Source organism: Olsenella sp. KH3B4 (assembly GCA_900111695.1).
Classification (GTDB): Bacteria; Actinomycetota; Coriobacteriia; order Coriobacteriales; family Atopobiaceae; genus Tractidigestivibacter.
In genome coordinates, this window is the sequence record FOHD01000001.1 from 287740 (window position 1) to 345410 (window position 57671).

Below are 57671 nucleotides of genomic sequence, written 5' to 3' on the forward strand. Positions count from 1 at the left end.
CGCGCGAGAGCATGCCCCTCGCGTCATCAAGCGTCGCGGACTGGTAGAACACAGAGAGTGCCACGAGCACCGCGAGGGCAACCACAGAGCACGAGACCGCAAACGAAACGAAGACGCCCCTTCTCAGTGACCGCTGCCCTTGCGCGGTGCCAAAGCCCTTCTCACCCACGCGCGTCGCCTACCCGCGCATGCGGTAGCCAACGCCGCGAACGGTCTCGATGAGGTCCGAAGAGTCACCGAGCTTGGCACGAATCTGCTGCACGTGGACGTCAACCGTACGCGAACCCCCGTCAAAGTCCCAGCCCCAGACGCGCTGGAGCAGCGTCTCACGAGAGAAGACGACACCGGGGCTTCTCATGAGGAACTCGAGCAGGTCAAACTCGCGCATGGTGAGTGAGAGGGGCTTTCCGTCGATGGTCGCCTCGCGACGGTCCGGCCACAGGGTGAGGTTCTCGACGGAGAGTGCCTTGCGCTCGGGCATGTCCGAGGCACGGCCCGCGCGCCTGAGCAGCGCGCGCGTGCGACTCACGAGCTCCATCATGCCAAAGGGCTTGGAGAGGTAGTCGTCGGCGCCGCCGTCGAGAGCCCGCACCTTGTCGAGCTCCGAGTCCTTGGCGGTGAGCATCATCACGGGAACGCGGGAGAGCCCGGGCGTATGGCGCACGCGAGCCAGGATGTCGAGGCCATCGGCATCGGGAAGCATGATGTCGAGAAGAACGACGTCTGGCCTCCTCTCGGCGCACATGCGCCTGAATTCCGCATCATCGCTACAGCCGAAGGCGTCAAGGCCTGCTTGGCGCAAAGCATAAATTGTGAGTTCGCGAATGTTCTTATCGTCCTCGACGTAGTACACCACGCCCGAGACCGGTGCCGCCTTCTCTGGCATCGTCTTAATCCGTCCCTTCTCTTGTTCCTTCAAACAACGAGTTTAGTCGTCGGTCGGGATGGGGTCGACGCCCTTCTCGGTCACGTGCTCGCCAGTCACGCGGAAGATGGCCCACGAGGCAATGCGCTTGGCAAGGTCGCCAATGCGCTCGAAGTACTTGGCAACCATGAGCACCTCGGGCAGGTAGCGGGCAGAGGACTTGCCCTCGCGAATCTGCTGCACGAGCTTATCCGTCACGTCACCGTAGATGATGTTCACCTCGGCGTCCTGCTGGATGACCTCCTGCGCAGCGTTGACATCTGAGTTGCAGAAGGCGTTCACGGCCTTCTCGACCATCTTCGCCGTCGCCTCGGCCATCTCGGTGAACTCGTCGGTGAACTTGGACGTGGCCTTCTCGGGCACCTCCGCTGCCAGGAAGCTCGCGTCGCGGGTCATTCCGTCGATGTGAGAAAGGTCGGAGACGATTCTGAAGGATCCGGTGACAAAGCGCATGTCGTCGCCAATGAGGGGCTGCTGCAGGAGCAGGACGTCGAGGCACGAGGACTCGATCGAGTTGCGCAGGCGATCCTCCGCCTTGCGGCCGCGCACGAGACCCTCCTGCGCGCCCTTGTCGCCAGTGGCCGCAAGGCCGGTCGCGCGAATGTCCGCCGAGCACTTGTCCCTAAAGCGGACGAGAAGGTCCTCGATGTCTTTGAGCTGTGAGGTGAGCTTGGAGCGAGTCTGGATGGTCATTAGCTAAACCTCCCTGAGAGGTATTCCTGGGTACGGGTCTCGCGCGGGTTCGAGAAGAGCTCTGCCGTAGGAGCCTCCTCAATGAGCTGTCCGAGGTAGAAGAAGGCGGTCTTGTCGGCCACGCGCGTTGCCTGCTGCATGTTGTGGGTAACCACGACGACGGTATGGTCACGCGAGAGCTCGACCATGAGCTCCTCCACCATCGAGGTTGAGATGGGGTCGAGGGCACTCGTGGGCTCGTCCATGAGGAGGACGTCGGGGCTCGTCGCCAGGGCGCGTGCGATGCAGAGGCGCTGCTGCTGGCCGCCGGAAAGGCCAAGTCCACTCTGGTTGAGCTTGTCCTTGACCTCATCCCAGAGGGCGGCGCGAGTGAGGCAGCGCTCCACGATCTGGTCAGCCTCGTCGCGCGAGAGACGCTTCATGCGCGCGGGACCGTACAGGATGTTCTCGCGGATGCTCATGGGGAACGGGTTGGGGTGCTGGAACACCATGCCCACATGCACGCGAAGCGCGTTGGGGTCGGTCTTGAATATGTCGGTGCCCTTGAACTCGACCAGGCCCTCGGTGCGGACGCCCTCGACAAAGTCGCACATGCGGTTGAACGTGCGCAGGAGCGTCGACTTGCCACAGCCCGAAGGCCCAATGAAGGCCGTAGCTCGGTGCTCGGGGATATCCAGCGAGACGTCCTTGAGCGCCTGGAAGTCTGTGTACCAGAGGTTGAAGTGCTTCACGGAGATGACGGGAGAGACGTCCGCCACGCTCCTGTGCTCCGTTTGCGTGAACTCTTTCTCCATCATCAGCTCCATTAACCAAAGCGTCCGGACAGGTAGTCGGCAAGCCGCTGGTCATTGGGTGACGAGAAGATCTGCTTGGTCGTCCCCGTCTCGACCATGGTGCCAACATAGAAGAACGCGGTGCGGTCTGAGACGCGGGTGGCTTGCTCCATGTTGTGCGTCACGATGATGCAGCAGATGCCCGAGAAGGCGATGGACCTGATTGTCTCCTCGATGGAGTACGTGGAGATGGGGTCGAGTGCCGAGCACGGCTCGTCGAAGAGCACAACGTCCGGCTTCATGGCAAGCGTGCGCGCGATGCAGAGACGCTGCTGCTGGCCGCCAGAAAGGCCAAAGCCGCTCTGGTCCAGCTTGTCCTTCACCTCATCCCAAAGGGCAGCCTGGCGCAGGGAGGTCTCCACCAGCTCGTCGCCCTCCGCACGATTCTTGATGCGGCCGTGCCGCTTGGGCGCGAAGAGGATGTTCTCGCGAATGGACTTCCGGAATGGCGTGGGCTGCTGGAACACCATGCCAATGGACTTGCGCAGTTCGAAGAGGTTCTCCTCGGGGGTGTTCACATCATGGTCGTGGTAGTTGATCTCGCCCTCCACCACGCAGCGCGGGATCTCGCGGTTCATGAGGTTGAGGCAGCGCAGGTAGGTAGACTTGCCGCAACCCGAGGGGCCGATAAGGGCGGTCACCTGGCCAGCGTCAAAGGAGAGCGACGTTGGGTGCAGTGCCTCGTGCGTGTAGTCGTACTTGACCGTAACGTTCTTAGTGTAGAGGAGGGCGCTACCCTCGCCCGGAGTGGGTGTCATTGTCTCGTCCTCCGTCATTCGCTCGTCATCTTCTTGGCAAGCGCCTTGCCCAGGACGCGAGCGAGGATGTTGAAGAGCAGCACGCAGATGATAAGGACGGCTGCGGTGCCCCACACGATCTCGTCGTTGCCGGGGGTGGGCTCCATCTTGAGCTTCCAGATGTGGACGGCCAGCGTCTCCGCGGGCCTGAAGATGTTCCAGGGGTTGCGCGGGCTCGAGAGGTTGGCGCTCGCAAAGTTGATGTTCACAGCGGCCGAGCCGGAGGTGAAGATCAGGGCGGCCGCCTCGCCAAACACGCGGCCGGCGGAGATAACGATGCCCGTCACGATGGCCGGCATGGCTGCCGGCAGCAGTACGTGGCGCGTGGTCTCCCAGCGGGTGAGGCCCATGGCAAGGGCGGCGTCACGCTGGGAACGCGGGACGTCCTGGAGCGCCTGCTGGATCACGCGGACAAGGATGGGGATGTTGAACATGGTAAGGGCCATGGCTCCCGCGAGGATGGAGATGCCCCAGCCGAGCGTCACCACAAAGAAGAGCGAGCCAAACATGCCAACGACGATCGAGGGAAGGCTCGAGAGCGTCTCGATTGCGGTGCTCGCCGCCTTGGTGACCCAGTTGTCGGGCGCGTACTCCACGAGGAAGATGGCTCCGCCCAGCGAGATGGGCACGCTGATGAGCAGCGTGATGACGAGCATGTAGAACGAGTCGAAGATCTCGGAGGAGATGCCGGGGTTCTCGTCCGCAAGGGGTGATGTGGTGAGGAAGCCCGGTGACAGGGCCTTTCCGAGTCCCTTGAAGAGGATGAAGCCCACGAGCGAGGCGAGCAGCAGAAGAACGAAGGCAACGATGACGGTGAGGATGCCCGTCGCAACGCGGTCTTGCCGACCGATCTTCTTGACGTGCTCGTCGAGGTCGACGCCCAGGTCATTCCCGGCTCGTTTCGCAGAGGTCTCGCTAGCCACGGTTCTTCGCCCCCTTTGCACCAATCAGGTGAATGATGAGGATGAACAGCAGGGACATGGCCATGAGGAGAAGTCCCAGCGCCCAGAGGGCGTGATACTGCACGGAGCCCGTGGTGGCGTTCGAGAAGCCCGAGGTGAGGGCCGTCGTGAGCGTTGCCGCGGGAGAAAGGAGACCGGCAGGCATGACCTTCTCGACGCCACCAATGACCATCTGCACGGCGAGCGCCTCGCCAAAGGCACGGGTCATGCCGAGGATGACCGCTGTCATGAGCGAGGGCATGGCGCTCTTGAGGACAACGTGCCAGACCGTCTGCCAGCGCGTGCAGCCGAGGGCATACGAGCCTTCGCGGTACTCCCGCGGAACGGCAGCGAGCCCGTCGATGGAGAGCGTCGTGACCGTGGGGAGAATCATCACGGCGAGCACGATACCGCCCGAGAGGATACCCGCGCCGGTTCCCGCGGCGTCACCAAAGATGGCACGCATGGCGGCGTTGACCACCGTAAGGCCGATGAGGCCGTACACGACCGAGGGGATGCCCATCAGGAGCTCGACGAGCGGCTGGAAGATGCGACGCCCAAAGCCCGGCTGGACCTCCACGACGAAGATGGCGCTGCCGAGGGCTATGGGGAGCGTGAAGAGCGTTGCCAAGAGCATGACGCCGAACGATGTCACGATGAGCGGAAGCGCACCGTAGACACCATCCGAGGGAACCCAGCTCGTCCCCGTGAGGAACGAGAAGAAGTTGATGCCATCCACGAAGAAGGCGGAGAGTCCCTGCTGCGCGACCATAAAGATGAGCGTGACCACGACGAGAGCGACGAAGAGCACGCACGCGCCCGTGAGAGTGAGTCCCACCCCCTCGAGCTGCTTCTTTGGCATGAGACGTTTTGCCATGAGTTGCCTTTCTACCCGTACAGATAAGGGGCATTCGCACGCAAGCGCGGACGCCCCTTTGGTTTGGTCTAGAAGCTACGCGTTGGTGATGGCGCCAGAAGCGTCCTTCTTGACCTTCATGTCGCTCGCGGGGATGAAGCCCTGCTCCTCGACCATGCTGCCCTGAACCTCATCGGACATCATGTAGTCGATGAAGGCCTGGGTGACCTCGTCGGCGTCCTTGGTGTACATGTGCTCGTACGCCCAGATCTTGAAGGTGCCGTTGCACACGTTGTCAGCCGTGGCCTCAACGCCGTCTACCTTGAGGGCCTTGAACTTGGTGTCGTCGAAGTACGAGAAGGCGAGGTAGGAAATGGCGCCCTCGGTCTGCTGAATCTTCTCGACGACGGTGCCCGAGGAGTCCTCCTCGGCAACGGGCGCGAAGGAGTCGGGGGCCTTGTCGCCGCCGAGGACCGCGGCCTCGAAGGTGGCGCGGGTGCCGGAGCCAGCCTTGCGCTCGATGACCTGGATCTTGCCGGCGGTGCCACCGACCTCAGACCAATCGGTGATCTGGCCGGTGAAGATGCCCTTGAGCTGCTCGGTCGTGAGGTCGTCGACGTCGACGTTGGAGTTCACGATGGGGCCCATGCCAACAACGCAGACGGTGTTGTCGGTGAGGGCCTGAGCGTCAGAGGCGTCGAGCTTCTCCTCGGCAAAGACGTCAGAGCGGCCAATCTGCGCCTTGCCGTCACGGACGTCGGAGAGGCCCTGGCCGGAGCCGCCGCCGGTGATGGCGATGGTCACGTCGGGGTTCTCGTCCTCGAACTTCTTGGCAGCAGCCTCAACCAGCGGCTGGAAGGAGGTGGCGCCAGAGCAGTTCACCGTGCCAGAGAGGGTCTTCGCGCTGGAGTCGGAGGCGCTGGCGTCGGAGCTGCTCGAGCCACCGCAGCCCACCAGGCCCAGGCCAGCGAGAGCGACTGCAGTGCCACCTGCAAGCGAGAGGAAAGAACGACGAGAGAGACTATCGGACATGCTTCTCCTTCCAGAGGGTGTGACCACGCCGTCCCATTCCCCCGGCGGGTCTTTACACCATGCATGCTATGGGTTGGGAAGTCTCTCCCCTACCTCGGCGGAAAGGCATTACGACGCCCTGACCGCACATTACGTTACCCTTACATTTCTCCTGAGCAATTGTAAGCTCACGATATAACCGCAGGTAATAGACCTCATTCTTTGTAAGGCTCGGTGAAAGTCCCCGTCTGTTCCTGTTGTGTACGCACGGATACGCGCCTGATTGTGGTCATTTGTTAAGTACCTTGACGCTTGTTCGCTAAGTACCTAATGTTTTTTCTCGCAACATAGTACTTGTAGATGTGAGGAGAAATCATTACGCAAGAGATTCAGCAAATCGGAAGGTGCCGCCCCCCAAAGGAGCACAGCGCCTCCAAGGAGGCGCGCATCATGAGGGACCTTGGCTACTTTGGCCACTTCCTTCACCTTCACGCAGGGGGCCGCAGCGGAAAGCAGCACATGCTCGAGCGAATCTTGGACGAGGGGGGCATCGTGGGCCAACGCGAGCTGCAGGACACCGTCCCCATAAGCTCAGCCGCCCTTTCTGAGGTTCTCGCAAAGCTCGAGTCAGAGGGTCTCGTCACACGTACGCGGTCCCAGAGCGACAAGCGTCAACTTGACGTCTCCCTCACGCAAGCCGGCCAGGCAGAGGCCAAGGTATGTGCCGAGAAGCGCGCAAGATTCGAGGAGGAAGCCTTCTCGGTCCTCTCCGAGGAAGAGAGGACGCAGCTCCTTGAGGTCCTTGACCGGCTCATGGGGCACTGGCAGAAAATCGAGGAGAAAGACAGGGCGGTGGAAAAGTGAGCATACGCAAGAAGTTGAGAAAGACCCTGAGCAAGGGCGAGACGTCCTCGCTTCCCCAGTATGGCCTCAAGGAGATAGTCTCGACCCTGGCCGGGTCGCTCAGGGAATTCGGCAAGCCCGCCTGGGCAACGCCGTTTCTCGTCACCGGGGAGGTCGTGCTCGAATGCGCGATTCCGTTCGTGACGGCCCAGCTCATCGACGCCCTCGCGCTCGGAGGCGGCATCTCCGCAATCGCCGGGCACGCGGCGGTGCTCATCGTCATGGCACTCGCCTCGCTCGCCTTTGGTACCGCAGCTGGTGTCACCTGCTCGATTGCGGCGACGGGCCTTGCCAAGAATCTCAGGCACGACGTGTTCCACAAGATTCAGGGCTTCTCGTTCTCCAACATCGACCGGTTCTCCACGAGCTCACTCGTGACCCGTCTTACGACCGACGTCACCAACGTCCAGCAGGCGTACATGATGATCATCCGCATGGCTATCCGCTGCCCGCTCATGGCGGTCTTTTCGGTTGTCATGGCCTTCATCTCGGGCGGCCCCATGGCCGTGATCTACGTGATTGTCGCCTTTGTCCTTGGCTGGGGCATCTTCAAGATCGCCCTCACCGTGATGCCCATCTTCCGTCGCATCTTCAGGAAGTACGACCGCCTGAACGACTCTGTGGAGGAGAACGTCCAGGGCATTCGCGTGGTGAAGTCCTACGTCCGCGAGGACCACGAGAAAGATAAGTTCAACGAGGCATCCGGCACGCTCTACCACGATTTTGTTCACGTCGAGCGCATCCTGGCGTGGAACCAGCCCCTCATGACGCTGGCAATCGACGTCATCTACACCTTCGTCATCTTCTTCGGCTCTCAGGCAATTGTGTCCAGCCAGGGACAGCTCATGGGCGTGGGCCAGCTCTCCGCGCTCATCACCTACGGATTCTCAATGCTCATCAGCCTCATGATGCTCTCGATGGTCTTCGTGATGATCACGATGGCCGACGAGTCTGCGCGACGCATCTGCCAGGTCCTGCGCGAGGAGCCCGATCTCAAGAACCCCGAGAACCCCATCATGGAGGTCCCGGACGGCTCCATCGACTTCGACCACGTGAGCTTTGAGTACTCCGCCAAGGCCGATCGCATGGCACTCGATGACATTGACCTTCACATCAAGAGCGGTGAAGTCATCGGCATCATTGGCGGCACGGGTTCCTCAAAGTCGACGCTCGTACAGCTCATCTGCCGCCTCTATGACGCAACCAGGGGGACCGTGCGCGTTGGTGGCCGAGACGTTCGCGACTACGACCTCGATACCCTACGCAACCAGGTGGCGGTCGTGCTCCAGCGAAACGTCCTCTTCTCGGGCACCATCAAGGACAACCTCCGCTGGGGTAACCCCAACGCAACCGACGAGCAGATGCTCGAAGCCTGCAGGCTCGCACAGGCAGACGAGTTCATCCAGCAGTTCCCCAAGAAGTACGACACCTACATCGAGCAGGGCGGCACCAACGTCTCGGGCGGGCAGAAGCAGCGTCTCTGCATTGCGCGCGCCCTGCTCAAGAACCCCAAAATCCTGATTCTCGACGACTCCACGAGCGCCGTGGACACCAAGACCGACCGCCTCATCCGCGAGGGATTCAAGAGCTTCATCCCCGAGACCACCAAGGTCATCATCGCCCAGCGCACCAGCTCGGTTGAGGACGCTGACCGCATCGTGGTAATGCGCGATGGGCACATCGACGCCGTGGGCACGCACGAAGAGCTGCTGCGAACCAACGACATCTACCGCGAGACGTACACCACGCAGAACAAGCAGTCGCACGACGAGGCCATGGAGTCCATATCCAAGGACGCCGTCAAGCCCCAGAAGGAGGCGAACAATGAGTAAAGAGAAAGGCCAGGAAATGAAGTCTCCTTCTGAGCAGGCAACCGAGCCCAGGCGCACCGACGGCCCCGGCCGCGGCCACGGCGCCGCAAACCCCGGGGAGACGCTCAGGCGCACGCTGGCACTCACCTTCCACTACTACCCCGTTCACGTGACCGTGCAGGTGCTCTGCATTCTCACCGCCTCGATCCTCTCGTCACTGCCCTCTGTCTTCATGCAGCAGGCAATCGCGGTGGTGCAGGAGTTCGTGGGCACGGGAGACTGGGGGGCGGCGCAGGTCCAGATCACACACATCGTCTTGGGCCTCATTGGGTGCTATGTGGTTGCCCTGGGCGCGAACATCGCTCAGGCGCAGCTCACGGCCGTGATCTGCCAGGGCACCCTCATGAAGGTCCGCAACCAGATGTTCGACCACATGGAGGACCTGCCCATCCGCTACTTCGACACGCACAAGCACGGCGACATCATGTCGCACTACACCAACGATGTGGATACCCTTCGCCAGCTCATTGGCGTTGCCGTGCCGAACCTCATCACCATGCTCACGGCGATGATCTCGGTTCTCGTCATCATGCTCTGGTACTCGGTGCCCCTGACGCTCGTGGTACTTGCGATGGTCGTCCTGATGGTCGTGATCACCCGTGTAATGGGTGGGCGTTCGGCTCACTTCTTCCTCGCCCAGCAGCGTGCGCTCGCTGCCGAGGAGGGCTTCGCCGAGGAAGCCATGAACGGCCAGAAGGTCATCAAGGTCTTCACGCACGAGGCTGCCACCGAGAAGGGCTTCGACGAGGTCAACGACGAGCTCTTCGATGCCTCCAAGCGAGCGAACATCTATGGCAACACGCTTGGCCCCATCCTCATGAACATGGGCAACCTCTCCTACGTGGTAGTTGCACTGGCTGGCTGCGCCATGCTCGCCGCGGGAACGCACAACCCCTCCATCGCGGGCGTCGCACTCTCCATCGACATCGTGGTGCCGTTCCTCAACCTCACGAAGCGCTTCTCTGGCTCCATTGGCCAGGTCTCCCAGCAGATTAACTTCGTGGTTATGGGCCTTGCGGGCGCCGAGCGCATCTTCTCGCTCATCGACGAGAAGCCCGAGACGGACGAGGGCTACGTCACCCTGGTCAACGTGCGCAAGAACGCCGCAGGCGAGCTTGAGGAGTGCCCCGAGCGCACCGAGAGCTGGGCATGGAAGCACCCCCACCACGACGGCACCGTCACCTACACACCGCTTGCCGGTGACATGCGCCTCTTTGACGTGGACTTTGGCTACACGCCCGACCACACCGTCCTCCATGGCATCTCGCTCTACGCCAAGCCTGGTCAGAAGGTGGCGTTTGTCGGAGCGACCGGCGCGGGCAAGACGACGATCACCAACCTTCTCAACCGCTTCTATGACATTGCCGACGGCAAGATTCGCTACGACGGCATCAACATCAACAAGATCAAGAAGGACGACCTGCGTCGCTCACTTGGCATGGTCCTTCAGGACACCAACCTCTTTACCGGCACCGTCATGGACAACATCCGGTACGGGCGTCTGGATGCCACCGACGAGGAGTGCATTGGCGCCGCAAAGCTCGCGGGCGCGGACAGCTTCATCCGGCGCCTGCCGGAGGGCTACGACACGATGCTCACCGACAACGCGGCCCAGCTCTCGCAGGGTCAGCGTCAGCTCCTCTCCATTGCGCGCGCGGCAGTCGCGGATCCGCCGGTAATGATTCTGGACGAGGCAACGTCTTCCATCGACACGCGCACCGAACAGATTGTGCAGCGTGGCATGGATGCCCTCATGTACGGACGCACCACGTTTGTGATCGCGCACAGGCTCTCAACCGTGCGCAACTCCGACGTGATCATCGTGCTTGACCACGGCCGCATCATCGAGCGCGGCACGCACGACGAGCTCATCGCAAAGCACGGCACGTACTACCAGCTCTACACGGGCGCTTTCGAGCTGGAGTAGGCGCTTGCGACCCTAGGGTGCCGCGATTGTCTCGCCCCTTGCCCCTCCGACGCCTCACGGCGCCGGAGGGGCTCTTTGTTGTGGTAGAGCAGTTTGCGGAAACCCTCGCTGTGGCGCCACGGACCACGCACGCGGCACAACGCAGCCCCTACTGCCGATTTGCGAAGCCGGCGGCTCGCCGTTAGCATGGGCTCATCAGCGGTCTCGACGCATCCGGGAGCCACATCATATGACCACCGTACTTCTCGGCATCATCTACCTGGCCTTTGTGAGCCTAGGCCTACCGGACGGTCTTCTTGGCGCAGCCTGGCCCACCATGCACGCGAGCATTGGCGCCAACGTCTCGCTGGCGGGCGTCATATCAATGATCATCTGCCTGGGGACCATCGTCTCGAGCCTGCTGACCGTGCAGCTCGTGCGCCGGCTGGGGACGGGCAAGCTCACCGCGCTCTCGGTGGCGCTCACCGCGGTAGCCCTCTTTGGCTTCTCAGCCTCAGCTGAGTTCTGGCAGCTCGCGCTTTGGGCTATTCCATATGGCCTGGGTGCTGGAGCGGTGGACGCATCGCTTAACGCCTACGTAGCAACGCACTACGCCGCACGCCACATGAATTGGCTTCACTGCTGCTGGGGCCTTGGTGCCGCCGGCGGACCCATGATCATGTCGTGGCAGATGGGCAGCTCCGCCGGTTGGCCGGGAGGTTACCGCATCGTAGGCGCTCTCCAAGTGGCACTCGTGGTGGCAATCACCCTGAGCATCCCGTTGTGGCGTGACCAAAACGACGCGACCGACCAAGACGGGAAGCACACCGTCCCCACGCGCCGCAAGCTTCTTGCCCTCCCCGGCGTGAAGCTCGCGATGGCAGGGTTTCTCTGCTACTGCGCACTCGAGTCGGCATGCGGGCTGTGGGCCTCGACGTTCCTTGTGCTAGGGCACGGCGTTTCCGCACAAGCGGCCGCCCTTCTCGCCAGCCTCTTCTATGCAGGCATAACGGTGGGGAGGTTTCTCTCGGGCGTGCTTACCCTGCGCCTTGATGGCAAGCAGCTCCTCAGGCTAGGCGAGACGATCATGGGCATTGGACTTGTCGTGCTCATGGTCTCACCGAGCGAGACGGGCCTCGGCTTGGGCCTCGCGCTTCTCGGCCTGGGCTGTGCCCCCATTTACCCGCAGATGATTCAGCTCACGCCCGTGCGCTTTGGCTCGCAGAACGCGCAGTCGCTCATGGGGCTACAGATGGCCTGCGCATACGTGGGCTCGATGGCGTTTCCGCCGCTCATGGGCGTTATTGTTGAGAGGGTCTCGCCGGTTCTCCTGCCTGTGGTTGCAGCCGGGCTCCTGGCGCTTATGACCGTTTGCCTCACCTGCTGCGACCGTCGGGTTGAGGCGGCAACCAGCGGGGCGGCTCACCAATAACGGGGCCTTCTTGCCCACGGAATGGCCTCAGCCGGTCACGCGGTCAGTAGCGGTCAAAGTCAAGTAGCGTTGTGCTGCTGAGAAGGAAATCGACGTTTTGCTTTGCTCCAAAGGCCTAAAACGTCCAAATTGTTCTCAACAGCGCCTTCCGGACGGTCCGGCACCCTCCGCTGGGGTCAACTGCGCTATGGTGGTGGCCATTCGGCACCGCAACTCCAGGAGGAACCCATGCGCTGGCCAACCACGCTCACAACGGCACACCTTGTCATGCGTCCCTGGCGCTTGGATGACGCGGAGGCGGTCTATCGCTACGCGCGCGACCCCGAGGTTGGCCCTCGGGCAGGCTGGGCCCCACACGCGTCGCTCGAGGAGAGCAAGACGGTCCTGAAAGACATTCTCATGGCGCCGGATTCCTGGGCAATCACGCTGCGTGGGCGAGAAGGAACGCAGGCGGACGAGGCCGTGGACGAGGCCGTGGGCGCCATCGCACTGCGCCACCAGGCCGCAAACGTCGCAGACCCCCTCCCCGCACACGAGGCCGAGATCGGCTACTGGATTGCCCGTCCCTGGTGGGGCCACGGCTACATGACGGAGGCCGTCCGAGAGGTGCTGCGCTACGCTTTCCTCGTGGAGAACCTCGCTGCCGTGCGCGCGAGCTACTTCGAGGGCAACGAGGGGAGCCGCCGCGTCCAGGAGAAGGCCGGACTGCGCCCGCACCACCACGTCGAGGGAGTCATCGATCGCCTCGGTGCCACTCACACGGAGCGCGTGCAGAGCATCACGCGCCAAGAGTGGGAAACCTCACTTGCCGCAGACCCAACGGATGCCGGAACCATCGCGCGCCAGCAGTCGGAAGCGGCCGGCATCATCGACCGTCTGCCGCTCATCGCGCTCGTGCGATCCGGCGGACAGACCGGCGCAGACCGTGGCGGCCTTGATGCCGCACGCGAGCAGAACGTGCCCATCTGTGGCTGGTGCCCGCCCGGGGGCCTTGCCGAGGACCTGCCCAAGCCGCCGGGCCTCCTCGCCCTGTACCCAGAACTCCGCGAAGGACCCAGCCAAGGCTACGTCGAACGAACGGCATGGAACGTGCGCGACAGCCACGCAACGCTCATCGTCTCCCCCGGCGGGCTCGAGCCCAGGAGCGGAACGGAGATGACGGCGATCTTCGCCGAGCGCATGGGTCGTCCGGTGATTGTTCTGGAGGGCTCCAACGTAAGCGAGGCCACGGCGGAGGCGCTGGCGTGGCTCCGCTCGCTGGGAGCAAGCGCCCTGACGCTCAACGTGGCGGGGCCGCGCGAGTCCAAGATGCCCGGCGTCTACACGCTCACGCACGACATCGTTTCAAGCATCCTGCGATGAGACAAAGGGACTGTCCCTTTGTCTCACAACGCTCGCGAGAAAAGCTTCCGCTGGCGCTCGTCCCAGAGCGACATGTCGTCTGAGGTGAAGAGCACACCGCCAAGCGTGGAGTCCGCCTCAAGAAGCTCTTCGCGCTGTTCATCGGTAAGCCGCACGTCAGGTCGCAGGAAGAAGACGTCTGGGTCGCACCTAAACGCCCGACCGTTCAGATGCGCGCGCCCACGCGTGTTTGCCAGGCTGTTCTTGGTGCTCACGCGCTCGCGACCAGTACCTCGCATGTAGGCAGATCCGTCCCAGTCGAGTCCCACGTCACAGCCAATGCGACAGAACTCCGTCCTGCCAAGGGCAGATCCAACGGGAACGCCGCAGAGGTCAAACCACGTGCCTGGCGCCGCGCTTTGTCGCAGGAGGTCAAGCGCGTCTGCCATGAGCTGCCCGCGGTTCATCCCGCCGTGCGGCACCATGCATGCCGCGTAGAGGAAATCACACTTGAGAAGCGAGAAGCCCCACTCTCCGGTGAGCGTGGCCATGAAACGCGCCACGTAGTTGCGCACCTCGGGGTTCAGCGTGTCGAGCGCAACGTGGCCAGACCAGTGAGAGCCAGTCACCACAAGCTCGCCCTTCTCGTCACGGAGCAGCCAGTCAGGATGCGCCGAGAAGAGCTGGGACTTTCGCTCGCACACGAAGGGCGCAATCCAGATGCCTGGCATGAGCCCACGCTCGCGCACGCCGGCGGCAACAGGCGAAAGGCCATGCGGGAACTTCTCGTTATCTGGACGCAGCCAGTCGCCCACGCGCGTGTAGCCGTCGTCCACCTGAAACGTGGGTCGGCGCTCCCCAAGCTCAAAGCTCCCCAGGCAGTCCGCAAGCGCATCCAGGTCATGCAGCAGGCACTGCTCCGAGATGTCCGTGTAGTGCCGATACCAGCTGGTATAGCCAACCAGCGGCGAGCAGGGCAACGCGCGAACGCCACAGAGCGCAAGCCAGCGCTCTGTGGCCTCGTCTACGCTCCCGGCACACACGACGGCAAGCCCCAGAAGGCAGCGCCGCTCGCCCGCCGCAACGGGAACGGCCGGCGGCTCCTTTCTCACGAGAAGCTCGCCCGCCGGAAGGTCCTCACGGATGAGCGTTATGCCCGTGTCCTCGCCCAGCGAGCCCACGAGGGAGGCCTCGCCATTCCGACGCAGGTAGCCATAGGTAAATCCATGCTGGTGCCCGGGCCTCTCGTCTGCTTCCACAAAGCGGTAGTCGCCGGAGGCGTCGAGCACCCAGTGTCGTATGGCTGCGCGCGGCACCCGGAAGTTGCGCATGCGGTCGCGCGGGTCTCGCTCGACGGAATCGGTCCAGGAGTTGTAGCCATTCAGGTAGAGCGCCGTGGCCTCGTCAAGCGCAGCAGGCAGCGTTGCCTCCACGGCATCGACAACGACCTCGCATGACGGCTCCACAGAGAGCCGCCACGAGTCGCCCCCGCGCTGGAGCGAGACGCCAAGGGAGGTAGCGTCACCACCCGTCGCCAGGCCAGACGGTTGCACGTGAGCCGCACGCCGCCGGCCGTCGTCCCCATGCCAGCGCACGCAGAAGGTCGGCTCGCCAAGGAGTGCCGTCACTGCCGCTCCCCTCCCTCGTCGGTGCCGCTGCCGATGGTCCCCAGCACACGCCGCTCGTTGTACCTCGTGAAGACCAGACCGCCAATGAGGCAGAACACGGTGGCGACAAGGGCAGTGGCGCGGTAGCCCATGCCGTTCTCGCCGAGGATGGAAAGAGACGTGAAGAGGATCATAGCGAGCGTCTGTCCCAGGGTCATGGAGAAGGTGCGGGCCGCATAGAACATTCCCTCTCGCCTCTCGCCCGTATCGATCGCGTCGCACTCGGCGATGTCAGCGAGAACCGCCTGGGGAAGGATTCCCAGGATTGCCATGGGTATGGCCGCGAGCACCGCCACAAGCATGCCCCACACCATGCCCGGCACGCCAAACATGCCGCACACCGAGGTGACGCCGAACGCCAGGCAGAAGAAGAAAAAGCCAAACGCGACAATGCGCTTCTTGCCGTGGCGCTTGGCGAGCATGTTCACGGGTGCATAGAACATGAGGGAGATGAGCGTCATGGCGGCAAAGAACACAAACGAGAGGGAGTCCGGCAGACCCATGAGCTCGGTGATGTAGTAGGTCATGCCGGTCTGGAACATGGTGATGGCAACCCAGTAGAGGACGTCGGAGAGTTCGAAGACCTGGAAGTCGTGGTTCTTGAACGTCTTGGCAACCGACTCGAACATGGGCGTGGAAGAGGGCTCAGACTCGGCATAGAGGGTCTCGTCGATGCCAAACGCCGGGACGAGCATGCAGACAACCGCAACGGCGGCGAGCACTGCGACCGTAATCCTGAAGGCACCGGCAATTCCCATGGTTGGCTCGAGGTAGGCTGCAACCGTTGTTACGAGGTAGGCCGCCGCCGTTCCAAGAAAGTACGTGACCGAGATGTGGGTTGAGAGGTCAATTCTCAGCTCCTGCGTGCGACCAAGCTCGGGAATGAGCGCATTGAAGGGCGTGCAGTAGAGCGAGAGCGTGATGTAGAAGAGCATAAGGCAGCAGAAGAGAAGCACGTTGTTCAGGGTCTGGCTACCGGTTCCCGGCACGATGAAGATGAGCACTGTCATCACGCCAAAGGGGACGGCCGCCTTGCGCATGAAGGGGATGCGGCGGCCAAGGGGGCTCTTCAGCCTGTCTGACTGCGAGGCAATGAACGGGTCGATGAAGCCATCGAGCAGCCTTCCGCATCCCGTGATGATGCCAATCACCGTGAGCCCCGCAAACACGGCACCCTGGGTGATGAAGACGGCCATGCCGCGCGAGAGCATGGTGTCCGAGGGCATGTAGAAGTAGACGAGCCAGTTGCTGACGATACCCGAGAGTATCGCCCACCCCAGTTGTCCGATTGCAAAAAGCCTGATGACCCGCTTGTCCGCAAGCCTGGTTCCTGCCATCTCTGCTCCCCTCTCCTCATGAGACAAAGGGACAGTCCCTTTGTCTCATCTCAACGCGTGGATCGCCATGTCGACGATGCACTCAAGCTCCTGCGCCCCCGTGGAGAAGTCATCCGAGGGGATGACCTCGCCCCGCGAGAGCTTCTGCGCCACGCCCATGAGCGCGTGCGCAACACTTCTGTAGAAGACCGGAAAGTCCACCTCGCGCACGACGGAGCCATCCTGGATGCCAAGCTGGTAGGCGTCGGCGAAGATGAGGTAGAACGAGTCGACCTCACGACCATAGGCCGCGATGGCGTCAACGGGTGCGCCCTCGGTGACGAGAAGCCCGTCAAGGTCATCAATGAAGAGCACGAAGCCGGCATTCTCCACGTAGCCCTCGGCATAGAGGCGCAGCATGCGCTCGAGCCTGCTCGCACCACTCATGCCGAGAAACGCGTCCGACTCCACAAGCGCCACGATACGTGCGTTGAATCGGCGCCACAGGAGCGTGCCCGCCGCCAGGGCAAGGCGCGTCTTGGTCGAGAAGCGCCGGTAGAGCGTGGCCACCCCAACGCCTGCCGCCTCGGCGACATCGGTCATGCGCACATCGGCAATGCGTCGCTCAAGAAAGAGGCCTGCCGCGCACTCAACGGCGCGGTCCATCCGCGCGTCTCCCGTGAGGCTCCCCTCCTGCGGCACCGCAATTGTGCCACCGACCATATCACCGCCATCAGTCATTCTTGACGCTCCGTTCCTCTCGGTGATAGTCTTACTATCAACTTGATAGCGAGGCTATCACCTCGGTCCACATGGGGTCAAGGAGGATTCGATGGGTGCAACGGCAGACCGGGCGAGAAGCGCCTTTGGCAACGAGCAGGACGACGCGACGTACCAGAAGGCCGTCCAATCGAAGGAGCGCTACCATCGCCGCTTTGGCGACGACTCCTCGGCCGTCTATCACCTCTCGGCAGAGCCAACGCCCGTGATCGGCGAGATGCTCGGTGTGAGGAACCTTGTCATATCGCCAGACGGCGCGCCCCTCGACATCCGTGCCGACGCAGCCAAAGCGCCAAAGCCCGCCGCAACCGAGCGCACCGTCAAGGGCGCAGACGGCGCGCCGGTCATTGTGGGGAACATCCGCATGGGCTTTGGGCACTATCGCATCTCGATGGCCATGGCATCCGCCGCTCACGCCATGGGGTATACGCCCTATTGGCTTGACCTCGCCTCCTTCAAGGACGCCACGGGGTCCAAGGTCATCCGCTATCAGAACGACCTCTACTCCAAGGGGTCGAGGATCTCCCAGCGCGTAGGGGTCTTCAACAAGTTCGTGTGGGAGCCCCTCAACTCCGAGGGCTTCAGGAAGCTCTCGTACAACGCCGCAGACCAGAAGAACGCCGAGCTCTGCGTTCCCCTCTTCCACGACATCGACAAGGACATTCCCTACGTGGGAACCCACGTCTGGCCGTCGCAGGCGGCGGTGCATGCGGGCATGACCCACGTGGTGAACGCAATCCCCGACAACTGGCCCATGGCGCTGCACCTGGCGGAGGGCTCCATTCATACCGTCCAGACGCCCAGCGCCTACCTTGGCTACCACCAGCTGCGCGGCATGGACCCCTCACGGCAGCTCAAGCCCATGCCAGAGGGTTCCATCTTCTACACGGGCCACTACGTCGATCACGAGCTCGTCTCAAACATCCCTGCAGACTGCGCACGGCGCAGGAACCGCGTCTTGGGCGGGGGACCCGTCCGTTACCTGCTCTCGGTTGGTGGTGCGGGTGCCCAGCAGGACCTTTTCGCGGCAATCCTGCAGCATCTCCTGCCCTACGTAAGGCGTGGCGAGGCCGTGGTCTTTGTGAACGTGGGAGACCACAAGAACGTTTGGGACGCGCTTCTCAAAAACGTCGACGGTCTTCGAAACGAGGCGCTCTCCCACTTCGATGCCATCGACGAGGTGGCAAGGTTCGCCGCGGCGGCGCTCGACGGTGACGTGAGCGGCGTGCACGGCTTCTGCGACCACGACATCTTTGCGGCGGTCTACTCGTCCAACCTTCTCATGCGCTGCTCGGACGTGCTGGTCACCAAGCCGAGCGAGTTCTCGTTCTATCCCGTACCCAAGCTCATGATTCACCGCGTAGGCGGCCACGAGGCATGGGGCGCCATCCGGGCGGCAGAGGTCGGCGACGGCACCTATGAGATGGACGATACGGCAGAGGTGCTCTCGATGGTCGACTCGTTCCAGCGCGAGCGCGCGCTCATCGGCTTCATGTGCGACCGCATCGAAGATGCCGCACGGGCGGGAATCTACGACGGCGCATACCGCGTCATCAATCTTGCGGTGAACGGAGCTCCCGAAGCTCCCCGCCCCACTCGCTAAGTGAGACAAAGGGACTGTCCCTTTGTCTCATCGCCTGCGGCGGCGGTCGTCCTTGATGATGCTCCGGGCAACCCAGATACCCAGAATGAAGGCTGCGAGGTAGCCCACGAAGCCGATGATGGGGATGCCAAAGATGACGGGCTGGATGCGCGCGTAGTAGACCACGGACGAGCCTATGAAGAGACCCGCCACCATGACGCTCATCGAGAGCCTGTTGGCAATGTGGGCAAAGTCGTTGATGGGGTCCTCGGTTCCTGCCACGTCAAGGTTGAGGCGCAGCTGGCCGCGGGTGAGCATCTTCATGGCAAGGTCCGCCTGCGAGGCCGCACCAAGAAGCCCATGCGCCGCACGCGTCCCCTCTCGCGCGAAGCCCTTGACCTCATGCTTGACAAGGTCCTCGGGCGTGGTGTGGGCCTTGATGTGGGACGTGATGATCTCGATGATCGAAACGCCGGGGAGAAACTCGTCGACCACGCCCTCGAGTGTGACGAGGGAGCGCGCCAGCATGGTGACGGTGCCGGGAAGCTCGACGCCGTTTTTTCTCGCCATCGAGATCAGCGAGTTCACAAAGGACCCAACGTCCAGGTCCGAGAGATCCGCCTCGCCGTAGTCGGCGATGATCATGTCGAGGTCATCCAGGAGGTGCGCGTGGTCGACGGCGGAGGTGTCAGAAACCGAGAAGCGCAGCAGGCCATCGGCAAGCCCGGCGGAATCCCTCAGGGCGACTGCCTTCACCATGTCCGACATTGCCTTGCGGTCGTGTGACGAGAGGCGCCCCATGATTCCCAGGTCGATGTAGACAATCTGTCCGTCGCGGATGATAAGGTTGCCCGGGTGAGGGTCGGCGTGGAAGAAGCCGTCATCGATCATCTGGCGCGTGTAGTTGTCAACGAGCTTTGTGCCTATCTCCTCGAGGTCGTAGCCGGCAGCGACAAGCTTGGCAGTCTTGTCGATGGGGATGCCCTCGATATAGTCCATGACCACCACGTGCTTGGTGCAGAGCTTGGGATAGGGCTTGGGGCAGTCAACAAACTTGCAGTCCGCGTTGTTGCGCCGAAACTCCTCGAGGTTTCTGGCCTCTACCAGGAAGTCGGTCTCATCGCGGAAGGACTGCCAGAGCTCGTCCACCACCGACTGCATGTCGAGGAACTGGCTACCGGACACGAAGCGGTCCATGAAGCCCACGAGCGAGCGCATGATGGCGATGTCCTGCGCCATGGTCTCCTGGACGTGCGGCCGCTGCACCTTGATGGCAACCATTTCGCCCGTTACGAGACGCGCCTTGTGCACCTGGGCCACGGAGGCGGAACCCAGGGGAACGTCGTCGATCGCGTCGAAGATGTCCTCGATGGGAACGTCGTACTCGTCACGAAGGGCCTGGAGCACCGTGTCGCGGTCCATGGGCTCCACGTCGGAGCGGAGCTTGGTGAGCTCGCGACAGAAGCTCTCGGGCAGGATCTCCGAGCGCATGGAGAGGATCTGGCCGGCCTTTACAAAGGTGGGTCCAAGCTCCTCGAGCATGTGCCGCAGGCTCTTGGGAGTGAGGCCGTGGAAGATGTCATAGCGTCGCACAATCGCAAGAACCTCGCGCACGCGCTTGAGGCGAGACCGACGCGACAGCTCGTAGTCGCCCGACATCGCGCTGCGACCGCCAAACAGGCCGATGGTTTGCGTGCCGTCGTCCTCGAAGCCGTTCGCGCTTACGCTCTTGTACCACGCGTCAAGGAGCTCGTCACTGGTGCGTGGCGAGCTCCCGTCTACGGCATTGCTGTTGTCGCGAACCTCCGGCACAGGTTCTACTCCTTGGCGTCACCGTCATCGGCAGGGGCATCCTCGACGGAGTCCGGCTCCACGACATCGGCGTCGAGGTCGGAGGCCATGGAGGCAACCTTCTTGGCGAACTCGGCACGCTCCTCGGGGGTCATTGCCGCCATCTTGGCGCGCAACGCGACGTCAGACGTGTCGCCGACGACCTCCTTTGCCTTGCGGGTGAGTTCCTCGTTGATGGCCTTGCCCTGGGCAACCGTAAGCTCGCCCTTCTTGACGAAGCCGTCGATGACCTCCTGGGACTTCTCGGCGGTGGTGGCGACAGCGCCCACGCTTGCCAGGAAGACCTTGCGGAAGCCGTCCGTGATGTCGAAATCTGCCATGATGTCTCCCTTCAGAAGCGGGACGAGTCTGTCCCGCGGCCGTGATGCTCTCTGTTCTACCCCACATCCGCAGGCCGGAAGCACTGAGAGCTCAAAAATCGGCGGGCGCCCGTCGTCTTACCCCAGAAGTATGCGTCCCAGTTCGTCTACGGTCTCGGCGACGGCAACCGCACCGGCATCCACAAGCTCCTTGACCTCGCAGGTGTGCACATAGTGGACCCCAACGCAGGGGATGCCCACCTCAGTCGCCGCATCGACGTCGTAGAACCGGTCACCCACCATCACCGCGTCCTGTGGCTCCAGTCCCGTGCGCTCCATCACGCGCCGGATGGTCTGCGGCTTGGTGTCCACGTCGTCATCGATCTTTCCCAGGTAGATGTCGAAGTGCGGGGCAAGGCCAGAGTCGCGCATGCCTCTCTCGAGCAGGCTGGAGCGCTTTGACGAGGCAACGCCAAGGACCTTGCCTGCGGCATGGAGGGAGTCGGCGAGCTCCACCGTCCCCGGGATGGCCGGGAACGCCTCGGGCCCGAGCGTTCGGTAGATGGCGCGGTACTCCTCGGTGATCTGGGCCGCCTCCTCCTTCGAGAAGCCGTAGACCAGCGTGAATGCCATGGGGAAGGGCGGGCCAACGATACGCCGAAGGTCCCCGATCTCGTCATCCGAGAGGCCATGGTCATGCAGAACCGTCCGGGCAGTGGAGGTGATGCCTCTCACGGTATCCGAGAGCGTGCCGTCAAAGTCGAAGACCACAAGCTTGCGGCCGCTTACGTCCATCCCCCGGGAAAACCGAATCGCCGCATTCTCAGATGCCATCGATGCCCCCTGCCTTCGTCCTACCTGTCACGTGCGGGTTTCCATGCGTCTACGGTACCCGAAGTAACGGGCCACACGCGTTAGAATCTGCTCGTGGAGCTTCCAAAGCCCCCCCGCCCGTATCAAGACCGCAACGAAGGAGCGACATGCGCGCAGAGCCGTTCGTGTGCTACAGGCCTCAGCCCGATAAGGCCCAGGACTTCGCGTCACTGCCCTATGACGTGTTCACGAGGGAGGAGGCGCGCGAGGCCGTGGCCAAGCGGCCGTACTCGTTCCTCGCCATCGACCGACCAGAGACCGCCTTCGAGCCCTCCCACGACATGCATGCCGCAGACGTCTACAAGAAGGCCGCGAGCCTCCTTGCCGACCGCGTTGCCGACGGCACCCTCGTGCGCGACGGCGACCCCTGCTACTACCTGTACCGCCTGAGCGGCAACGGCCACGAGCAGACGGGCATCGTGGCGGCCTTCTCGGTGGACGACTACGAGTCGGGCACCATTCGCCGGCACGAGTTCACGCGACCGGTCGACGAGAAGGACCGCGCAGACCACATTGCCACCACCGGCTGCCAGACAGGCCCCGTGCTTCTCGCCTATCGCGACGACCCCACGCTCTCGACCATCGTCGCTGCTGCCGCAACGGCAACCCCACTCTACGACTTCACCGACGCAGAGGGACTGCGCGAGACCGTATGGCGCGTCAACAGGCCCGCCGCCGTCGACGCCCTGCGCACGATGCTCGCACGCGTTCCGCGCGCCTACATTGCCGACGGTCACCACCGCGCTGCCGCCGCGGCCCGCGTGCGGAAGGCGCTACGCGAGGAGCACGGTGACACGATGGGCGCCCCCGGCACCGAGCCCTGCGACTACCTCCTGGCAGTCCTCTTCCCCGAGAGTCAGCTCATGACCCTCCCCTATGACCGTGTGGTGGCAGACACCGCGGGGCTCACCGCCAAAGAGCTTCTCGCGCGCCTCGCCGAGCAGGGCTTTGCCGTTGGCGAGCCGAGCGAGGACCCCATCCGCCCGACGGAGGCCCTTCACTACGGGCTCTTTCTTGGCGGCTCATGGCGCGAGCTTGTCTGGCAGGGTGACGTCCCCCAGACGGCCGTGGGCAAGCTTGACGTATCGGTCCTCCAGGACCAGGCGCTTGGCCCCATCCTGGGCATCACCGACCCCGGCCGCGACGCCCGCATCCGCTTTGTGGGCGGACAGCCTGACGCCGCTTCACTCGAGTCGCTCGCGGGCGAGAACGGCCTTGCCTTTGCGCTGAGGGCGACTCCAGTGGCAGACATGATGGCCGTGGCGGACGAGGAGGGCATCATGCCTCCCAAGTCCACCTGGTTCGAGCCCAAGCTGAGAAGCGGCCTCTTCATTCGGCCCATCCTCGGGAGCACTGCAAAGCACGGTGCCTAGACGCGAGCCCACGCACCCCAGAGGCCATTGCGGTCTCTGGGGTGCCTTTTCCACGCCATGGGTATAAGGTGGTTTCGGGGACGCAATTGGATTCATCGGTTTGCATGCGATGAGGAGGTGCCGCATGGAGGAGACGGACGACGAGCGCTGGCCACACTGGGCTCACGACTTCACGCAGGCGCTGTCGCGTGCCTTTGGACGCCAGGTAGACCATGCGGGCCAGGTGGACATGGGTGACCTTGCTACCCAGGACGAGCATGCGACGCCCAGGCTGGGTGCGCACTTTGCCGCAACCGTCGATGCGTCACGTCCGCGGGTCACAACCACGCTCGACATAGACGTGCTCTCCCAGCGGCTCATGGCCTCGGACGACCCCCTCTCTGACCTTGGCCTTGTCGTGGCGGACATCCGCTCGCGTCAGCAGAATGGCCAGAACGCCGATGGCGGCCAGATCATTGTGCCTTCCTCTTCCGAGGGTACGCTCCCGCCGTCTAATCTCGAGGTGTTTCTCGCCGACTCCCTGGATGACGCCGGCCTCTCGGCCCCCGACGTGGCCATGCCCTCGGTGGGTGTGGTTCGCCCGCACACCTCGCATCTCTTCTACCTTCGCGTCAACGACCCCGAGCTGAGCTATGCGGCCAAGCTCAAGGTGCTTCGCATCGAGGCCGCTCTCAACGCGGCGCTCCTCGCGTCGACGTTCTTCGAGGACGCGGACGACGTCCCTACAGACGAGCTGGCAAGGTTCAGGCAGCGCGTTGCCGCGTCCGTCACCTCGCAGATCCCCACCATCGCAGACGGCCTCCCCACCCGCGAGGAGGAGCGCCCCGATGGCGAGTGGGCGGTGCGCAAGGGCATCTCGACGGGCATCGAGCACTTCCAGGTGCCCTACCGCCTCCAGGCAAGCTTCCGCACAAACGTAGCCGACGGGAACGCGGCAATCGCGGTCGACCTCACGCCACCCTCTGTCATGCCGTCCCACGCGTGGGTCGACGGCATGGGAATCGTCCCGGCAACGCCCGAGATGCGCCGTCGTGCCGCCACCGACTACAATCTTCGCATTGGCATCCTGCTGGCTGCTTGCGCGTTTCGCTGCAGTTCGCTCATACGGCACGTATGGGTCGCAGGCACCATCGACACGCCACAGTCGCATGACTGCTACTACTCCGTATGCTTCGACCGCGAGAGCTTCTCGAAGATCCCGCTCACGGGAACCTTTGACTCCGTGTCAACGTATCGAGGCTTTGGCGCCACGCTCGACGAGAAGGACGGCCAGCTCTCGCCCGTAAGGCAGGGCTTCTCGCTTGAAGGCGAGCAGTTCTGCCCTGCTCGGCGCTACGAAACCGTGGAGCTCTCGACGCGCGTACTTCCCGACCCCTTTGCGAAGGCTCTTGGGGCTAGCCGTGTGAGCCAGCTCGGCGTCGTCGAGGAGAGTAAGCGGATTGAGGTCGCATCGCAGATTGCGCGGCGGCTCAGCTCTTCCACCGAGGAGAACGTCCGCGCCATCATGGGGCTCGCGAGCAAGGACGAGGACGCAACCGTGAGAGAGGCGGCCCGTCGATGCGTAGGCAAGCTCATAGACGGTACTCTCCCCGAGGATGATCCCCAGGCAGTCCAGGACGAGTTCGTGAACGGAGGCGAGCTCTTCTCGGCCGTCGAGAAGGCCAAGGAGCTTCTTGCCCAGAAGAACACGGCGGATGCGCTCTCCATCGTTCTCGGCGCCCTCGAGCCCTTGGAAGAGGCCCACACATACGATGACACGGCTACGGTCGAGTGGCATGCGTTTGGCAGCTACGTCGACCGCGTGCTCTACAACCGCCTCTTGTGGGACGGCTCGCGCGAGACGCATCTTGCGCCCGACTCCTACCTTGAGGCCCAGCTTGTGGTCTCGGTGGCGGCGCTAGCCGAGGGACGTCTTACCCAGGCTACCGAGCGCGCGCGTCGTGCCGTAGAGCTTGCCCCCCTGAGCATCCACGCGCGGCTGCAGCTCGCGCAGTGCCTGGAGGCGGAAGGCCACGACGATGACGCGATGACCGAGGTTGGGCACCTCCTCGAACTTGCTCACGACCCCGAGGGTGTGGGCCTCGGCTACTTCCGCATGGCAAGCTACGAGTGGAACCGCCAGGACGTGCGGGCCGCACGAGCCTGCTACCAGCGCGCGCTCTCGTTCATGCCTGGCATTGCCAACCAGATGGCCTCGCAGCTCTCTGCCATCGTCTTGCAGCTGCAGGGCTCAGCCACCTCGAGCGAGCCACTCACCGAGGAGCAGGTGCGTGCAGCCCTTTCGGCACGTAACATCGCGATAGCGCCCACCGAGAAGGTCACCGAAGTCTTCTTCGAGGGCATGCGGGCCTCGCTTGACGCCGAGATATTCCCCATAGCCAAGGAGTTCATGACCATCTTGGGGCTCATGACGCACGACGACGTGTACTACGGAATGCTTCGCTCCATCGAGGACGAGCCAGACCGCTAGCTATCATCTTCCAGTAAGAGAAAGACAAGGGCCGGCCTCGCGATACGGTTGCGAGGCCGGCCCCCATTGTTATTGTGGCGTTCTCTCCTACAGCTTGTTCATGATTGACTTTATTTTGTTTCCGTAAGACGTATCTGACGCCCACGTGCCACTCAGACACTCAACCGAGCGAGACCTACCAAAGAGCCACGTGCCGTAGCGTTTGTCATAGGTCTTAGAGGAGAGGGGCGCATACCCAGCATAGGCGCGGAGATGCTGCGCTTGCGCAAGGAAACCAACATAGACGGCATCTGACCCATATGAGCTAAAGTCCTCTCCGGGGGTATTTCGGTCCGTGGCACCAAGCCCGCAGAAATTGCACTGCTTGGGCTGCACGCTACCACCAAATTGGAGGTAGCCCGTCTCGACCATGGACTGCGCGTAGATGACCTCCGGACGGACACCCTCGGCGACAGCGGCATCCCAGAGCTTGTCAATAAACTCCTCTACCGTTGAGGCACCATACTCAGAATACACGTCCGCAGGGAACTCCACGCCACGTGCCTTAAGCCCTGCTTTGAGGCCCTTCACAAGCTGGGCCTTTGTTACCTGAGGGCTTCCCAGGATGGGTGTTGGTACTCCCACCTCGACGGTGGTGGACCTGGTCTCCCGCTTGCCGCCGGCGCTCACGACGTCCACGTAGAGCGTGTAGGTCCCGGCCTTCGAGGGCGTGAACGATCCGCTTGTCTCGGTGGTGTCGGAGCCGGTCGAGAGGACCGTGGATCCCCACTCGCCCTTCGCCCAGGAGCCCTCGTAGGACCATACGTAGTTGTACGTGAGACCGGAGGTCTGGCCCACAACGTTGGCTGAGAAGTTCACGGGGCCGCCAACCACAGGCGAGGCGGTGGAGACCGTCACGCCTCTGTAGGCATATCCGCTCTTCACCTCGACGGTGGTGGACTTGGTCTCCCTCGTGCCGCCCGGGCCCACGACGTCAACGTAGAGGTTGTAGGTGCCGGCCTTGGTGGGCGTGAACGAGCCCGTGGTCGACGAGATGTCAGAGCCCGTCGAGAGGACCGTGGAGCCCCACTCGCCCTTCGCCCAGGAGCCCTCGTAGGACCAGACGTAGTTGTACTTGAGGCCGGAGGTCTGGCCCACAACGTTGGCTGAGAAGGTCACGGCATCTCCCGCAACAGGCATGTCTGTGGTGACCTTGACGCCCCTATACCCATAGCCGCTCTTAACGTTGACGGTTACCATGCGCGTGGTCTTTGACGCCCCGTTGGAGCAAACGTCGACGAACAGCCAATACGTACCCGGCTTCGTAGGGGTGAACGCGCCAGAGGCAGAAGAGGTCATCGAGCCCGTATCCTTAACGGTTGAGCCCCACGAGGACCAGTCCGGCTTTGCCCACACGTAGTTGTAGGCGAGGTTCTCCCCCACGCCCATGAGCTTGGGCGAGTAGGTCACCGTCTCCCCCACATAGGCCTCGGTGGTCGAGACGTTGATGCCCGAGACGCTCCACCAGGTGTTGGAGCTGTAGAACTGGTTGTAGATGGCGGCTCCATCCGCCCTGCCAAAGCTCGCGAGGTAGTTGTCGTTCGAGAGCTTTGCCGCATCAGACGTGCCATCGATGAAGCCGTGCTCGATGATGACACCCAGGATGCCGGCCTTCCTCGCATAGCGGGTGATTCCGTAGTAGTCCGCCACGGAACCGTCCTCATACCGAGAGGAGCTATCGCCGGACGGATAGTCCCTCGTGATGATTCCCGCACCGTGGATGGATAGCCCTGTGGACTGGAGCCCAGAGAGCACAAGGGCCGAGAGCGACTGCCCCGCGTAGTACAGGTCCTGGTTGTAGCTCGAGGAGTTGGTGGACTCCACCTCGGCACCACGGCCACCGCCAGCATTGATGTGAATGGAGACGATGGCGCAGCAGTTGTTCTTGACGGCGCGCTGCACGCGTCCGGCAACAGAAACGTACTCGTACTGCCCTCGCGTGAGGTAGACCGTGACGCCGCGGGACTCGAGGTAATCCTTGCAGGCATTCGCGATCTTCCAGGTGAGGTCGGACTCCTTCATGCCATTTGCATTGGCACCTGAGTCCCACCCACCATGACCTGGGTCGATGGCGATTGTCCTCCCCGTCTGCTTTGCCACTGAGAGCGCCTGGGACATGTTCGAGTACGAAGAGAGCGAGCCGTCTGGGCTTGCGGTGGTGTAGGTGGTGGTTGCCGCCTTCGCAGTAGAGGGAGCCAAGGCGAGCGCGAGCGCCACGCCAATCGCAAGAGCCACACTACTTAGCAGAAGAACCGAAAACCGCTGCTTCGTTTTAGCCATGATTCTCCAACGACGAACTGCACGTGGATTCCAGTCTGACATAGAATCAGTTTTAATACCTTAAACCTTCCGGCAATCTCAACGAGAGACTTTCATGAGACAAGCGCACAGCGCAAACCCACTGTGGCCACCGAGCTTCTCGGCGGCCATCTTCGACTTTGACGACACCCTTGCCCTGACGCATGACCTCTGGAAGCAGGTGGACATTGCGTTCCTGAGGTCACGCGGCATCAGCTACACACCGGATGTGGGGCGCACGCTCACCATGCTGGGCTTTGCGGGCGGCGCGCGCTGGTGCATCGAGCGCTATGGCCTCAAGGACACGGTCGAAGAGATCTGCGACGAGTGGAACTCCATGGGCCGCGCGCTCTATGCCACCCGGGTGCACCTGCGACCCGGAGCGAGGGAGTATCTCGCAGCGCTGAGGAGTGCGGGCGTGCCCCTTGCGCTTGCGACCACCAACGACCCGGACGTGCTTGCCGCCATGAGAAGAAATGTGGACGTATACGCCCTCTTCGACTCTGTGGTGTGCGCCAAGGAAGTGGGCTGCGGCAAGGACCGCCCCGACATCTACCTCGAGGCTGCACGACGAATCTCCGCCAAGCCAGAAGACTGCATGGTCTTTGAGGACCTCCTCCAGGGAATCTATTCCGCAAAGCGTGCGGGAATGCGCACCTGCGCCGTGCTGAGCAACAACCCGCTTCAAAACGAGCGGGAGGTCGTAGCGGCGGCAGACTGTTCCATCGCAAGCTGGCGCGATGCCCTAACAGACGAAAGGCAACCATGACATTTTTGTGAGCGGCATGCATGAGACCGGAAGTGGCCATTGGTAACCACTTGAGGATTTAGGGGCTCTCACCAAGACCGTTGGGGTAATATAGCACCCGTGGCTGTTGGGGCCACAAGGTATCGCGCGAGAGCGCAGCTTTTTGTCCTGCGGGGCAAAGAAAGAAAGGCACGACATGGCAAAGGGTACTGTTAAGTGGTTCAACCCCGACAAGGGCTATGGCTTCATCTCTCGTGAGGATGGCGACGATCTGTTCGTCCACTACTCCGAGATTCAGATGGACGGCTTCAAGACCCTGGACGAGGGCCAGGCTGTCGAGTTTGACATCACCACCGGCCAGAACGGCAAGCTCCAGGCTTCCAACGTCCGCAAGATCTAGCTCATAGCCCAACGCATACCCCCTGTGGGGATTTGTGGGACTTGGCTCCCCCACCATTCTGGTGGGGGAGTTTTTTGTGCTTCATCGCAGCCCCCATGACGAGGCCGCGAGCTGCGATACCATGGACGGGCTATTGTTTGTGAACAAGACGAGAGGGAATGGAATCGTGAGAGTCCTCGCAATCGTGCCTGCGTACAACGAGGAGGAGTGTCTTGCGAACACCGTGCAGGAGCTCACCGAGACCTGTCCGGACGTCGACTATCTCGTTGTCAATGACGGTTCGAGCGACGACACCCCCCGCATCTGCGATGAATTGGCGCTGAGCCACATAGACCTTCCCGTTAATTGCGGTCTCACGTCAGCCGTAAAGGCCGGTATGAAGTACGCCATGCGCCACGGGTACGACGCTGCCGTCCAGATAGACTCCGATGGCCAGCACATTCCTCGGTACATTCCCATCATGGCAAAGGCCCTCGAGGAGCAGCACGCTGACGTGGTAATTGCCTCCCGCAACCTTGCCGGTGGCGGCGCCGTGGGCGCACGTGGCGCGGGAGCCAAACTCATCACCGCAATCATTCGCCAGACCACCGGTGCCGTTATTACCGACCCAACGTCCGGCATGCGCATGTACAACCGTGCCATGATTGAGAAGCTCGCTCGGGGGTTCGACTTGGCACCAGAGCCAGATACCATCGCCCTCCTCATTCGCCGGGGAGCAAAGGTGGTCGAGGTACCAGCCGAGATGCGCGAGCGACAGGGCGGCACGAGCTACCTACATTTCATGTCTTCCATCTCGTACATGGCACGCACGTGCCTCTCCATCCTGCTCTTCCAATGGTTTAGATAGGACCCGCCATGTCCATCGTTCTCCGCATAGTCCTTGTCCTCGGCGCGCTTCTTGCGCTCTCCATCGTTGTGCGCAAGGTGAGAAAGTCGAAAATCCGTATTGCTGATTCGGTCTACTGGGTCTGCGCGGCCGTGCTGCTGCTGGTGTTGGCAATCTTCCCGCGGATTGCGTACTTCTTCTCCGGCCTTCTGGGTTTCCTCTCGCCAAGCAACTTCGTGTTTGTCGTGGTCATCGCACTGATGCTCCTCAAGCTCTTCAACCTTGCCTGCGACGTCTCGCGCCTCACCGACAAGGTAGAGCAGCTCTCCCAAGAAGTAGCCCTCGACAAGAAGGAACGTGGGGACAGCAGAGAAAACAAGGGCTAGCCTCTCGACCAGAACCCAGCGGCTACTCCCCCATCACGTTGACACCGTCGCCAAAGTCGAGCACGAGGGGGCAGTGCGTATAGCGGTCCTCCAGGGGCGGCAGCTCGTGATAGTCACCGTAAAGCGTGCGTAGGTACGCATCGCAGTCGTGCGGCGCCCTCAAGGTCATGCCGTCAAAGGCAATGTCTTTGGTGGGAAAAATCTCGGACGCCTCGTGAACTCCGTCGAGTGGGTAGGTCGCATTGAACCAGCGTTCTGAAGGCACCTCCGGTTGGGCTGCCATGAGAAGCTTGCGAGAGAGCTCTTCCGGCTTCCACGCATGCGCAATGGTGTGGTGCGCAATGGAGCACGCCGTGGCCTTGAGACCCCTAAACGACGTGTCAGAGGGAATCCTAGGATGAGCAATGCCGTGGAGGTAGCTCATGCGCTGGAGCTTCAGGCACGTTGCCTTTTGCGAGCGGGCGCGCGCAGGGTCGGCATCCTCGCGGAAGAACGGGAAGACGTCGAGGAAGATGGCCTGGTTGCAGCCGGCCTCCATGGAGGCCTCGTCAATGAAGCGCGTGCCGTCGAGAAAGACCTTCACCCAGAGTGACGTGAGACCGGGTGTGTTCTCGCACGTTGCAAGGGAATAGCCAGAGGGAAGGGCTTTGGGGGCAAGCTCGAGGAAGCACCGGTAGTCCTCATAGGACATGCCAATGTCCGTGTCGTCGTCCCATGGGATAAAGCCGCCATGACGAACCGCGCCCAGGCAGGTACCTGAGTCAATGAAGTAGTCAATGCCATTCTCGCGGCAGAGCTCGTCCACAACGCGCAGAATGTCACGTTCGGCGTCCTGTAGGCGCTCGAGGGAACCTTCGGGATAAGGCCGGACGTCGTTCATCTGGTCTATCAGTCCTTCTCCATTGTTGCCTTGTCCCCCTCAGTGGAAGACCTTGCGGCGTGGTCGTCTTCATCGAGCCTCTTGCAGTCGCGCACGAAGAACGCCACGAGCGAGAGGACCGCCATGAGGTAGGAGCCCACGCCAACCCAGCTTACACCGTTCATCCCAAAGAGGTCCACGATAGGAACGGTGACTACAAGCGAGACCACGGTAGCAACAACGTTGCCAAGGAAGCTTGCCTTGTAGTCCCTGAGCGACAGGAGCAGGTCGTTCATGAACCAGGCAAAGGCGGTCACAAAGGTGCAGAGTACTGCCGGGCCAAGCAGGTAGCTGTACTCGACGATCTCTTGACCGTAGAGCAGACCCAACACCCACTGGCCAAAGAGAAGAATGAGCACGGAGAAGACAATCGTGATACCAACAATGCCCTGGATAGTGCGCCTAAAGAGCTTGAGCGCCGAGGCCTTGTTGTCCTTGAAGCGCTGAGCAAACTCTCCCATGAGGGGACTGTAGATGTAGGAGGCGCCCATCTGGACGATAGCAGCCGGAGACGCCACCGAGGAGTAGATGCCCAGGGCAGCCGTGCTCACACTTGCCGCGAGGTACTGCTTGGGCACGGTGAGAACGGCACTCGAGCACACCTGCGCTATGACCAGTGGCAGAAGCGTTGCAAGCGTCCGAGCGGCGGAGCGCAGGTCGATCACTGGCCTTACGGACTCGAAGCCAGATGCACGAGGCATGTCGTAGACAAAGCAGATGGCAAGAGTCGCCAGTGCCATGGAGACGCAGGCAAGCTCGAGGGAGTCCGTAAGCCACAGGACGACTGAGAAGAGCGCCAGGTTGGAGACACCCTGTATCATGTAGGAGCGGCCGATGTAGTCCATGCGAAGGTGACGCTGGTCGATGGCGTGCAAGCCTTCGATGAAGTTTGCCGCGAGCGATGCCACCAGGTAGGCCACAATCGCCGGCACAGCGTCGAGCGAGCACGTAAGAATGGCATACGCAACGCCCACCGCAAAGGCAAGTGCGCTCGTGAGAAGGCGCAGGCCAACGTACTCGCCGGAACTATGCTCGCCGCGGACGTCAGTCACCTGGACCGTGCGCAGACGAAAGTCTGCAAAGGGCGCCACCAGGTTAGAGACGGCCATTGCCAGGGATAGCGCGCCTGCGGCGTCAAAGCCGTGGGAGAGACGAACAACAGCGATGGTGATGAGGTAGTTGCAGCCCAGCCGCACGATGGAGCCTGCGGAGCTCCAGGCGATGTTCTTCTTGAGAGAGAGGCCCTCAGCCATTGATCTTCTTCCCTCCGAACACCGTGTGGTAGGCAACAAATGCGGGAAGCTCGCACAGGGCACCAATCAACTTGTTGGGAGCCTTGGAGAGGCCGCCCTTCTCCCCCGACATGCGGCAGCCAACAAGATAGAGCGTGGTCTCGCGAAACTTGCCAAGGAGGGTTTGTGAACGCTGCGCGCAGTAGAGCTTGTGTTTGCGGTAGCCAATGGGGTTCTCGCGCGCGTTCTTCGTGAAGTTCTTGGTAAGACCGTCAGGTAGGTAGTGGCAAATCGTGAGGATAGTGTTGTCCGTCTTCATGAGGTAGTGTTCGTCGAGACGATAGTACACGGACGTCTCGGCAATGAATTTCTCCCCGGGCGCAACATCATAAGGGTACTTTCGCAACACCTCGGTCTTGTGGATGAGCGAGGTGTCACCGGCAAAGTGGTACTTCTCGAACAGATCCCAGTATTTGACCTCGGAGACTCCGTCGGGAATCCAGGTAACCATGGGGGTGCGGTCGTCAGTGCCCCTGAGTGCCACGATGCCGGCTATGCGGCTGTCATCGCGAATCGCCGCATAGTCCTCGACGATACGGGCAATGGCCCCGGGCACCAGGTGGTCATCTGAGTCGACGCAGAAGAACAGCGGGCACTCGCAGCAATCGACACCCGTGTTGATGGCACGCGGCTTCCCACCGTTCTCCTTCTTGACATAGGTGATCTCGACCTTGCCCTCCTGCTTCCAAGAGGCAACCAGCGAGCCGGTGTCATCGGTCGAGCCATCGTCAACGATGAGCCACATAAAATCCTGCGAGGTCTGTGCGACCAGGCTCTTGTAGAGCACCGGGAGAATGTAGGCGCGGTTATAGGTTGGCGTGAAGACGCAAACTGTTTTCATGCGTATGCTCCGGTCGGATGACAAGATGCAGAGAGCAGCCCCGCTCGGGCATTGAGTTATTGTCGCATGGACAGGCTACCGCCAGCGGCACAGCGGCCGTCAAACGGAAAATAACCAGAGAGCACTCTTGGCCCGTATGACCCCACATTACAGAGAGCTTATAATCTCTGGGCACTTGTATATATTCTGAACGGGGACACCATGGGACAGAAGCGCATTGACCTCGAAGAGATGAAGGCCATCGAGCTCGACATCATGCGGGAGATCTTCCACGTATGCCACGAAGAGGGACTCACGTGTCTCATGGCATACGGCACCCTTTTGGGGGCAATACGTCACCACGGCTTCATCCCCTGGGACGATGACATCGACCTTATCATGCCACGCGATGACTACGAGCGCCTCCCGGAGGCGTTTGCGAAGCGCTCTTCCAAGCCGTATTACAACATCATCTGGTATCGAGACCGCTCATCAATCTATCCCTTCATCAAGGTGGTAGACACGCGCACGGAAGTGGTCGAGCACTACGTCGATGAGCGGTGGTGCCGCACGGGAGTATGGGTAGACGTGTTCCCCATCGACGGCATTGGCCAGAGCGACAAGCCCTTCGACGAGATGGCCAAATGCACGCGCAAGTATGACTACCTGACCGCAAACATCCACGAGGGTACCTCCGCCCTCAGCATCATTGGCAAGCGCGTGCTCAAGGCCGTCATGCCCAAGGAGGACATCTACCAGGTTGCTCAGCAGATGGACGAGAACGCGCGGGTGATACCCGTCGAGGGAAGCGAGGAGGTCGCGAACCTCGCATGGGGCATGGGTCCAAATGAGCGCATCCCCAGCTCCGCCGTAAACGACACCTGCTTGTATAGCTTCGAGGGCGAGCAGTTCGATGGGCCGCGAGATTACGACCTTTGCCTCACGCGCTGGTACGGCGACTACATGACCCTGCCCCCAGAGAACGAGCGCCTCCCCCACTACGTCGACGCCCGCTGGCTCTAGGGGCAAGAGCTAGGACTGGTGACGTATGGTCGCTCGCTGGGCCATACGGAATGCAACGGAAAGAAGGCGCGCGGTTCCCCAGAAGCCGAGAAGCCGATAGGCAATGGTGGCAAGGTGAACTGAGGGGTCTTCGTCAGCCGCAAGCAGGCTCGGCGCATGGGCGCACATCGCAAGCGAGGTGCGGTCGTCCTTGCGGCACTCCCCCAGAGACGCAGCCTGGCCCATCCACACAATGAAGGGGTACGCGAGGTAGGCGCGAATAGAGCGAGCCTCACTTCCAGAAAGTCCCAAGTCGTCAATGACGGCGGTGTGCTTCTCGATGACCTTCGCAAGATCGTCGGTCATACTGCGCGTGATGAGCTTCGATGTCTGTGCGCAGCCGGTCCCCTTGCGATAGCAGTAAGCATGTCGTAGTCGTCGTCGATTGCGAAGAAGGCCATCGGCTCGGCAACGAACTTCTCGCCGGGGGCGACCTCGTAGGGGTGCCATCGCACAATGGCCGTGCGATGGATGAGCGAGGTGTCGCCCTTGAAGTGGTACTTGTGGAGAAGGTCCCACATCTTGACCCTCGTCACCCCGGCAGGCATGTGCGTTCCAAGCGGCGTCTCCTCGTCAGAGCCGCGGAGCGCCACAATGCCCGCGAGCGAAACATCCCCGCGCGCGTGCTGCCAGACGTCGATAATCTGCTCGATTGCCATTGTCACCAGATGGTCATCAGAGTCCACCACGAAGAAGAGCTCATCCTCACAGTGCTCCATGCCCATGTTGGCGGCACTCTGCTTGCCGCCGTTCTCCTGGTGAATGTACGTGATGGGAACCAGGCCCTTGGCTTGCCACCCACGCACGAGCTCCTCGGTACCGTCGGCCGACCCATCATCGACGACAAGCCAGGAGAAGTCCCGCGACGTCTGCGCCACGAGACTTTCGTAGAGCTTGGGAAGGATATAGGCGCGGTTGTAGGTTGGCGTGAAAACACAGACAGTTGCCACGGTGACAGGCCTCCGATTGACGGCATGCGCGAGAGCTCCGCGACCCAAATGGAGTGCTCATTCTTGCACGGCTATGTCATCGCGTGATAAGGCCTCGTCAGAACGGGGACAAAGCTCCAAATATGATGAAGGAGCCCGAAAGGACACAGAGGGCAATGAGCAGAGTCCCATCTCCTAGCTTCTGTACATAAGCTCAAAGCTGCGCTCAAGCGCCTGGACCGTCTGGGACCAGGATAGGTCATCCTCCACGTGCGTTCTAAGCGCCCGAGAGAGTGCCGGCGTCCACGCTGCCAGCGCCTGGCGAATACCCTCGGCCATGGTGGAGGGCTCGCGGTCTGAGGTGATGGCACCAAACGTATGCCCGTCATGGCAGAGCACCTCGCGCGCACCGCCAACGTCCGGCACCACGCAAGGCACGCCCCAGGCACCAGCCTCCAGAAGCGACGTGCAGAAGCCCTCCGAGCGCGTGGGTAGGCAGAAGACATCTGCCTGAGAGAGAAGGGCAGAGAGGTCCGGGTGGCTCAGGTTGCCCACAAGGTGGGCGTTGGCTGGCAAGTCATGTTCGAGCTGGGGGCGCAACGCACCCTCGCCCGCAAGGACGCAGGCGCACGTCTCCCCCAGCTGACGCACGGCTTCGAGCAGGCGTTCCGGGCCCTTCTCGGGCGCAAGCCTCCCCACAAAGGCAACGAGGGTCGCATCGCTGGGGATGCCAAGCTCGGAGCGAAAGTCGCGGCCCGAGGACTCCGCCCGGAACGAGGGAGCGTCTATCGCGTTGGGAATGACCAGCGAGGTCTCGATGCCAAAGTTCGAGAGCCACGCGGCGCTCTTCTCGCTAATGCCCGCGAAGGTCGCGCCGAGACTCACATCCCGGGCAGTCATGCGGCGCTCCCACGCATGGGCCGCGGCATCGAGCGCCGCCACGCTGCCAAAGGTGAGCCATGCCGAGCCGTGGTCGAGCAGTACGGCTGGAACGCCAAGTTCTCGAGCAAAGCGGAGACCCGTGACGGACGTGCCGTAAAAGCGGGTGTTTACGAGAACGCGGTCGATGCCCAGGCTGGACACTGCAGCGAGAAGCGCGCGCTCGTGCGACCCATGGCGAGAGAGCGGGAGCCTTCCGCCCATGAGTTGGATGCTGGGAAGACGCACGATGCGCACGCCGTCATCCTGGGTCTCGACCTCCGGCGCGTCGCCACGCGCCGACGTCACGACGCACACCCCGTCCCCACCCAGCACAAGCTGGTGGGCCAGGTTTGCGGTAAACGTCTCGACGCCTCCCACATGAGGAAGGTACTGCGCGGAGAATATGGCATACGTGTGTGACATGAGCCCAGCTTAGCAGTCGTATGCGGGATCTATAGCCTCGAGCTCGCGGAATGAGTCAATCTCGGTCACGTCTTCAAGGGAGCACTCGCGCGCGTAGACCTTGTACCTGTCGGCAAAGTACGTGAGCGGCGCCTCGTCCCAGAAGCGCTCCTTGCCGCCCGGCATCGCAAAGGTCGCCGGGATGTCCTCCGCGAGCCTGGCACCGTCCTCCGGCGTCCAGTAGGAGATGCCGACCATCTGCCAGATGCCGCCCTCGCCACCAATACCCAGGTTCTTGATGACGCCGTTCTTGACCTTAAAGCACCAGTCGTCGGAGCGCTCCATGGGAATGCCCAGGTAGTTCGAACGGTCCTGGTAGCGGGTGATGAGCTTGGGGTTTCTCAGCAGCAGATCTGACTCGAAGACGTAGGCACTCTGGAGATGGTCCTTTGCGGCGACCATGCTCGAGATGTTGTTCGCCTCGTTGTAGAGGGGGTTATCAATGAACCTGATCGTGGGGTACTTGTAGAGGAGCTGGTCGAACTGCTCGCCAAGATAGCCCCTCACCACGTAGACCTCGGTGATACCCGCCGCATAGACGGCATCCAGGATGGTGTCGATGATGCGCGTGCCACCCACGCGTACGAGCGGCTTGGGGGTGTTGAGCGTAATGGGGACCATGCGGGAGCCAAAGCCGGCCGCAATGAGCACCGCACGCTTCACGCGATAGGGCTCCAGCGCGTCAAGGCCGTCGTCGGTAACCCTTCTGTCCGCAATGAGGCCAAGGTCAGAAAGATGTGAGATCGCTTCGTTGACGCTCCCCACGGACATGCCGGTTTCTGCGGCCAGGGCACGCTGGGTGAGCGGGGCCGATGCCGTAGCGATGGTCGAGAGGATGAGAAACTCCTTGTGTGTCATTGCTGAGCTACCTCCAACGGGCTAGTGAGATGGCAAGCGGCAGCGCCACCAGCAAGCTCAAAGAAGCCCCTGCGAGATACTCCAGCAGAAGCGTCTTTGTTTGTTCGTCGTGTCATGTACTCACCGCCAAGCGTTTGTCATGAACATGTCAACGCTCTGTAAGAGTGCTGACGTGTTCATATTACACGCGTGCATATAGTGACATGAACGGGATATTCAAATTTGGATGCGAGGAGCAAGTGCGAAAGCGCCTTCTGCGGCACGCGACGGCTACGACGCCTCGCACTCGCTGCTGGACTCTCCCTCCTCGTACCAGGAAAGCACGCGGTCGACGTTGTCCTGCGCATAGCGGTAGTAGATGAGGAGCCATTCGCCCACGTTATCGCCCTCCGCCTCCTTCTCGAGCGACCATACGTACCAGCACCAGCCGGCGAAGACCACGTAGCTCCAGAAGTGACGCCGCTCAAGCGAGGTGGGACGGTGACCAAAGTAGAAACGCAGGGCATCCTCGGCCTCATCGTCAGAGAGCTCGCAGCACACGGTAAAGGTGCCAAAGTCACTCGCCTCGTCCGACATGCCCGCGTACTCCCAGTCGATGAGGCTGTACTCGTCCTGCTCGTCGATGAGGAAGTTGAGGTAGAAGAAGTCATTGTGCGAGACGCAGCGAGAGAAGCCATCGCGCTCAGACAGGCTCTTGAGCCGCAGCACCTTCTCCTTGAGCTCCTCGTAGCCTGGAATCTCAACGGGGCCACGCTTGGTCAGGAGCTTCTCGTAACCAAGCCCCTCCTCGACAAAGTCAAAGCTGCGATTAAGCGTGGCCTTGCTCTCGTGGAGCCTGCGGCACATCTGCATGGCACGCTTGAGCTGCTCAGGGTCATGTGGGTCGAGCGGGCGGGCGTTGGGCACAAAGCGAGAGATCTTCCAGCCTTGCCGCTGATCCTCGTAGATGAAGGTGTTATCGATACCAAGCTCGCGCGCAAGGCGAAGGCCCGCCTCTTCCGCGGCGCGGTCGACCATATTCTCGGTGCCAACACCAGGATGCCGGTAGACGTACTCGCGCTCGTCAGCGCCCTCGCCCACGGAGAAGTGGCACGAGAGGTTGGTGAGGCCCTGCTTGAGCGGATAGAAGCCATGGATCTGGGACTTCTCGCATCCCAGGACCGAGACAATGTTGTCAAAGATGTTTGAGTCGACATTCTCGATGAACGCGGGATCAAAGCCGCTTACCTGGTCGAGGGTGTCAAATTCGTGGATGAAGGCGTCACGGTAGTGGCGGGCGACCATGTGTAGCTCGTCTGTATGGGCGCGGAATATGTCCTCCCAGAGCCTGTCGGCCAGCTCTGGCCTGCGCACGGCATCGTCGAGCAGGGGAACGAAGCCGTTGGAGAACGCACGGTCAAAGTAGGCGTGGCCGAGCATTGTCCAGGCGTCTGCGCCCCCAACGTTAATCCGGGTGATGCGGTCTCCGGGACCCGTGGTCACGCACCACTCCTCTGTTGGGCCGCTCACGTACTGCGTGGCGTAGTAGGCCTCGTAGACGTAGTGCTCGAAGGGGTTCTTCTCAAAGTAGTCATCTGACGAGCACACGTAGGTGTTGTCAAGGCGATTGCGCACGAGCCAGAGGGTGTAGCTGTTGTTCCTGGTGGCATACTGCGGGTTTACCTTGATGCGAACGCCAAACTTGCTTGCCAGGTAGAAGAAGTACTCCTTCTTGTAGCCCACCACGACGGTGATGTCAGTGACGCCGGCTTCCTGGAGTTGGCGAATTTGACGCTCGATGAGTACTTCGCCACGAACACGGAGGAGACCCTTGGGCTTCTCATAGGAGATAGGGGCAAGGCGAGAGGAGAGGCCAGCGGCCATGATGATGGCATTGCCTACCTCGTAGGGTTTGAGGGACTTGAGGCCGTCGATGGTAAGCATGCCGTCCTCGACAAGCCCGGCATCCATTGCATCGTGCAGGACAGCGTTCACGGTCCCAAGAGAGAGGCCAGAGGCACTGCTCAGCTCGCGCTGGGTCATGCGGATTTCTGACTTTGCAAGGACGACAAGGACCTTGAACTTACTTTTGGAGAGCGCCATGGAACCTCCGGCATAGAACACCTTTTGTTAGGCTTCAGTATGCCAAAGGTAAGCTGAATGTTCAACAATCTTAGAATTGATAATGTGATGAACACATGCAGACGGCCGCCGGCGGTCGACGTCACGCGGACGTACTAGGCACCCTCCTCGGCAGAGCCAAAGAGCTCGGCGTCGAGGGCTGCCAGCTCCTCCGGCGGCGTTGCGGGATCGCATCCAAAGCTCTCCGCCACTGCCTGGGCCTGCAGGTGGCGCAGACCGGCGAGGTCATTGTTGCCCTGAGCTTCGTACACGCTAGAGACGCGGTCGAGCGCATAGCACACGTACGCGGCAATGGAGTCCCCCATGCCAGAGAGCACGAGCATCGTGACGAGAGAGTCTGGCGAGAGGGCCATGGCCGTCTGGACATCAAGGTCGACGAGGTCTGCAACCTGCTGCTCGACCTCCTGGCAGGAGACGGGGTCGCCCTTCTCGACAGCAAGTCTGAGCGCCCTTGTCACCGCCTCGACGAACTGCGAGATGAGCTCGGTGATGTAGTCCCTCTCAAGCATGGTGCCATCCTCTCTGCGAACGCTACCGCGTCCACGATTCTAGCGCTGTGGTGGGAGCGGCATGCCAAGGTGCTCGAACGCCACAGGCGTTGCCTGGCGCCCCTGGGGCGTGCGCACGACGAGGCCCCGCTGCAGGAGATAGGGCTCGTAGACGTCCTCGAGGGTGGAGGGGTCCTCCCCTACCGCCGAGGCGATGGTGGTGAGTCCCACGGGACGTCCCCTGAAGGTGCTCGTAAGCGCCGTTAGGATCTTCTTGTCCATCCAGTCAAGGCCCATCTCGTCAATCTCGAAGAACGAGAGCGCCTCGGCGGCGACCTCCCACGTGATGGAACCGCCGGCCCGGACCTGGGCGTAGTCACGCACGCGCTTGAGGAGCCGGTTGGCAAGGCGTGGCGTGCCGCGCGAACGCGAGGCAATCTCGGCGGCGCCCTGCTCGTCAATCTCGACTCCAAGGATGGCAGCCGAGCGCTGCACGATGCGCTTGAGCTCGTCGACGGTGTAGTAGTCCAGGCGATACGAGATGCCAAAACGATCGCGAAGGGGCCCGGTGAGCAGCCCCGTACGCGTGGTTGCGCCGATAAGCGTGAAGTGCGGAACGTCAAGGCGAATTGAGCGCGCCGCCGGCCCCTTGCCTATGACGATGTCGAGGAAGAAGTCCTCCATAGCAGGATAGAGGACCTCCTCGACCTGATGGTTGAGACGGTGAATCTCATCCACAAAGAGGACGTCGCCCTCCTCGAGGTTGGTGAGTATGGCAGCGAGGTCTCCCGTGCGCGCGATTGCCGGGCCCGACGTGGTACGCAGACGGGCACCCATCTCGTTTGCGACTACGTTGGCAAGTGTGGTCTTTCCCAGCCCCGGAGGGCCAGAGAAGAGCACGTGATCGAGGGTCTCGTGACGGTCTTTTGCAGCGGCGATAAGCACGCGGAGGTTATCGCGCACACGCTCCTGGCCACAGTACTCGTCAAGCGTAGTAGGACGAAGGCTGCGGTCGACATCAAGGTCGTCAGCCGTAAGCTCCCCCGTCACGGGACGCGGCCCACCATGTCCATGGCCAGAGCCCGGCACGTCGTCGAAGAGGTCCTCCTCCTGAGCCTCCCACGTCACAGGTTGCCCCCAATCCTCTTGAGCGCGAACTGTATGGCCTTCTCGACCGTTGATGCTCCGGCCTCCTCATGCCCATCCAGGGCAAGCTCTGCCTCCTGCGGCGAGAAGCCCATGGAAAGCAGCGCAGCCGTAGCCTCTTCGGCGACAGACTGCGAGGTATCGGGCACTTTGGAGCGCTGCGAGGCAGGCTCGCTCATGCCAACCAGGCCGCGCAGGGTTGCGTCCTTGGCAAAGACATCCTGCAGCTCAACCAGCAGTCGCTGTGCCTTCTTGCGGCCAACACCGGGAACCTGGGCCATGCGTCCCTCGTCCTGAAGGGTGACGATGGTGGCAAGCGTTGCCGGGGAGAACGTAGAGAGAACCGCCAAGGCCAGCTTGGGACCCACGCCGGATACGGCGACGAGTTTGTCGAACACGGCGCGCTCCTCGCGCGTGGCAAAGCCGTAGAGCTCGACCGCGTTCTCCTTCACGAGCATGCGCGTGAGCACGGTGACCCCGGCTTCTCCCACCGCCGGCAGTGATGCCGCCGTAGTTGCCGAGACGCCAAGCTCATAGCCGACGCCACCCACATCGATGACGACGTGGGTAGGTAGCACCTCGACAAGGGTGCCCGTGAGCTGCACGATCATTGGGTGTTCCTCCTGCTCTGCCTAACGTGGCCAAGTGGCGAGCCTTCGCCGCGGGCCCCGGCGAGACGTGCAGCAGTTGCCGCCGCCGTGACGCCGCGCGCCGTGGCGGCATCGAGAGCCTCCTGTGCCTTCTGCTGCTCGAAGACCTGCACGGCCGCCCCCTCGCGTGTGAGTCGCTGCGTGCGCGTGAGGTTGGCATGGCAGATGGCTGCCGCAAGGGCATCTGCGCAGTGGTCCGGACGCGGGTCGTGGTCAAGGGCGAGAATGTTCCTCACCATGAAGATGACCTGGCGTTTGTCGGCAGACCCCGTGCCAACCACCGCCTGCTTGATCTGCATGGGCGTATACTCACCCAGCTCGAGGCCGGCCTCTGCCGCCGCGACAAGGGCGGCGCCGCGGGCATGCGCAGTTGCAAGCGCCGAGCGGGAGTTCTCACCAAAGAAGATCTTCTCGATGGCGAGCTGGCTGGGCACATAGGTCTCGATGGCGTTGGCGATACCCTCGTAAATCTTGCCCAACCGTCGATCGATGGACTCGGACGACGAGGTTGAGACGCAGCCGTATGCGCGCGCCCTGCACACAGGGCCACGTGTCTCGACTACGCCCCAGCCTGTGTTCGCAAGGCCGGGATCTATGCCCAGGATGACCATGCACCCTCCTCTCGCGCGGGCTTGTTAGAACGTTAGTTCTAGTTTAGCATACCGCGCGCCTCTAAGAAGGGCAAACTCAGTTCTCTGAGAAGGTCCTCCATACCGAGCCATCGCCTGGTGCGCCGCCAGGGCCGGGTCGCCCGCCCTGGCCATGCCTCCCAACGCGTCCATCCTGCTGATCGGCCGCGAGACCACCAGTAATCGAGAGGTCGCGTAGAAGGTTTACCACCTCGCGCATGTCCTGCTCGTGGTCGCGCTTCCCCACGGAGTCCTGGCTCGACTCCTCGGCCTCGCGCCGCACCGGCCCGTCCCGCCTCTCCGCCATGGCCATCTTGGTCTTCTCGACAATGGCTTTGTCCACATCCTCGCCTAGCGAGATTGCGCCCTCCATGGCCTCCCCCGAGCGCTCCGCCTTTGTGCGCGGACGATCCCGCCACGCCATGCCCAAAGGCCACGGCGCGTCGTCGAGGGTGCACGTGGACATCACGATGACAAGGCCGCAGGACAGACGGCCCGGCGCGCACGAGGCAAGGCGGTCGAGAATGGCGGAGGCAACCTGAGGGTGGCCCCCATCATCGGCGATGTCAGAGAGCGGCCTTCGCCACTCGATATGGCTTGCGAGCACGTAGTCGACATACTCAAGGCGCTGCTCGGGCGTGTGTCCGCACTCCTCGATTCCCGGGATGGCAGGCACCTCAAACGCCCGCCGGGAGTCACGCGAGATGACAGGCGAGATGGTGTTTCTCATGTGTACGAGCTCGAGGACGCCGTACCGATAGACGTCACCCAGCGGGGCGAGCCCGGCAGGTGCCAGCATGCCAGGCATGACCTCCAAAGCCATCGCGGTCTTGTCTAGATTCGAGAGCGGCATGGCGCCCTCCTCGCGCGCGAGCGCTGCCAGGTGCGCCTTCGCGAGGTCTGCGGCAAGCTCCCGGTCGGGCGAGAGCGCGGCCATGGGAAGCTCGCGAACGGGCAGCCTGAGATTCTCGACGAGCTTGCGGGCAGATGCGTCGAGCTTGTCGTCTGCGCCGGTCACGAGAAGCGCGTGGACGTTGGTGGGGCCAAGCGCATCGGTTGCGAGCGTCGCAACGGCACAGGAGTCCAGCGTGCCGTCGACGAGCACGGCCGCCTGCGTGAACCCCATCTGCGAGAGCGACTCGGAGAGCCCCTGTGCGAGCGCGTTCCATCCGACGAGCGGACGGTCGAAGACCTCGGGAGTGAGCGGGTGGTCAAGGGGCCCGCCAAACTCGGGATCGACATCTGCGATGAGCAGGTCCTCATCGAACGTGACCGCCTGGGCGGCAAGCTCGCCCCAGGGGGTGAGGACAAAGCTTCCGCCAATGCACACCTGCGTGCCATAGGTCCCGAGGGAGCCCACGCCCACAACCCAGGCACCCGTTGCCTCCGCATCGTCCAGGAAACGGCCATCCGTGATTGCCGCGCCCATGCCCGAAGAGGGGTCGTCCATGACAAACCCACAGCTGTCGAGGTACATCAGCACGTCCAGGTCAAAGTCGAAGGCATCGAAGTCGTCAAGGTCGTCAAAGGTGAAGGCGAGTCCAAAGCGAACGCCATCGATATCGAAGACGGGAAGGTCCTTCGCGGGGCCTCCGTCACCCTCTTCTCCACTTGGGGCATGGCGAGTCTCGCTGTTCACAACATACGAGCGCATGAGCGCCGAGAGTTTGAGCGGCGTAATCTTGCCGTCGTGCACGAGGATCGCCTCGGGCGCCGGCGCGCCATCGGAATCCGAGAGAACCGGCACGATGCAGGGACAGGGAACCTCGTCGGCAAGCTTGACCAGCGTCTCCGCAAGGTCGAGCAGGAGCCCCTCCTGACTGGGTTGATTGACGGGCCATATGCCCATGAGGGCTGCCGCCGGAAACACCACGAGCTGGGCTCCCTTGTTGGCCGCTCGTCGAGCGAACTCGACCATCCGCTCAGCGGTGCGCTCGAGCTCCCCTGCCGTGGTCCTCATCTGGGCAACCGCGATCTTCATGCTTGGACCTTCCCATGCCTTCCATAACCTGCCGTTGATTGTATCCCCGCCCCGCTCGCACGCGCCACCTAGAGAGAAGCGTGCCGCCCCAGCATTGCCAGGGCGGCACGTCGAGCAAAGGTGCGGTTGAGAGCTCCGCTTGGCCTAGAGCTCGGCCTTCCAGAGACCGTGGAGGTTGCAGTAGGCGTAGACCGTAGCCTTGCCGCCCTCACCCAGGTGGAAGCGGGCCTCGGGGGCCTCACCGGGCTTGAGGTAACGAACGACGGTCTTGGTGCCATCGGCGAAGAGCAGCCACTCGATGTAGTGCTCGGGGGTCATGGGGTGCTCGACGGAGCCAACGCGGGCAACAAGGCGGTCGCCCTCGACGGTCAGTGCGGGAACGTGCTTCTCGACGGCGGCGTCGGTGGTGTTGGCAACGAGCTCCTCCATGGGCTCGCCACAGCACACCGGCGTGGGGCCGCCATCAACGATCTTCACGACGATGTTGCCACAGTGCTTGCAGCGATAAATCTTTACATCTGCCATGGAATATCCTCTCCTTCTTTGCTTTGGCGCGTCCCCGCAGGAACGCGCCACTGCCTGCGGCCGCATCGCGACCGCCACTATGGCTATTGTCCCCCACCGCACGCCGATTCATGCACACCTATAATTGCTATCTTCAAACCTACATATAAGGTTCACCAATACGGAAAGGCGCGCCCTTCGTTACCGAGGGGCGCGACCACAAGCGTTTGTGCCGTGCGACTCCTAGGCCACCTTCACGTGACCAGAGCGGCCGATAAGGTCGATGACCTCGGCCATGAGGACCATGTTGTGCGCATCGATGCGCGTAGGGAGCTCCATGCGCATGACATCACCAGAGGCGCTCTCCACGCGCAGCTCCACGCGGTCGAGACCGGGATAGCGGCCAAGGATCTCGCCCAAGTTGTCCATGCGACCGCGTGTGAGGAGATTTGCGGGCATGTTTATCTCGAGCACCTTGGGACGGTTGGTCTTGTCGTTGAGCTCGAGGGGCTCGACTGACGTGCAGATGAGCTGGTCGCCGCGGTCGCCTCGCTCAAGACGGCCCACGACCTTGATGAAGATGTCGCCCGTGCTCTCGCCGGTTTCGGGGTCGACCTCACCGGCAAGCGTGGCGGCGCACTCCTTGTAGGTCTTGGGGAAGATCACGAGCGAGGTCTCGGCCTCCATGTCCTCGAGGGTGACGATGGCCATGGCGTCACCCTTCTTGGTTGTCTTCTTCTGGACCGAGGTGGCCATGCCGGCAAGGCGGATGGGCTTGTCCTCCGGGACCTTGAAGCGCTCCGTGGTGGCACCGGTGTTGGGATCGGTGTACTCCTCCGAGACCGAGAGGTCTGCAATGGTGTAGTCGCGCGCCTTGGCGAGGGCATATGCGTACGGGCGAAGCGGATGGTCGGAAACGTAGATGCCCAGCACGTCGTGCTCCTGCGCGAGCTTGATGTGACGGTCCCACTCGACGCCGTCGGGCGCGGGGACCTCGTTCTGGAAGCCCGAGCCCTCAACGTCGCCAAACATGTCGAACATCGAGAACTGCCCCACCGCGCGCTCCTTCTGGCGGCGCGCCGCGGCATCGATGATGTTCTCGGGGTTGTTCTTGTCGACGAAGTGCATGAGCTGCATGCGGGTGTAGCCCGTGGAGTCGAATGCGCCTGCCTTGATGAGGGACTCGACCACGCGTCGGTTGGCCTGCGAGCCATCCACGCGCTCGCAGAAGTCGTGGAGGTTCTTGAAGGGACCGTGGGCGTCTCGCTCGGCCATGATGCACTCGCCCACGCCCTCGCCCACGCCGCGGATGCCGGCAAAGCCAAATCGCACGCCCTCGGCCGTTGCCGTGAAGTCCTTGCCCGACTCGTTGATGTCGGGCGGCAGGACCTGGATGCCCTCGCGACGGCAGCTCGTGACATAGTGCACGATCTTGTCGGTCTTGCCCATGTAGGAGGTGAGGACAGAGGCCATGTACTCGCGCGGGAAGTACGCCTTGAGCCACGCGGTCTGCATGACGAGGATGGCATAGCCGGCAGAGTGCGACTTGTTGAATGCGTAGGAGGCGAACTCGAGAACGTTCTCCCAAATCTCTTGCGCAACCTCGCGCTTGTAGCCGTTCGAGACGGCACCGTTCATCCAGTGGTCATAGATCGTCTCGTCCGCACCGTTGCCCTCCCAGTGGAAGACCTGGTCGGTGAGCATCTTGATCTTCTTCTTTGCCACCGGCTTGCGCATGCGCGAGTCGGACTCGCCGGCCGTGAACCCCGACATCTTCATCGAGATCTGCATGACCTGCTCCTGGTAGACCATGGTGCCGTAGGTCTCTTCCAAAATCGGCTTCAGGCGGTCGTCGTAGTAGGAGATCTTCTCCTGGCCGTGCATGCGCTTGATGTAGCTGTCGACCATGCCGGCGCCCAGGGGGCCCGGTCGGTACAGGGCGATGAGAGCGACGATCTGCTTGTAGGCGTTAGGCTGCATGTTCTTGATCGTGGCGGTCATGCCCGCGGACTCGACCTGGAAGACGCCGGCTGTGTGGCCCTTGCCGAGAAGCTCGTAGATCTTGGGATCAGAGAAGTCGACCTTGTCCACATCGATGTCCACGCACGTGGCACCAGGCTTGATGCAGGCCTTGACCGCCTCCGGCATGCGGTCGATGTCAGAGGCGTTGGGGTAGGAGTGGCGGATGTTGGCCAGCGCCTTGTTGATGACCGTGAGCGTGCGCAGGCCAAGGAAGTCCATCTTGAGCAGGCCCATGTCCGCGACGGAGTGGCCCTCGTACTGGGTAATGGTGACGTTTCCCTTGGTGTCGAGCTTGGTGGGCACGTGGTCGGTCACGGGCGTGGGAGCGATGAGCGTAGCGCAGGCGTGGACGCCCTCGCCGCGCATGAACCCCTCGATGGAGAGGGCTGCGTCGATGATGCGGTGGGCGTCAGAATCCTTGTTGTAGGCCTCCTCGAAGTCCGGCGAGTACTGGTCGGGCTTCTTCTCGTTCTTGTGGAGGGCGTTGGCAAGCTGGAGCTTGGGATCGTTCGAGAGCATCTTCGAGAGCTGCTGGCCCTTGTAGACCGGGAAGCCCAGGACGCGGTTGGCGTCGTTTATGGCCTGCTTGGCCTTGATGGTGGAGTACGTGATGACCTTGCAGACGTGGTCCTCGCCGTAGACGTCGCGCACGTGCTGCAGGACGTCCTGGAGGTGCTCGTCGTCGAAGTCCATGTCGATATCGGGCATCTCGGAGCGCTGCGGCGAGAGGAACCTCTCGAACATGAGGCCGTTCTCGAGCGGGTCGAAGTTCGTGATGTTCATGGCGTACGCGACGATGGCGCCGGCGGCAGACCCGCGGCCTGGTCCCACGCCAATGCCGTTGTCCTTGGCCCACTGCACGTAGTCCTGCACGATGAGGAAGTAGTTCGCGAAGCCCTTCTCGGTGATGATCTTGTACTCGTGCTCGAAGCGGTCCTTGACGTTCCAGCCACCGATTGTGAGGTCGCGCCAGTTCTCGCCGTAGCGCTTGGCAAGGCCCTTCTCGCACTCCTCGCGGAAGCGCTCGTCAGCCGTCTCCCCAGGGCGCAGGCCAGGGTACTCGGGCAGGTACATGTGGGTCCAGTCGAGCTCGTAGTTGCACTTGTCGGCAATCTCGAGCGTGGTGTCGCAGGCCTCGGGGCACCAGGAGAAGAGCTGGCGCATCTCGTCCTCGGACTTCATGTAGAACTCCGAGCCCTCCATGCGCATGCGGTTGGGGTCATCGAGGGTGGTTGCCTTGCCTATGCAGGAAAGGATGTCCTGCGTAGGGGCATCCTCGCGCGTGAGGTAGTGGAAGTCGTTGGTGGCAACAACCTTCACGCCCATCTCGTGCGCCATCTTGACCAGGTACTCGTCGAGCTTGCGGTCATCCCATCCATTGCGGAAGGTGAGGCCGTGATCCTGGATCTCGATGTAGAAGTCGTCACCGAAGACGTCACGGAAGGTCTCTGCCCACCTGCGTGCTCCGTCAAAGTCACCATCCAGGATGCACTGGGGAATGATGCCCTGAACGCAGGCACTCTGGCAGATGAGGCCCTCGTGGTACTCCTTGAGCATGTCGAGCGTGGTACGCGGCCGGTAGTACATCATCTCGTGGCCGGCAGCCTTGGACATGCACTTCACCAGGTTGTGGTAGCCCGTCTCGTTCTTGGCAAGAAGGATGAGGTGGTAGCGGCGCTGCTTTGTGCCTCGTTCGATGCAGTCATCGGTGATGAAGTAGGCCTCGCAGCCAAAGATGGGCTTCACCTTGAGGCGTGGGCGGTTTGCTTGGACCGCAGCAAGGTCGTGGCCAGAGGACTCCCACACGGCCACGTCGCTTGCCCACTGGTCGTGGACGCGATCGAAATAGCTCGCGTCGTCTGCGTCTGGCTCGGGCTCCTCGAGGTCCCAGCTCTTCTTGAAGCACTCGACGTCGTGGCGCCACTGCTTCATGTTGGCCTGGCCGTCGTTGTACTTGCGGCATTCCAGGTCGAGGTTGGGGATGCCAAACATGTAGCCGTGGTCCGTAAGGGCAACGGCAGGCATCCCCTCGTCAATGGCGCGCTTGACCATGCGGGGAATGGGCGTGGCGCCATCGAGGATCGAGAAGTCCGAGTGATTGTGTAGGTGAACGAATGCCATATGTTCTCCATACCGGGTGATGCTGTGGTGTTTGGCACAGCATAGCAGAAGGAATGCGGCGCGAGCTTTGACCTATACCCCACTCTACCTGCGGCAATGACGTTGCCGCAGGTAGAAATCGAGCAGAGGCTCCACACGTTGTTCTGGTTCGCGACGGGTGCGCGAGGACTATCCCATGCGCGGCGGATGCATGGCGTCAAACTCGTAGGGCACCACCACGGGCTGGCCGGACGCGTCCGTACGATCCAGCTCGACGCACACAAAGCGGCAACTCACCGAGGTGAAGCCAAGCCCCATGAGGACGTGCGCGTAGAAGTTTGCCTGCATCTCGTGGCGCCGGTGAAGAGCGTGAGCGCCCAGGCCTCGGTCGCCCGTCTTGTAGTCCACCAGAAACGCGTGGTCAGAGCCGGGGTCTGTGGCGAGAAGGTCGATAGCTCCCTCCACGTAGCCGCCATAGGCGGAGTCCACGCGCTGGAAGAAGGGGACCTCCGCACGCACGAGGGCATGCGAGAGCGCCTCCTTGCGCACGTCCGAGCCCCACCAGCGCGCAAGCGCCTCGTCGAGCCTGCTGCCCGCCCGCTCTGAGAGGTGCCAAAAGCGCTTGGTGGCAGCAATGCGTTCCGGAAGCGGAAAGCGCTGGCCACCCTCGACCATGGACTGGGCAAGCTCGTGGAAGGCCGACCCCAGCCCCGTGGCCTTGTCGGCGTCCCCCACCACCGGAGCGCCCTCCTGCATGGAATCGCGCTCGGCACGCGAGGGCAAGGCTGCCACACCGGTGACGGGACCCGCATCATCCATCGACGCGTCATCTGCCGTCGAGAAGTCCCCGAGCATCTGCGCGTGGGCGCTCGAGTAGCTGAAGACACCCGCACGGGGTCGCCACATGGTGACGGCAGGCGTCGCAGGATCTGGGTCTGGCGAGACAAGCGAGAAGCCCGCAGGCTCCGGAACCTCGATGGTGGCGCCGATGCCTATGACCTCGTCCGTGTTTACGACGGTGCCATCAAAGAAGCTGCCGGCGGAGTCAAGCGTGGCACCCTTTCCCCCGTTTTCCTCGCAGGGCTCAAGGGAGACGCACCTCAGCCGCCCCGGCTCGCTTCCTCCGTACTCTATCGAACTCACGCCCGGCGCAGGCGCGGTCGTTCCCACAAGCGCCCCAAGCACATTCGCGGCGAGCGCCGGCGAGGCGCCCGAGGCGGATTGTGTGATGCCAACGCCCAGGACCAGCGCCTCCCGCGCGCGCGTGAGCGCCACGTAGAGCAGGCGGGTCTTCTCGGCAGCCTCCTGATCCGCACCATCCTCGGTGAGCGAGAGGAGCCACTCCGCGCAGCTGCGGGGGTTCTCCTCAGCGGTGAGGTCCTTGGGGACCTTGAGCCCCTTGGGCTTCACGATGATGCCGCGTCTGCGAGCGTCCACGCGACCGGTGACCACGGCGCCAGAGGGGCGCGGGTTAGCCCAGCACTCGGCGATGGCCACGATGGGGAACTCGAGGCCCTTCGAGGCGTGCACGGTCATGATCTGCACCTGGTTCGAAGATCCGCCCGCAAGAGAGGCGGGTGGCACCTTTGCAGCCTCGAGCCAGAGGTCAAACTCAAGCGCGGCGCGGGCCGGGCCAAGGCCCAGGTCCTGTGTAAGCTCGCGAATGTAGCGCACCGCGGCAAGGATGTTTGCCTCCTGTGCAAGGCCATCGGTGCCGGCACCCTCCAGGCGACGAAGCCACCCAGACTCGCGCACCACCTGCAGGCAGACGTCAGCAACGGGATGCTTGCGCAAGGCCAGGCGCGCGCGAGAGAGAACCTCGTGCGCAGCCCTCAGCCGTGGAGACGGCTCCGCCTCGCCATAGAACGACATGGTCTGAAGGCCACGGTCGATAGCGCGCTTGGTGGGAGCGTCAACCATGTCCTGCCTGCGCGTCCCCAGCTGGACAAAGTCGTTGGCGTCAAGCTCGAACATGGGTGATGCCAAAAGCGGGAAGAGGCCCGGCTGGGTGTCGTGGGGGTTGGAAAGCGCGTGGAGCAGGGCGGCCATGACCTTGACTTCGGAGGTGCGCGTGAAGGTCGAGCCTCCGGTGACCACGCACTCGAGGCCATGCGAGCGCAGGGCGTCGATGTAGAGGTCGGCCTTGCCAGTGGCGCCAAGGAGTAGCGCCATGTCAGATGGGCTCTGCCCTGCCGCGGCATACGCCGCAAGGCGGTCGGCGATCTGCGTTGCGCACGTGGCAGAGGCAAGCGCCGCCATGCCTCGCCTGGCAAGCGTCACCTCGACGTCCACGCGCGGAAGGCAACGAGCCCGGTAGCCATCCTTGCGCTTGGGGTTGGGCTCGAGGTGCATGAAGCCGTCGACCACACCGCTTGGACCGCCACACACGGCATCCACAAACGAGAGGACGTCGGCATGGCTGCGGTAGTTCACGTCCAGGCGCACGTGGTCCTCCTGCGGGACCTCTTCGCCTCGCGCACGGAACACGCCCACGTCCGCGCCACGGAACCGGTAGATGCTCTGCTGGGCATCGCCCACTGTGGTGAGGTGGCGCGCACCGTCGCCCGACAGGAGCGTGATGAGCTCGAGCTGCCTGGCATCGGTGTCCTGCGACTCGTCGACCATCACGAGCTTGAAGCGCCCGCGGTAGTCGGCGGCCACGACGGGATTGTCACGCACGGCGTGAAGGGCGAGAGAGACGAGATCATCGTTGTCGAGGACAGACTTCTCGCGCTTGAGCTGGAGGTTTCGCTCGTCTACCTTGCGTGCCAGGTCAACAAGGGCGTCTCCCAGCGGTGCGCTGCCCGCAAGCGCGGCCTCGAGCATCGCCTCGCCCAAGGCGTGCTTTGCCTCGGGCACAAGCTCCTTTATCGCCTTTGCCCGTGCACTGGGGAGCTTTACCCCGGCAAGCGCTGCCGCGGCAGCCTCCGGCGTGCGCTGGCTGGGAGGCGCCGAGAGAAACCCGTCGAGAAATCCCAGGCTTGTCATCACGGCCTCGCGCGCGGAGGGCGTAATGCCAGACTGCGCCCCAAGCGCACCGATGGCCTCCCTGAGGCGTGCGACTGAGCCCTCGACGTCCGGCTCCCCCACCGTGACAAGCGAATCGAAGCCGTCCGGCGAGGAGTGCGCGGCATTCACCACGTTCAGGACCATGGATACCACGCCAAAGGGCGTAGCCCCTCCAAGCGTGCCGTAGCTGTACTCCTGGAAGGCGCGGTTGAGCACCTCGTTTGTATGGTCGTGGCTCGCGGCGCCTACGACCTCCTCTGTCGCCTGCTCGAGAAGGGCCCGCGCCTCGTTGACGCCAGCAACCTTGAACGAAGGGTCTATCCCCAGGTCAAGCGCATGGCGTTTCAGGATGCGCGAGCACATCCCGTGAATGGTGCTGATCCATGCGGAGTCGACCATGAGCGCCTGCTCGCGCATGCCCGCCTGGCGAAGCGTCGAGCGGACGCGCTCCTTAATCTCGCGTGCGGCGGCGTTGGTGAAGGTGATGACCAGGACCTGGCTCAGGTCGTCCACGAACGGAGCGTCCCCCACGCCGGAGCCCGGCGAGAGCGCCCATGCAATCCTGCGCGTGAGAGTGAACGTCTTGCCGGAGCCGGCACCTGCCTCGACAAAGACCGGCCGGTCGAGCGTCGAGACAATCTGGAGCTGGCGCTCATTGAGGGTTGAGAGGTCTATGCCCGACACTAGGAGAGCCTCCTCTCGCAGTTCATAACGGGACAGTACGAGCATGCCGCGGCGTCGAGCGGATTCGCCTCAACGTTTCCGGCAAGGAGCTGGGCCACCTTCTCGGCAATTGCCGCCTCGGTGGCATCTAGGTACGCCTCCATGCCACACTCGCCCTCCATGCCGTAGGAGTCACGGTCGCCAATCGCGTAGGCGGCGAGCGAGCCGTCCCTTAAGGGGGCGTGACTGCCAAGCACACGGTCGAGGGAGTTCTCCAGAATGGCACCACCCACGGCGTGGCTCCCTCGCGTTCCCAGGTAGACCGCCGCCCGCACCTTGAGCTCCGGGTGTGTGCGGCGCACCACCTGCCCGTAGATGAGCGACTGGACGCGACGGGGCAGACCGTAGGGTGCGGCGTTCTTCTCGTCTGTCGAACCCTCCGCCTCGGCAGCGCTAACGGGCGTCACGCCGTATTCCTTGGCAAAGCCTACGGGTCCCTTGTGCTTGTAGTCGATGACTACGGCCTGCTGGTGAGCGTCAACGTCCACGCGGTCAATGGTGCCGCAGATCCACGCACCCGCGTACTCCACGGGCTCGCTCTGCGTGCCAAAGTCCCACTCGAAGAAGCGTGGCTCAAAGCCAACAAAGAGGCCCGCCTCGTAGTCGAGCGCCGTCTCGAGGTCGTGCCTAAGCTGCGCCAGCTGTGACTCGTCTGCGGAGTTGTGGGGAACAAACGCCTGGTAGCGACTGCGCTTGCCCTGCCTCAGACTCTGGTGGCGCAGATGCTCCTCAAACTCGGCGAGAAGGACCTCGTGCGCGTGGGCAAGGCCCTCGGGATCGTCCTCGAGCACGCGGGAGCCAGGAAGCATGACCCACGGGTCGAGGGGGGTGCCCTCCGCGATGCCAGAGCGCTCGCGCGCCTCGGCAAGCAGGCGAGCGTGCGTGACCTCAAGGACGCGGTGGGCAAAGGTTCCCATCTCCATGGGGCCAAAGCCGGCGTCGGAGTCCTGCAGGCGCAGGCGGCGAAGGCTGAACCACTTGTACGGGCACTCGAGGTACGACTCAATCTGCGAGGCAGAGAGGAGCGGCTTTCCCTCGACGAGGTCAACCCTACCCGTAGGTGGCACTACCACGAGGGCCGCATTGGCCCCAGAGATGCTGCCGGCGGGAGAGGGGTCGCTTCTGCCAACAGCATCCATGCCGCGCCCGCTTGTGCTCAGGTTTGCGTCTGCCCGGTCTTCGCCAAGCGACCGCGTGGGAAGGCCCTTGTCCTTCTCGGCAGCTTCCTCGCCGTAGCAGGAGAGAAGCTCCGTGAGCATGACGGCGGGATAGCAGGGGCTGCCCGAGCCGTCCACCCCGCATCTCTCTACGATGAGCGTCTGCCGAGGAACGCGCAGCATGCGCCAGAAAACTGAGCGCTCGTGGGCAGAGGGGTCTGCCTTTGGCTCTATCCCCAGGCGCTCGAGAAGCGCTGAAAGAACGTCGTCACCGTTTCCCACCGGCCACTCGGCCGAGGTCATGGAACACGAGACAAGGGCGTCTGCCGAGAGGGGCGCAAGTCCTGCCGCCCGTGAGCGACCGTAGATCCTGCAGCGGCAAGCGTCGTTGCCGGCCCAGGCACCCGGCCGCACGATGACGCTCGTCTGTGACATGGCCTGTGCGCAGAGCTCGACCAACGTGGAAAGCGAGACTTGACTTGCGGCCTGGGGGTCTGCCGTAACCCCAAGGTCCTTGAGGGTGCCCGCTATGCCCAGCACCGCATCCAGGACGCCGATGGCACGCTCGTCGGCAAGGCGGTTCTGTTCCGAGGCAACGGGGACCAGCTCGAGGCCAGCCTCGTCGGGCACCAGGTCCGCCGGCGCGAGCTCCTTGTCCTGCAGGTAGGGAGCGAGGAGCTTCGACGCCGCAGAGCCAACGCGTCCGCGCAGGAGCTCCCTGGTGGCAGCAGCAACAGGCGCACTCGTGGCCTTGGGGTTCTGGAGCGTCTCGAGGACGTCCGCAGGAGTGAGCAGTCGGTCTGAGCGCCACGCGCGGTCAAGCGAGACGGCGCGCTCCGTGGGGACGTGCGCGACGTCCTGGCGTAGGAAGTCCGCCAGCGCGCGTGGCGGCCACCAGGACATGTCACCCAGAACGACAAGCTCGCCCTCGGGGCTCTGCTGTGACAGCGGCCATGTCGCCGCTAGCTCGGAGAGCTGCGCAACCGAGCTAGCAAACTCGAGGAAGGCCCTGCCAGCCTCGAGCCGGTCAGCGCGGGACGTAAGCTCCGCCTCGCAGGTCACGCCACGCGAGAAGAGCTTGGGAGAGAGCTCGCGCCAGGCGCGCTCGGAATCCGCCGCAACCACAACCACGTTGCGGGCGCCCGCCTCCGCAAGCTCGACGACGCGGGCCGCAACGAGCTCTGCCTCGGCGAGGGGGCCGGCAGGCACGAGAAGCTCCACCGCACCGGAAGGTACGACACCTGGCTCGACACCAAAGATCGAGCGGACGACGCTCTGGAGCTCAGGAGCCCTCACATGGCTCTCCCCCGGCTCGGGGCTGTTCTCGCCCATCCGAGAAACGCTGCCTCCACGTGCAGCGACCGCCTCCTCGATAAGCGCGATGGTCGTGCCCTGAGCCGCGAGGGCAGCGTCATTTCCCGTCTGGGCAACAATGGTGAGCTCTCCTGCGCAGGCGAGGTCTGCCAGAAGCTCGCGCGTGGCACGAGAAGCCTCGCCCAAGCCAGCCACGCACACGCACCCCGGGTCAACAAGTCCCTTGGCAAGGGCGTCAACGACCTGCGCCATGGCCTCGGACTCCTCCACGTATCCCGCACCGTGAATGATGCGCGCATACTCCCCCGCAAGCGCAACGAGCCCCACCTCGGCATCGGTGAGCCCGGCTTCATGGCAGGCAAGCTCGCTTGGCTCGCCCGCGGGATCGAGGGGAAGCCACGGCAGCGCCCCGCGCGCCAGCGACGAGAGAAGCTGAACCGTACCCGCGTTGAACGACACACCGCGGCGGCGCGACTGGGGTGCCTGCACGATGGCACGCTGCACGGCAATGGTCCTCACGAGAGGCTCGACCACGTGCGTTCCGTCTCCCCAGACCTCCCAGCGCTCCTTTGCCCACGCAGCGGGCGTGGTTACGGTCACACCAAGCGAGAGGGCAGGATATGCAGAGAGCTCCTTCTGGGCAACCAGCTGGTCGGCAAAGCTCGAAACCAGAAGTGTTGCCGTACCGTGGGTGCGCAGCGCCTCCCCCAGGCATGCACGCACCTCTGCGCTCGCCAGGCACTCCTCGGCAGTTGTCGCAATGTGAAGCATCCCTAGCCCTTGTCTCCCTGCTTTTCTGAATCCCAGTCCTTCTCGATTCCGGCATGTTCCGCAGCGTCCGCAGCGCCATCGAGGCGTTCCAGCACAAGTCGGTAGCCGCCACGCTCGCCCCGCAGGCACTTTGAGACGCGGCTCACCGTGGTGGACGATGCCCCCGTGGTGCTCGAGACGTCAACGTAGGACCTCCCCGACCGAAGGAGCGTTGCCACCTCAAGGCGCTGCGCAAGGTCGCACATCTCGTGTGGGCTGAGCAGGTCAGCGAGGAAGGCGACGGCCTCCTCTGGTGTCTTCACGAGACACACGGCCTCGCAGAGCCGCTTCGTCTCCTCGGGGTTACTCGCGTTGTCACGCGTTCTGCTGTCTCGCGCCATCCACACCCTCCCGCGCCACTTTGTGCCAATGTGCAGCGTCACGTGCGTGGAAACCACTTTAGCGCATCAAAGTGCCGAGGGGACGACGCCGTCATCGCGCGTCGGTGACATAGACGCCCACACGCACCTGCTTCCACGGGTCGGCGTCTGCCTTGACCTGTAGAACCCGAACTTCAAAAACGTCCGCGTGCCCAAAGCGGCACATGAGCGACACAATGCTGTTCTCGTCAGCAGGAACGTACCCCAGCCTCAGGCCATCAAAGTAGACGCCCACGGCATCGGGATCATGCGGGTTGTCCGGCTCAGGGACAAGCGCGAGGCCAGTTTCTCCCGGCTTGAGGCTGGAGAGGGCAAGCGCGCCATCGTAGTACTGGAACCCCGCAATGAAGAACGACTGGATGAGACGAGAAGGTTCGTACATGGTTTCCTCCGTTCCGGGCCCTGTGGGCCCTTCTCTGCGTTGTCTGCAGTATGGAACAGGGGAGCGACATTAATTAGAGCCTCAGCGAGGAGAGGCTCCTTCCCCGTCACCAGGCAATGTAGGGCTGGACGTCGGAGCGTCTGCATCCTTTCCCACGTGCTTCTCGTCCCTCTCGCCAGCCTCGCTCTCGCCTGCCGGTCTGCGCTGCGGAAGCATTGCCCCCACGGCATTCAAGGCCGCACGTGTTGCGCTTGCGACTGCCGCCACCGTAGCGTCCCAGGTCTTGTCGGCGGCAACTTGCACCAGCTCGCCGAGAAGCTCCTTGGTGCGGGGGTCGGCATCCCTCAGGGCAGCGAGCACGCGCTGGGCGCCTGCGGGGTTGCCCACGACCTCGTCGAAGGCTGTCGCTCCCCCGGCCTCGAAGGCGTCGAAGACCTGACGCGTGAAGAGCTCGCGGTCGGCAAGGTTGGCCCCGCGCATCCACTTGTCAAAGATGGCGTTCACGAGTTTGCACTGGGGGAGCAGGTCGTCTGCCTCGTCCAGGCAATCGGCGTGGACCTGCCAGGTTGTGGGGT

General features: G+C 62.8%; 48 protein-coding genes (2 of these 48 only partly in view). 13 read left to right on the forward strand and 35 right to left on the reverse strand.

Features of this window, described 5'->3' with window-relative positions; translation table 11 throughout:
• The 8 genes from BMX94_RS01315 to BMX94_RS01350 all read right to left on the reverse strand — a co-directional run.
• Window positions 1-169, reverse strand: the start of a protein-coding gene (locus BMX94_RS01315; protein WP_091002612.1) for a sensor histidine kinase. Its footprint begins 1235 nt before the window's first position; only the first 169 of its 1404 coding nucleotides appear in the window; its start codon is at window positions 167-169; its stop codon lies beyond the left edge, outside the window.
• Between the two features lie 9 nt (window positions 170-178).
• A complete protein-coding gene (locus BMX94_RS01320; RefSeq protein ID WP_218138430.1) occupies window positions 179-886 on the reverse strand; it encodes a response regulator transcription factor in 708 nt (235 codons plus the stop codon).
• Between the two features lie 42 nt (window positions 887-928).
• Window positions 929-1618, reverse strand: coding sequence for a phosphate signaling complex PhoU family protein (locus BMX94_RS01325; protein ID WP_091002615.1), 690 nt, complete (start codon window positions 1616-1618; stop codon window positions 929-931).
• A complete protein-coding gene (gene pstB / locus BMX94_RS01330; protein WP_091002870.1) occupies window positions 1618-2412 on the reverse strand; it encodes a phosphate ABC transporter ATP-binding protein PstB in 795 nt (264 codons plus the stop codon). The genes BMX94_RS01325 and pstB overlap by 1 nt, the downstream gene beginning before the upstream one ends.
• An 11-nt stretch (window positions 2413-2423) precedes the next feature.
• A complete protein-coding gene (locus BMX94_RS01335) occupies window positions 2424-3209 on the reverse strand; it encodes a phosphate ABC transporter ATP-binding protein (RefSeq protein WP_286159976.1) in 786 nt (261 codons plus the stop codon).
• Between the two features lie 14 nt (window positions 3210-3223).
• Entirely contained in the window at window positions 3224-4171 is a 948-nt protein-coding gene (pstA, locus tag BMX94_RS01340; RefSeq protein WP_091002620.1) for a phosphate ABC transporter permease PstA, read from the reverse strand.
• On the reverse strand, window positions 4164-5066 hold the full coding sequence (gene pstC, locus BMX94_RS01345; RefSeq protein ID WP_091002621.1) for a phosphate ABC transporter permease subunit PstC: 903 nt from the start codon (window positions 5064-5066) through the stop codon (window positions 4164-4166). The genes pstA and pstC overlap by 8 nt, the downstream gene beginning before the upstream one ends.
• A 75-nt stretch (window positions 5067-5141) precedes the next feature.
• On the reverse strand, window positions 5142-6077 hold the full coding sequence (locus BMX94_RS01350) for a phosphate ABC transporter substrate-binding protein (RefSeq protein ID WP_091002623.1): 936 nt from the start codon (window positions 6075-6077) through the stop codon (window positions 5142-5144).
• A 429-nt stretch (window positions 6078-6506) separates the two neighbouring features.
• Here BMX94_RS01350 and BMX94_RS01355 point away from each other — a divergent pair, with 429 nt between their 5' ends.
• The 5 genes from BMX94_RS01355 (at window position 6507) to BMX94_RS01375 (ending at window position 13530) form a co-directional block, all read left to right on the forward strand.
• Window positions 6507-6920 carry a MarR family winged helix-turn-helix transcriptional regulator gene (locus tag BMX94_RS01355; RefSeq protein WP_091002625.1) on the forward strand — a complete coding sequence of 138 codons (414 nt, stop codon included), beginning with the start codon at window positions 6507-6509 and terminating at the stop codon, window positions 6918-6920.
• Between the two features lie 74 nt (window positions 6921-6994).
• Window positions 6995-8791 (forward strand): ABC transporter ATP-binding protein, encoded by a 1797-nt coding sequence (locus BMX94_RS01360; RefSeq protein ID WP_091002871.1) that lies wholly within the window; start codon window positions 6995-6997, stop codon window positions 8789-8791.
• Window positions 8784-10757 carry an ABC transporter ATP-binding protein gene (locus tag BMX94_RS01365; RefSeq protein ID WP_091002627.1) on the forward strand — a complete coding sequence of 658 codons (1974 nt, stop codon included), beginning with the start codon at window positions 8784-8786 and terminating at the stop codon, window positions 10755-10757. Before BMX94_RS01360 ends, BMX94_RS01365 begins: the two co-directional genes overlap by 8 nt.
• A 229-nt stretch (window positions 10758-10986) precedes the next feature.
• Window positions 10987-12168: an MFS transporter gene (locus tag BMX94_RS01370; RefSeq protein WP_091002629.1), complete on the forward strand. Its 1182-nt coding sequence runs from the start codon at window positions 10987-10989 to the stop codon at window positions 12166-12168.
• A 228-nt stretch (window positions 12169-12396) separates the two neighbouring features.
• Window positions 12397-13530, forward strand: coding sequence for a GNAT family N-acetyltransferase (locus tag BMX94_RS01375; protein WP_091002631.1), 1134 nt, complete (start codon window positions 12397-12399; stop codon window positions 13528-13530).
• A gap of 23 nt (window positions 13531-13553) precedes the next feature.
• On the opposite strand, the gene BMX94_RS01380 is transcribed toward BMX94_RS01375, so the two are convergent.
• Genes BMX94_RS01380 through BMX94_RS01390 form a run of 3 tightly spaced genes read right to left on the reverse strand, consistent with a single transcriptional unit; the run spans window position 13554 to window position 17233 of the window.
• Window positions 13554-15137, reverse strand: coding sequence for a glycoside hydrolase family 36 protein (locus BMX94_RS01380; protein ID WP_091002633.1), 1584 nt, complete (start codon window positions 15135-15137; stop codon window positions 13554-13556).
• Window positions 15134-16513 carry an MFS transporter gene (locus BMX94_RS01385; protein WP_091002635.1) on the reverse strand — a complete coding sequence of 460 codons (1380 nt, stop codon included), beginning with the start codon at window positions 16511-16513 and terminating at the stop codon, window positions 15134-15136. The genes BMX94_RS01380 and BMX94_RS01385 overlap by 4 nt, the downstream gene beginning before the upstream one ends.
• Window positions 16514-16558: 45 nt before the next feature.
• Complete coding sequence (locus tag BMX94_RS01390) at window positions 16559-17233, reverse strand: TetR/AcrR family transcriptional regulator (RefSeq protein ID WP_091002637.1); 675 nt, start codon at window positions 17231-17233, stop codon at window positions 16559-16561.
• 91 nt (window positions 17234-17324) lie between these two features.
• Here BMX94_RS01390 and BMX94_RS01395 point away from each other — a divergent pair, with 91 nt between their 5' ends.
• Window positions 17325-18875 (forward strand): DUF6937 domain-containing protein, encoded by a 1551-nt coding sequence (locus tag BMX94_RS01395; protein ID WP_091002640.1) that lies wholly within the window; start codon window positions 17325-17327, stop codon window positions 18873-18875.
• A 27-nt stretch (window positions 18876-18902) separates the two neighbouring features.
• On the opposite strand, the gene BMX94_RS01400 is transcribed toward BMX94_RS01395, so the two are convergent.
• The 3 genes from BMX94_RS01400 to BMX94_RS01410 all read right to left on the reverse strand — a co-directional run bounded on the left by BMX94_RS01400 (window position 18903) and on the right by BMX94_RS01410 (window position 21838).
• Window positions 18903-20666 carry an ABC1 kinase family protein gene (locus BMX94_RS01400; RefSeq protein ID WP_286159977.1) on the reverse strand — a complete coding sequence of 588 codons (1764 nt, stop codon included), beginning with the start codon at window positions 20664-20666 and terminating at the stop codon, window positions 18903-18905.
• A gap of 5 nt (window positions 20667-20671) precedes the next feature.
• Complete coding sequence (locus BMX94_RS01405; RefSeq protein WP_091002642.1) at window positions 20672-21025, reverse strand: phasin family protein; 354 nt, start codon at window positions 21023-21025, stop codon at window positions 20672-20674.
• A 117-nt stretch (window positions 21026-21142) separates the two neighbouring features.
• Window positions 21143-21838, reverse strand: coding sequence for an HAD family hydrolase (locus BMX94_RS01410; protein ID WP_091002644.1), 696 nt, complete (start codon window positions 21836-21838; stop codon window positions 21143-21145).
• A 146-nt stretch (window positions 21839-21984) separates the two neighbouring features.
• Here BMX94_RS01410 and BMX94_RS01415 point away from each other — a divergent pair, with 146 nt between their 5' ends.
• Window positions 21985-23250, forward strand: coding sequence for a DUF1015 domain-containing protein (locus BMX94_RS01415; protein ID WP_091002646.1), 1266 nt, complete (start codon window positions 21985-21987; stop codon window positions 23248-23250).
• A gap of 124 nt (window positions 23251-23374) precedes the next feature.
• A complete protein-coding gene (locus BMX94_RS01420) occupies window positions 23375-25720 on the forward strand; it encodes a tetratricopeptide repeat protein (RefSeq protein WP_177171276.1) in 2346 nt (781 codons plus the stop codon).
• An 87-nt stretch (window positions 25721-25807) separates the two neighbouring features.
• Here the strand turns inward: BMX94_RS01420 and BMX94_RS01425 are convergent, their stop codons facing one another.
• Window positions 25808-28039 (reverse strand): N-acetylmuramoyl-L-alanine amidase, encoded by a 2232-nt coding sequence (locus BMX94_RS01425; protein ID WP_177171277.1) that lies wholly within the window; start codon window positions 28037-28039, stop codon window positions 25808-25810.
• Between the two features lie 94 nt (window positions 28040-28133).
• Here BMX94_RS01425 and BMX94_RS01430 point away from each other — a divergent pair, with 94 nt between their 5' ends.
• The 4 genes from BMX94_RS01430 (at window position 28134) to BMX94_RS01445 (ending at window position 30417) form a co-directional block, all read left to right on the forward strand.
• Window positions 28134-28826 carry an HAD family hydrolase gene (locus tag BMX94_RS01430; protein ID WP_091002653.1) on the forward strand — a complete coding sequence of 231 codons (693 nt, stop codon included), beginning with the start codon at window positions 28134-28136 and terminating at the stop codon, window positions 28824-28826.
• A 175-nt stretch (window positions 28827-29001) separates the two neighbouring features.
• Window positions 29002-29205, forward strand: a complete 204-nt coding sequence (locus BMX94_RS01435) for a cold-shock protein (RefSeq protein WP_059054711.1) — start codon at window positions 29002-29004, stop codon at window positions 29203-29205.
• A 76-nt stretch (window positions 29206-29281) separates the two neighbouring features.
• On the forward strand, window positions 29282-30052 hold the full coding sequence (locus tag BMX94_RS01440; protein ID WP_286159978.1) for a glycosyltransferase family 2 protein: 771 nt from the start codon (window positions 29282-29284) through the stop codon (window positions 30050-30052).
• Between the two features lie 8 nt (window positions 30053-30060).
• The gene (locus BMX94_RS01445; RefSeq protein WP_091002657.1) at window positions 30061-30417 is read left to right on the forward strand and encodes a DUF2304 domain-containing protein; all 357 of its coding nucleotides are present in this window, start codon (window positions 30061-30063) and stop codon (window positions 30415-30417) included.
• Between the two features lie 22 nt (window positions 30418-30439).
• On the opposite strand, the gene BMX94_RS01450 is transcribed toward BMX94_RS01445, so the two are convergent.
• From BMX94_RS01450 to BMX94_RS01460, 3 genes are read right to left on the reverse strand one after another with little or no spacing between them, the layout of a single operon-like run.
• Complete coding sequence (locus BMX94_RS01450) at window positions 30440-31297, reverse strand: LicD family protein (protein WP_091002659.1); 858 nt, start codon at window positions 31295-31297, stop codon at window positions 30440-30442.
• 8 nt (window positions 31298-31305) lie between these two features.
• Window positions 31306-32589: a lipopolysaccharide biosynthesis protein gene (locus BMX94_RS01455; protein WP_091002660.1), complete on the reverse strand. Its 1284-nt coding sequence runs from the start codon at window positions 32587-32589 to the stop codon at window positions 31306-31308.
• Window positions 32582-33469, reverse strand: coding sequence for a glycosyltransferase family 2 protein (locus BMX94_RS01460; RefSeq protein WP_091002662.1), 888 nt, complete (start codon window positions 33467-33469; stop codon window positions 32582-32584). Before BMX94_RS01460 ends, BMX94_RS01455 begins: the two co-directional genes overlap by 8 nt.
• A 201-nt stretch (window positions 33470-33670) precedes the next feature.
• Between BMX94_RS01460 and BMX94_RS01465 the strand changes: the two genes are divergently transcribed.
• Complete coding sequence (locus BMX94_RS01465; RefSeq protein ID WP_091002664.1) at window positions 33671-34471, forward strand: LicD family protein; 801 nt, start codon at window positions 33671-33673, stop codon at window positions 34469-34471.
• Between the two features lie 9 nt (window positions 34472-34480).
• Here the strand turns inward: BMX94_RS01465 and BMX94_RS01470 are convergent, their stop codons facing one another.
• The 17 genes from BMX94_RS01470 to BMX94_RS01550 all read right to left on the reverse strand — a co-directional run.
• Window positions 34481-34816 carry a hypothetical protein gene (locus BMX94_RS01470; RefSeq protein ID WP_091002666.1) on the reverse strand — a complete coding sequence of 112 codons (336 nt, stop codon included), beginning with the start codon at window positions 34814-34816 and terminating at the stop codon, window positions 34481-34483.
• A complete protein-coding gene (locus BMX94_RS01475; protein ID WP_218138431.1) occupies window positions 34813-35460 on the reverse strand; it encodes a glycosyltransferase family 2 protein in 648 nt (215 codons plus the stop codon). The genes BMX94_RS01470 and BMX94_RS01475 overlap by 4 nt, the downstream gene beginning before the upstream one ends.
• Before the next feature lie 174 nt (window positions 35461-35634).
• Complete coding sequence (locus BMX94_RS01480) at window positions 35635-36783, reverse strand: glycosyltransferase family 4 protein (RefSeq protein ID WP_091002669.1); 1149 nt, start codon at window positions 36781-36783, stop codon at window positions 35635-35637.
• Window positions 36784-36792: 9 nt separating this feature from the next.
• Complete coding sequence (locus tag BMX94_RS01485) at window positions 36793-37680, reverse strand: NTP transferase domain-containing protein (protein WP_091002671.1); 888 nt, start codon at window positions 37678-37680, stop codon at window positions 36793-36795.
• A 270-nt stretch (window positions 37681-37950) separates the two neighbouring features.
• Window positions 37951-39762 (reverse strand): NTP transferase domain-containing protein, encoded by a 1812-nt coding sequence (locus BMX94_RS01490; RefSeq protein ID WP_091002673.1) that lies wholly within the window; start codon window positions 39760-39762, stop codon window positions 37951-37953.
• Window positions 39763-39896: 134 nt separating this feature from the next.
• On the reverse strand, window positions 39897-40310 hold the full coding sequence (locus tag BMX94_RS01495) for a hypothetical protein (RefSeq protein ID WP_091002674.1): 414 nt from the start codon (window positions 40308-40310) through the stop codon (window positions 39897-39899).
• A 39-nt stretch (window positions 40311-40349) separates the two neighbouring features.
• Window positions 40350-41417: a Holliday junction branch migration DNA helicase RuvB gene (ruvB, locus tag BMX94_RS01500; protein ID WP_091002676.1), complete on the reverse strand. Its 1068-nt coding sequence runs from the start codon at window positions 41415-41417 to the stop codon at window positions 40350-40352.
• Window positions 41414-42046: a Holliday junction branch migration protein RuvA gene (gene ruvA / locus BMX94_RS01505; protein WP_091002679.1), complete on the reverse strand. Its 633-nt coding sequence runs from the start codon at window positions 42044-42046 to the stop codon at window positions 41414-41416. Before ruvA ends, ruvB begins: the two co-directional genes overlap by 4 nt.
• Window positions 42043-42696 (reverse strand): crossover junction endodeoxyribonuclease RuvC, encoded by a 654-nt coding sequence (ruvC, locus tag BMX94_RS01510; protein WP_091002681.1) that lies wholly within the window; start codon window positions 42694-42696, stop codon window positions 42043-42045. The genes ruvA and ruvC overlap by 4 nt, the downstream gene beginning before the upstream one ends.
• Before the next feature lie 76 nt (window positions 42697-42772).
• Window positions 42773-44695 carry a nitrilase-related carbon-nitrogen hydrolase gene (locus BMX94_RS01515; protein ID WP_091002683.1) on the reverse strand — a complete coding sequence of 641 codons (1923 nt, stop codon included), beginning with the start codon at window positions 44693-44695 and terminating at the stop codon, window positions 42773-42775.
• A 144-nt stretch (window positions 44696-44839) separates the two neighbouring features.
• Window positions 44840-45220 carry a desulfoferrodoxin family protein gene (locus BMX94_RS01520; protein ID WP_091002685.1) on the reverse strand — a complete coding sequence of 127 codons (381 nt, stop codon included), beginning with the start codon at window positions 45218-45220 and terminating at the stop codon, window positions 44840-44842.
• Between the two features lie 222 nt (window positions 45221-45442).
• On the reverse strand, window positions 45443-49342 hold the full coding sequence (gene dnaE, locus BMX94_RS01525) for a DNA polymerase III subunit alpha (protein ID WP_091002686.1): 3900 nt from the start codon (window positions 49340-49342) through the stop codon (window positions 45443-45445).
• A gap of 168 nt (window positions 49343-49510) precedes the next feature.
• Entirely contained in the window at window positions 49511-53014 is a 3504-nt protein-coding gene (locus tag BMX94_RS01530) for a UvrD-helicase domain-containing protein (RefSeq protein ID WP_286159979.1), read from the reverse strand.
• Window positions 53014-56295 carry a PD-(D/E)XK nuclease family protein gene (locus BMX94_RS01535; protein ID WP_091002691.1) on the reverse strand — a complete coding sequence of 1094 codons (3282 nt, stop codon included), beginning with the start codon at window positions 56293-56295 and terminating at the stop codon, window positions 53014-53016. The genes BMX94_RS01530 and BMX94_RS01535 overlap by 1 nt, the downstream gene beginning before the upstream one ends.
• Before the next feature lie 2 nt (window positions 56296-56297).
• Entirely contained in the window at window positions 56298-56675 is a 378-nt protein-coding gene (locus tag BMX94_RS01540) for a YerC/YecD family TrpR-related protein (protein ID WP_091002693.1), read from the reverse strand.
• 91 nt (window positions 56676-56766) lie between these two features.
• Window positions 56767-57096 carry an HIRAN domain-containing protein gene (locus BMX94_RS01545; protein WP_059054735.1) on the reverse strand — a complete coding sequence of 110 codons (330 nt, stop codon included), beginning with the start codon at window positions 57094-57096 and terminating at the stop codon, window positions 56767-56769.
• 81 nt (window positions 57097-57177) lie between these two features.
• Window positions 57178-57671: the end of an Mbeg1-like protein gene (locus tag BMX94_RS01550; RefSeq protein ID WP_091002695.1), read on the reverse strand. 781 nt of this gene lie beyond the right edge of the window; the window shows 494 of its 1275 coding nt (coding positions 782-1275); the start codon falls outside the window, past its right edge — the gene reads right to left on this strand; it ends in the stop codon at window positions 57178-57180.

Bases quoted from the DNA above. Each gene is read 5' to 3' on its own strand.
- BMX94_RS01515 (WP_091002683.1), bottom strand. From the start codon at position 44,695: ATGAAGATCGCGGTTGCCCAGATGAGGACCACGGCAGGGGAGCTCGAG.
- BMX94_RS01415 (WP_091002646.1), top strand. From the start codon at position 21,985: ATGCGCGCAGAGCCGTTCGTGTGCTACAGGCCTCAGCCCGATAAGGCC.
- BMX94_RS01365 (WP_091002627.1), top strand. From the start codon at position 8,784: ATGAGTAAAGAGAAAGGCCAGGAAATGAAGTCTCCTTCTGAGCAGGCA.
- BMX94_RS01470 (WP_091002666.1), bottom strand. From the start codon at position 34,816: ATGACCGACGATCTTGCGAAGGTCATCGAGAAGCACACCGCCGTCATT.
- BMX94_RS01395 (WP_091002640.1), top strand. From the start codon at position 17,325: ATGGGTGCAACGGCAGACCGGGCGAGAAGCGCCTTTGGCAACGAGCAG.
- BMX94_RS01390 (WP_091002637.1), bottom strand. From the start codon at position 17,233: ATGACTGATGGCGGTGATATGGTCGGTGGCACAATTGCGGTGCCGCAG.
- BMX94_RS01460 (WP_091002662.1), bottom strand. From the start codon at position 33,469: ATGAAAACAGTTTGCGTCTTCACGCCAACCTATAACCGCGCCTACATT.
- BMX94_RS01425 (WP_177171277.1), bottom strand. From the start codon at position 28,039: ATGGCTAAAACGAAGCAGCGGTTTTCGGTTCTTCTGCTAAGTAGTGTG.
- BMX94_RS01455 (WP_091002660.1), bottom strand. From the start codon at position 32,589: ATGGCTGAGGGCCTCTCTCTCAAGAAGAACATCGCCTGGAGCTCCGCA.
- dnaE (WP_091002686.1), bottom strand. From the start codon at position 49,342: ATGGCATTCGTTCACCTACACAATCACTCGGACTTCTCGATCCTCGAT.
- BMX94_RS01540 (WP_091002693.1), bottom strand. From the start codon at position 56,675: ATGGCGCGAGACAGCAGAACGCGTGACAACGCGAGTAACCCCGAGGAG.
- BMX94_RS01480 (WP_091002669.1), bottom strand. From the start codon at position 36,783: ATGTCACACACGTATGCCATATTCTCCGCGCAGTACCTTCCTCATGTG.
- BMX94_RS01375 (WP_091002631.1), top strand. From the start codon at position 12,397: ATGCGCTGGCCAACCACGCTCACAACGGCACACCTTGTCATGCGTCCC.
- BMX94_RS01545 (WP_059054735.1), bottom strand. From the start codon at position 57,096: ATGTACGAACCTTCTCGTCTCATCCAGTCGTTCTTCATTGCGGGGTTC.
- BMX94_RS01355 (WP_091002625.1), top strand. From the start codon at position 6,507: ATGAGGGACCTTGGCTACTTTGGCCACTTCCTTCACCTTCACGCAGGG.
- BMX94_RS01450 (WP_091002659.1), bottom strand. From the start codon at position 31,297: ATGAACGACGTCCGGCCTTATCCCGAAGGTTCCCTCGAGCGCCTACAG.
- BMX94_RS01320 (WP_218138430.1), bottom strand. From the start codon at position 886: ATGCCAGAGAAGGCGGCACCGGTCTCGGGCGTGGTGTACTACGTCGAG.
- BMX94_RS01435 (WP_059054711.1), top strand. From the start codon at position 29,002: ATGGCAAAGGGTACTGTTAAGTGGTTCAACCCCGACAAGGGCTATGGC.
- ruvC (WP_091002681.1), bottom strand. From the start codon at position 42,696: ATGGTCATCCTGGGCATAGATCCCGGCCTTGCGAACACAGGCTGGGGC.
- BMX94_RS01325 (WP_091002615.1), bottom strand. From the start codon at position 1,618: ATGACCATCCAGACTCGCTCCAAGCTCACCTCACAGCTCAAAGACATC.
- pstB (WP_091002870.1), bottom strand. From the start codon at position 2,412: ATGGAGAAAGAGTTCACGCAAACGGAGCACAGGAGCGTGGCGGACGTC.
- BMX94_RS01335 (WP_286159976.1), bottom strand. From the start codon at position 3,209: ATGACACCCACTCCGGGCGAGGGTAGCGCCCTCCTCTACACTAAGAAC.
- BMX94_RS01385 (WP_091002635.1), bottom strand. From the start codon at position 16,513: ATGGCAGGAACCAGGCTTGCGGACAAGCGGGTCATCAGGCTTTTTGCA.
- BMX94_RS01405 (WP_091002642.1), bottom strand. From the start codon at position 21,025: ATGGCAGATTTCGACATCACGGACGGCTTCCGCAAGGTCTTCCTGGCA.
- pstC (WP_091002621.1), bottom strand. From the start codon at position 5,066: ATGGCAAAACGTCTCATGCCAAAGAAGCAGCTCGAGGGGGTGGGACTC.
- ruvA (WP_091002679.1), bottom strand. From the start codon at position 42,046: ATGATCGTGCAGCTCACGGGCACCCTTGTCGAGGTGCTACCTACCCAC.
- BMX94_RS01465 (WP_091002664.1), top strand. From the start codon at position 33,671: ATGGGACAGAAGCGCATTGACCTCGAAGAGATGAAGGCCATCGAGCTC.
- BMX94_RS01535 (WP_091002691.1), bottom strand. From the start codon at position 56,295: ATGCTTCACATTGCGACAACTGCCGAGGAGTGCCTGGCGAGCGCAGAG.
- BMX94_RS01495 (WP_091002674.1), bottom strand. From the start codon at position 40,310: ATGCTTGAGAGGGACTACATCACCGAGCTCATCTCGCAGTTCGTCGAG.
- BMX94_RS01485 (WP_091002671.1), bottom strand. From the start codon at position 37,680: ATGACACACAAGGAGTTTCTCATCCTCTCGACCATCGCTACGGCATCG.
- BMX94_RS01445 (WP_091002657.1), top strand. From the start codon at position 30,061: ATGTCCATCGTTCTCCGCATAGTCCTTGTCCTCGGCGCGCTTCTTGCG.
- BMX94_RS01350 (WP_091002623.1), bottom strand. From the start codon at position 6,077: ATGTCCGATAGTCTCTCTCGTCGTTCTTTCCTCTCGCTTGCAGGTGGC.
- BMX94_RS01370 (WP_091002629.1), top strand. From the start codon at position 10,987: ATGACCACCGTACTTCTCGGCATCATCTACCTGGCCTTTGTGAGCCTA.
- BMX94_RS01430 (WP_091002653.1), top strand. From the start codon at position 28,134: ATGAGACAAGCGCACAGCGCAAACCCACTGTGGCCACCGAGCTTCTCG.
- BMX94_RS01410 (WP_091002644.1), bottom strand. From the start codon at position 21,838: ATGGCATCTGAGAATGCGGCGATTCGGTTTTCCCGGGGGATGGACGTA.
- BMX94_RS01520 (WP_091002685.1), bottom strand. From the start codon at position 45,220: ATGGCAGATGTAAAGATTTATCGCTGCAAGCACTGTGGCAACATCGTC.
- BMX94_RS01420 (WP_177171276.1), top strand. From the start codon at position 23,375: ATGGAGGAGACGGACGACGAGCGCTGGCCACACTGGGCTCACGACTTC.
- BMX94_RS01490 (WP_091002673.1), bottom strand. From the start codon at position 39,762: ATGGCGCTCTCCAAAAGTAAGTTCAAGGTCCTTGTCGTCCTTGCAAAG.